Raw genomic sequence first — 57,671 nt, forward strand, 5'->3', positions numbered from 1 at the left:
AAGGCCTTCCCTCAGGACCCGGGCTTCTGGAGCCGTAAGGGAACGTAAGGACTCCATAGAACGCTCAGCACGAAATTCCTGAATAAAGCCTAAAATTGCATTGACAATCAGAATTGTTAAAATCGTAACAGCATCGGCTATTTCTCCTAAAAGTCCTGATACCACTGTTGCGGCCAATAAGACTAAAACCATAAAATCCTTAAATTGACCCAAGAACAGAAAAACAGGGTGAACTCCCTTTTTTGCCGCCAGGACATTTTTCCCAACCTCTTGCAAGCGCTTTTGAACTTCTTTAACATTTAACCCTTTACCTGGATGCACATTCAATACCTTGGCTACATCAACCCAAGGCAGTACATGCCATGATTGTTGACGCATGTCTTAATCTCCTCCTCTTACCCAAAGAACTTAACTCCTTCCTCTTTGTCCATTTCGTAGTACATGCTTATTCCGAAGACCCCTGAAAAATGCCTCCGTTATCCAAGTGTGTTATACTAAAAACGACTCGACCCCCACCGAAGCAAGGTACGGGAATCACTCCCACTTGTAGAAGCGGGAGTCTTACGATTGGATGAAAGGAGACCCCTCATGGCCTTAGACGGTGTGACCCTCGCCTATTTAGTAAAGGAACTTGCTCCCCAGCTCAAAGGAGCACGTATCGATAAAATCTTTCAACCTGAAAAAGAAGAAATCCATCTTCAATTGAGACTGAGCCAAAGCAATAGAAAACTCTTGCTTAACGCTGGCGCTGCCTCCCCACGCTTTCACTTAACTGCTGAAAGCAAAAAAAACCCCTCTTCGCCGCCCATGTTCTGCATGATCCTGCGCAAACACCTCGAAGGAGGAAAAATAATCAATATCTATCAACAAGAACTGGAGCGAGTCATCACCTTTGAAATTCAAAACTACAACGACCGCGGTGATCTCGTTACACTCCATCTCTATTTAGAAATCATGGGCAAGCACAGTAATTTAATTCTAGTAGATCAGAATACCGGAACAATCCTCGACGGACTTAAACGATATTCCCATGCCCTTAGCCGCTACCGTGAAGTACTTCCCGGGCGTACCTATCTTGCACCTCCCTCTCAAGGGAAGAAACCTCCCCTTAAGGATGAAGAACTCTGGCGGCAGACTTTCTCTATCGACGATTTCGATCGGAAAATCACAAAACTCCTCCTTACCCATTTCGCTGGAGTCAGTCCGGAATTGGCCCTGGAAATTGTCATTCAAGCCGGCTTATCCGCTGACACTTACCTCCATCAGTGTGGGGACATCGATTTTTCAAGACTTTTTCAAGCCTATCAAAGGTTATGTAACCCCGAAGATAAGACAGAAATCCAGCCCTGTCTCTACTATCCACCTCAGCCCAAATCACCTCCTATCGCCTTTACCTTTATTCCTTTTCAGCAATACCAAGACTTAAGAAAAGTAAGCCTCGATTCTTTAAACGAGACTGTGCAGTCTTTTTACAGCGCCAAATCCGTAACGAATAATCTTGAAGCTAAACGAGGCTCACTTCGAAAAATCGTCCAAGAACAGCAAACTCATCTTTACAAGAAATTGAAAGTCTATGAGCAAGCCATATCCGAAGCAAATTCCAATCTTGCCTATCAACGCTGGGGGGAACTCCTCACCGCCAACCTGCACCGAATCACCTCCAGATTGAAGGAAGTTACCGTTGAAGATTATTATGACCCCGCTCTTTCCTCAGTTCTAATACCCCTCGATCCCCATCTTAGTGCCATCGACAATGCTCAGCGTTACTACAAGCTGTATAACAAAGCAAAGGCCACCTTACTAAAAACCCGGCAGTTTCAAGAAGCTGCCCTTGATGAAGTCAATTATTTGAATTCCTTGCAAGTCAGTCTGGACCAGGCTTCCACCCTTTCTGAACTTGAGGAAATTTATGTCGAACTTATGGAGCAAGGCTATGTGGCAGGTAAACATCTGCTCAAAACCGGCCTCAAAGCAAATAAAAACAGTTCAAAATCGAAGATGAGGCAGAATTCCAAGGTTAAAACCTCCAAGGAAATGCTTCATCCCCGCGTCTATCGCTCAAGCCAAGACAGAATCATCTATGTTGGAAAAAACAATGCTCAAAACGATTGGCTTTCGCTGCGCAAAGGGAAACCTAACGATCTATGGCTGCATGTCAAACAGATCCCCGGTTCTCATGTCTTGGTTCCCCTCGAGGAGGGAGAAGAGTTTCCTGACGATGCTACGTTGGAAGAAGCAGCTGCTTTAGCCATTTATTACAGCCAGTCAAGAGGTTCTTCCCAGGTTCCCGTCGATTATACCCATGTAAAACAACTTAAAAAGCCCAACTCTGCCAAGCCTGGTATGGTCGTCTACGAACAGAATTGGACCTTATACCTTACCCCTAAGCCAGAAATCCTGGAACGATTGCTGGCAACAGAAGCAGGGATAGAGTGAGCGAATAGAAGGATCCAACCTTACTTATAAGCGTGGAGGTCTTAAAAACTGGATAAAAAAGCAGCGCAGTAATTTCTTAAGTGAAATTTCTGCGCTACTTTTATCTAGGAAGAACTCTTTCAATACAAAGAAGTTCGGGAGGATCATTAACCTGATTGGTCAAGCGTATATGAGCAACATTAAAGGCTTTTTGATTCAAAGTAGAGGCAAAAGCTTCTAGAGCTTCTTGCTCCTCTTTTCCCCGTTCATGTCCCGGATAGATAACCAATAAAATAAGGCCGTCCGGCTCAAGAAGATCTAAACATTTCTGAACAGCTTGGAGAGTAGTGTCCTTTTGAGTGGTTATTTTATGATCTCCTTTAGGCAGATAGCCAAGATTGAACATAAATAAGCGAATAGGCTCCATGATGTAAGCATCAATGGTCTCATGCCCGGCATGAATTAAGACAGCTCTGTCCAGAAGCTTTAATTTCTGCAGCTTCTCGCTGGTATTAATAATTGCCTCTTCTTGAATATCGAAAGCATAAACCTTTCCTTCTTCCCCAACTAAGCCGCATAAGAAGGCGGTATCATTGCCATTGCCCATTGTACAATCAGCCGCTTTGTCCCCCTGCTTTAATTTTAACTGACAGATTTGCTTGGCTAATTCAACAACGTTTCTAAACATATTCCGTTTGTCATGCAAGAGTAATCACTTCTTCCAGTTCAATCCCTAAATCTATTTAGACTCGCGATTTTCCTCCGCAGCAATCTGCCATTGAGCACGAGCCATATTCAAGATCTTTGCTTCTTCATTACGCTTTGGATGTTCAATAATTTTGGAAAAGTAGGAAACGGCTTTAGTATATTGACCAAGTCGGCGACTCAGCTCCCCGATCATGAATAAGATTCTCAGTTCAGACATTGAACTCCCGTTAAAATCGGAATAAAGATAAGATTCTTCATATTCCTGAAGAGCTAACTGCAAAAATCGCTGTTCATCGTTTTGCTTATTTTCTGTTCTGTATATCCAAGCCAACCGCAAACACAAACCAGCTAATACGAAATGTTTTTCTTTCTTCAAGGTAGCAGAATATATTGCCAATTTCAAGGTTTCAATACCTTTAGCTGTATCCCTGAGCTGTCCAAGATCGTGCTTTCTCCATTCATAGGATATTTTGGCTTTAATGATTTCTTTGGTTCCTGTAGGAAAGGTCTTGGAGAAATCATCCGAAAAGGCAAACCCACATTCCGGGCAAACCCTAACATAGTAAAGATGCGGATTAGGTGTACCCTCTTTGTAATGGGGGCAAAAGTCGCTATCAATTTTATACGGAACAGCAGACCTGGAACGTACTTTTAAGGTACTAAAACTATGTCCGCAGCAAAGACAGTTTACTTCTTTTTCATAAAAATCTTCCAATTACTTGCACTCCTTTTTTGGGGGACCCTTGACGTTACTTATAAATATATCTAATTTCGACTCTATTAGCTATAAATCCTGCATATTTTACAAATCCAATCGCTAAAAACCAATAATTGGGTTAATTTCACACGAATGGTTTAACATTTTTTTAATAGAAACTATATGGCTGGTGGGCAAATCTAAGCTATAATAAGTGTATAGACGTTCTTCGATTTTTCAAAGCCCCTCTCAACGAGGGGACTTTTTATAGATTAATAGATTTATAGATAAGAAACGATATTTGTTCAACGGTTGACTAAAGAAGGGCAGGTAGAAGACAGCTTTGAAAATAGAAAAAAAACGTGTAACCTATTTTTCACGTAGCCGTTGGGTTCCATTATTCTTGGGAATTTTAATGCTTTTAGTCTTGGGCAGACTTATCGACCTGCAAATAGTTCAGGCTTCCGATCTCAAACAAAAAGGCATCGAGCGACGGACAAACGATGAAAAAGTCCAGCCCCAAAGAGGTGCTATTTTTGATGCTCAAGGAAACGTTTTAGCTCAAAGTATTCCCGTCAAAGAAGTTTATGCAGATCCCAAAACGTTGAATGACTTAATTTCTAAGAAGCGATTTAAAAGCACTAAAGAAGATGTTGCTAAAAAACTCGGAAGTCTCTTAGGAATCGAGCCCCAGGACATATTATCCGACCTTAATAAAACTAAACTTTCTTGGATTAGTCTGGCACATCACGTTGATGTTAAAATTGCAGATCAGATTATGGCCTTAAAAATCCCTGGAGTCGGCCTGACTGATGAAGAGAAACGCGTAAATCCTATGGGAAGTTTTGCAGCCTCAGCACTGGGCATAGTAACTCAAGATGGCCATGGCGTGGAAGGTATAGAAAGCTATTACGACAAAGAGTTGTATGGTAAGCCGGGATTTATCTCTCAAGAAGAAGATACCAGAGCGCGTTCCATTTTAGGTGCTCCTTCTCAAGGAGAAGCTCCAATTCCCGGCGATAACCTTACTTTAACACTTGATTCAACCATCCAATATTTAATTGAACAGCAGCTTGACAATTTGGAGCAAACAACTAAAGCTAAGAGTGTTACAATTTTAGCGATGGATCCGAAGACAGGGCGCATTTTGGGGATGGGATCTCGCCCAACCTTTGATCCCTCCAACTATCAAAAAGTAACCCCTGATGTCCGCCGCAACCTTGCCATCAGCATGACCTACGAACCAGGATCAACGTTTAAGACAGTTACAGGCTCAGCCGCTTTGGAAGAAGGAGTTATAACCCCGAATTCAGTATTCTACGACCCAGGATATCTTCAAGTTGGACCTAAAGTAATCACGAACTGGGATTCTAATATAGCGTCCCGAGGAAACACCACCTTTACTCAGGGGATGCAATCCTCCTCCAACGTTGTTCTTGCACAAGTCGGCTTGAAACTGGGGATGGGCACCTTCTATACTTATCTCAGAGCCTTTGGATTTGGCGCTAAAACCGGCATTGATATTTCAGGTGAAGAAAGCGGCATTCTTGTTCCTCAGAACAAAGCCCGAGAGCTTGACCTGGCAACCATGTCCTTCGGCCAAGCAAATTCAGTAACACCTATTCAATTATTAACAGCAATTTCGGCTATTGCTAATGGAGGAACTCTTTACAAGCCCTATATTGTTGACAAAATAACAACACCCGATGGGCAGTTAGTCAAACAGCAAAAACCAACACCGGTTCGACAGGTTATTTCTAAAGAAACTGCGACTCAAATGACACAAGTCTTAGAGCAGGTTGTTAACGACGGAACCGGGTATCTGGCCAAAATTCCGGGAATTAATGTAGCCGGTAAAACAGGAACTGCCCAAAAGATTGATCCGGCCACAGGAGATTATTCAAGCACAGATTATATCGCTTCATTTGCATCTTATGCCCCAGCCGAAAATCCTAAAATTGCCTTGCTGGTTATAGTAGATACCCCCAGAATGGCAGATGGAGAACATGACGGCGGTCCAATCTGCGCCCTTCCTGCCAAAGCCATCCTCGAGGGAACTCTGCAATACTACGGTATTCCAGTAGCCAGCAATACCCAAAGCGATGTTTCAATTTCTCCCACTGAAGCCTCTGTTCGTCCCTCTCCAAAACCTGTAACACCTGAACGTACACCAAGCGCCGAGGAAACCGTTGTCCCTGATTTAACCGGACTAACCATGCGTCAAGCCGGAAGTGTCCTGAAAAAATCAGAACTTCACTTTAATTTTTCCGGAAGCGGTCTGGCAAATCAGCAATCACCTGCTCCGGGAAAAGTAGTCACTAAAGGAACAATGGTTAATATCAACTTTTCTCCTTTATCGTCTCCATAACAGTCACTGGAATAAAAAACTCGTATACTTAAAAATCCACTTTCCCAAAAAAACCGTATTTTTCAGTAATGAATTTTACGGTTTTTTGTTTTGCAGGTATATGAGTTCACTGTTTAAGGAATATGGTCTTCAATTATATTTATGTCACCGCTGTTATTCAAGCGAAAGAAAAATAATTACCAAATAAATCAGAACCACTGAAGTGGACGTCTCACGACTGGATAAAAAAAGTACCGATTGCCTAAATCGGTACTTGCTTCTTAATTATGTAAACTTTTGGACAATACTGTCAACTATTTTTCAATTCCGAAATACCTTAATATCAAAGGAAAAAGATCCACAATCCGGGGATGTTTTAAATCAAATGGCATTCCTGTCACAATCATAGGTACTGTCGAATCCTCTTTTTCCAACGAGCCATGGCTGCCTCCTCCAGGATGAGTCGGTGCCCCTTCTGCATAATACTCAAACCCCGAGAGGGCAGAAACAACCACGCGATCACCCTGACGCGCTTCCAAAGCAGAGATAAGCCTCGAAAAAGCATCGGGATATTTACCAAACTCAATCGTTTTCCTGTCGGTCACTTGGGCATCTACCACGGATAAATCTCCATCATAAGACCAACTTTGCCCGTAAACATCCAGAATAGGACCCCCGCGGGAAAAGGAAAGCTGACTCTTAGTACCGCCCTGTAGAACACAGTATTTATTTTCAGCGATTTTCCAGGAAATTTGGGCATTCCTCACATCTCTCGACAAGATATCGACAACTTGAGGTAAAATCACCTCTCGTCGTTGTAAGATATAAATGAAAGTCATTCGCTCATTGGGACAGATAACAATTTCGTGATGTTCTTCAGCCTCTTCCCTTGGCCGTAATCGTTTAAAGGTCTTTAAAGCCTGATCTAAATTGATCAGGTATTCTGAGCCTAGCCCTACCGTAGACTGCGCATGATCTCCTGTAACAATAATGGCTGTTTTCTCGAGAGCCATTTCCCAGGAACCGAACTCATTGAGAATGGAAGCAATCTGCTGATCTGCCAATTCTAAAGAGGGAGCTGTTCGCAAAGGGCCGTAATGGTGAGAATTCTTATCATTATCCGGAAAATAAACAACTGTAAAATCCGGCAGCACCCCCTCCTGAACAAGCTGACGGGCTATTGTACCGGAAAAAACATCATTAAAACCAAAACGATGAAAAGGTCCCCTTGGATAAGCAGATAACCGCTCGGAAAAAGGTAAATGGACAAGCTGACCCAACGTTAGATGAGAAGGTCCAAAAACCTCTGCCTCTTGAAGTCGAAATCTCGTTGCCAAAGCAATTGAAAAGGGAAGTTTTACCTTAAATGGTTGAGAGGCACGGTGCATAAAAAGATTGATATTCCCCGAACTTACCCCGAAAGCTTCTAATACTTCGTAAAGTGTCGGCGTTTCCACAGCAAGATGCTCATTATTTAGCTTTAATAACAAATTACGAATAACCTTTTCTGTGCCAATCTTTAAAATATTTTGCCAGGTTGCACCATAATCGACTATTTTTCGTATAGTTTCATTATACCAAATAAACCCGGGAACGCCATGTCGATCAGGTCCTGCACCAGTAATCATAGAACTCGTGGCCACAGGTGTCATAGTTGGGAACGTCGAAACTACCTCTTCTATATAAGTCCCATGTTCCGCTAAAAATGCCAGAGCCGGAGCATTTCCTTCTGCCAGAATTCTTCCTAAGACGGTCGGATGCAAAGAGTCTATCACAAATAAGATGGCCTTTTTCATGATCGACCCCCTTTAAAATGTCCTATAGAATCCATTATAGCAAAGTTTTCTCCCACTTGTCACGGAACACTAGTTATAACAATAGATATAACAACCGTTATAACTGTTTTTTAATAATTTCTTAAGTTGTTTTTAAGAATGAAATGATAGTGTAATTACAATAAGACTAGTGAGGAGAGTTGGACATGAGCATCATTTCAAACCAGGGCACAAGCGCAGCCTTCTTTACCATGGTACTATTCGTCACGGCCTGGTATCATGTTAAAAAAACAAAACAACAACTCCAGCGACAGAAAAATAATTAACCTCAAGCAATGGTTTTGGATAACTTGTTCAAAGTGACCGCCACTTCGGCTCCAAATAGCACGATAATGCAGGAAATATAGGCCCAGAACGTAAACAGCATAATGAAAGTCAAACTCCCATAGATCATCTCATAGCGTCCTAAATGCTCAGTGTACCAAACAAAAACCACTCGTGAAAGATATATTCCTATGGTTGAAATCAAAGCACCGGCCAAAAGGTAAGGGCTGCGAATAGTTTGGGACGGTAAAAATCTGTAACAAAAAAGACAGGTCAAATACAACAGCAAAGGAAAGGCTAAATGAGATATCCCATGGAAAAGAGCCAACCATAAAGGGATACTCTGATTGGGAGTAAGGAAACTTTTTACGAGAGCCAGAGATACAATCGTTGCCAAAGAGGAAATAATCGTTAGGCTGACGAGAATCATCAGCATGCCAAAGCCAACGAGATACTGTCTAATAAAAGATCGTCTCTTGCGCACTTCCCAGATTGTATCTAAAATCCGCTGGAAGGATACAAAACCGCCCACAGTAGTCCATAGCAGCCCAATAATTCCAATAACCCCCACTTTGTTCGAACCCAATAAAACCAATCTGGACACGTTTTGCGAGAAATAAAGTTTAGCATCCGGCAAAGCCGGAACATATGACTGATAAACGGCCGATATGAAGTTCTGTACAGTCTCCTGGGGAATAAAGATTGAAGCGCCGTAGATCAAAAGAAGCAGCAGCGGAATCATGGATGAAAAGCCAAAAAAAGCTATAACTGCTGCCAGAGAAGCAATATTATGTTCCATAATTGACGTCATTAAAGTTCGGACAAAAGTTATGACCTTTTGGACCATAATCATCTGTTAATCTCACCAGCCTCTTGGAACAACTCTGATCTAGCATTCCCAAGAAACTGTTCCTTAAGCCAAATACTTTCTAGAAAAGTTTACCTTAGAGTTTTCGACTTCCCGGTTTTATGGCAGGGATTCCCTGAGCGCAAAGGGGACACTCCTCAGCAGCATAAGACTCGATTTTGAGCTGAAGTATAGAACTCTGGGGCACGCCAAAATCCACTGTCCCACCGCTGCGATCAACCAAAACCCCAACTCCCACGGGAACAGCTCCCATCTCTTGAACCACCGCAATGACTTCACGTACAGATCCGCCTGTTGTGACAACATCTTCCACGACCAGAACCCGTTCCCCCGGTGAAAGCATAAAGCCTCTGCGCAGCCGCATGATCCCATTTTCCCGTTCCGTGAACAAGGCACGTACTCCGAGAGCCTTGGCGACTTCATGAGCTACTAGGATCCCCCCCATGGCAGGTCCTATTACAGTTTGAATTTTGAAGTCCCGAAAGAAATCGGCTAAACCTTCTGCTAAAACTGCCGCCCGGTCGGGATACTGCAAAACTTGCGCGCATTGCATATACTGCCCGCTGTGTTTTCCGGACGTTAGGAGGAAATGCCCCTCTAACAAGGCATTGCTTTTTCTGAATAAGTCAAGATATTCTTCAGTTTTAAGTGTCTTACTTTCCTTCTTCATCTGATTTTCCGTCATTGCTTTTGCTCCTTTTTTTCTTTTCTCGGCTTTTCTCTATGTCTTATCTTAACGTTTTATCTTAACCATAATCTCTCTAAAGCTTGTCTGGGATCCTGGGCACGAGTAATCGGCCTGCCAACCACAAGATAAGAGCTGCCCGCAGCTAAGGCTTCGTGTGGAGTTAAAACGCGCATTTGATCATTCGCTTCACTCCAAGCCGGTCGAATTCCCGGTGTCACAATCAAAAATTCCGGCGCAGTATTCCTGCGAATCTCCTTAGCTTCCTGAGCAGAGGCGACAACCCCATCCAGGCCGGCCTTTTCGGCAAGTCTGGCCAACATACCAACATGATCTTCCAGTTTACGTTCTACTCCTAACTCTTCACGAAATTGGTGTTCCGACATACTGGTTAGAACTGTCACTCCTATAACTTTGGGCACAACTTCCAACGTATCTCCTTCGTCATGAACCGCCGCAGCAGCTCGGGCCATCATCTCATAGCCTCCGCTGCAATGGACATTGATCATATCTACTCCTGCTTGCACAAATCCTCGTATAGCCCGTTCAACAGTCGTTGGAATATCATGCAATTTTAGATCCAAAAAAATTGGGAATCCCAGTGCCCTTAATTCGCGAATCATTGCCGGGCCGGTATAAGCATAAAGTTCCATGCCGACTTTCAGCCAACAGCCGCTGCCTTGGAGAGCATTTGCTAAGACAAGAGCTTCTTCCCGCCCTTTGACATCCAAGGCGACCATAATTCTCTTATTTAAGTTTCTATCCACTCATTACCCTCCTTTTTTCTATCGCTGATGTTCTATAAGGATTCTTGAAAAATCTAACCTCGGTGGGCTAAGCCTACTAATTCCTGTACGGAAGAATACCCTCTTTGTTCACAGTAATTGCGGATTCCTTCAACCACGTCCAAAGGAGCTTGGGGGTTATAGAAATTCCCTGTACCGATGCTGACAGCCGTTGCGCCGGCTAAGAGAAATTCCACCGCATCCTGCCAGGAAGTAATCCCTCCCATCCCGATGATGGGTAAATCTACTGCCTCAGCCACTTGCCAAACCATCCGCACAGCCACAGGCCGAATCGCCGGCCCGGAAAGCCCTCCAAAGGTATTCGCCAAAACTGGACGCTGAGAATTGAGGTCAATACTCATGCCTAAGAGTGTATTAATCAGAGAAAGCACATCGGCTCCCCCTCGCTGGACTGCTCGCGCCATCTCCACAATATCCGTTACATTAGGAGAAAGCTTGGCAATAATGGGCAAATCCGTTTCAGCTTTAACGGCAGCCATGACTTCCTGTGCACTCTTGGGATCTGTCCCAAAATGCATCCCGCCATGTTTCACATTGGGACAAGATATATTAACTTCCAGAGCCGTTATGCCCGACCCCTTTTTTAAAGCCCGAGCCATACAGGCATAATCATCCAGAGAAAACCCCGATATATTAGCGATTACCGCCGTAGGAATCTTGCTTAGTTTGGGCAGATAAGATTTCAGGAATTCCTCCAGTCCCGGATTTTCTAGTCCAACAGCATTTAAAAGCCCCGCCGGAGTTTCTGCGAGACGCGGAACAGGATTGCCCAAGCGAGGAAGCGGCGTGATTCCCTTTAAGGTTATCCCTCCCAACGCTTCAAGAGGACAGTAAGCCAGATACTCCTCACCAAATCCATAGGTTCCCGAAGACGTGATTATAGGATTGCGGAGGGTAATTCCGCCAAGCTGAGTTGTCAGATCAACAGGTTTCATTCCAGACAACCTCCTCGCCCCTGAAGACCGGCCCGTCTAAACAAACTTTTTTATGAATTAAGCGGCCGGCCTTATCTTTTAAGGTACATACACATCCCAGACATGCTCCTACAGCACAGCCCATTCGTTCTTCCAAGGAAACTTCTATGGGAACATCAAACCTTTGGCAGAGTTCAGTAACGCTTTGCATCATTCCTTTGGGACCGCAAGCAGCCACACTTACTCTGACTTCATTGGTTTTGGGTTTTGAGTCTGCCGGTTTTATTTGAGTTAACGCGCTATGAAGCGGTTCCGTCACGAAGCCTTTTTCGCCAAGGCTCCCGTCCAAAGTGCTGAAGCTTGTTTCTATTTCCAATTCCCTCCACGATGCCAATCCGGCACTTTCCATAAAGTGCTTGCACTCTCCTCCCCAAAATAGCCGCACTTTCAGGCCTTGACTAAGAGCACGCTGAGCTAAAGCAAACAATGGGAAAATTCCAATCCCTCCGGCAACCAACCAAAGTTCTCCCTCTTCAGGCAGTGAAAAACCATTTCCTAAAGGACCCATGATACTGAGACTATCTCCGCAGCGAGCCTGAGCTAAAATTTCAGTTCCCCTGCCTTTAATTCTGTAAAGGAGCGTGATCTCATCACGCTCCGGAGAAATTTCGGCAATACTAATGGGGCGCCGCAATAAGGGATCAAAGGAAGCCCGCGCGGAATCCTGAACCTGAACCGTTACGAATTGTCCCGCCTGGGCAGTTTGGGCAGCAGGTCCTTGAAGAACCAGCCGTCTAAGCTTTTGATCACTGTCGCCCAATTGTTCATGACTAACGACCAGTCCCTGAGAAAGCATAGCATTCTCTCCTTTCTAAGGATACATTAAACTGTTCAGCTAAAGCTGAAGATCGGTGCTTCGGTGACGAAAGGGCCACCGAAGCAAGGTATGGAAACCACTTATACTTCGAAGTGGTAATCTTAATTGATAATAAGGTTCGCAAAATTACGTGTCTGAGAATGATTATTTGTTTTCCATCTCGTTACTTAGAGCGGCAGGAGACTGGGAGAAATACTTTCCAAGACATGAAGCAGGGCCGCCGCCGTATCCAAACTCGTAAAACAGGGAATCCCATACTCTACGGCCGCTCTCCGAATGGCAAAGCCATCGCTTTCCTGAACCCGGCCATGAGTCGTCGAATTTACGACATATTGAATTTTTTGTTTCCGGATCCCCTCAATAATTTCATCGGAACCGTCATGAATCTTGGCAATCGGATCAACTCTTATTCCCTCATGCTTTAAATAGCGAGCCGTTCCTTCTGTAGCTAAGATACGAAAGCCAAGTTCCACAAAACGGCGGACGAGATCGACCCCTTCAGCTTTATCTCTATCCGCCAGGGTGACAAGTACCGTCCCGTAGGGGGTAAAAGATAGCCCCGCACTTAAGAGCGCTTTATAGAGCGCTTTTTCATAGGTTCTGTCCATCCCCATCACTTCTCCGGTGGATTTCATTTCCGGTCCTAAAGAAGGTTCAACCTTTTGCAGCTTGGAAAAGGAAAAGACCGGCGCCTTGACTGCAACTCGATTCTCCAGCGGCCAAAGACCATGGGGTATTCCGATCTCCTCCCAACCCCTGCCTAAGATCACTTGGGTTCCCCAATCCACGATGGGTACGCCTGTAACTTTGCTCAAAAAGGGCACCGTTCTGCTGGACCTCGGGTTAACTTCCAGAACAAAGAGTTCCTTCTGATAAATGACATATTGAATATTTAAAAGGCCCTTAATGTTTAACGAACGTGCTAAGGACTCTGTCAGAGTAATAATTTTATGGCGCATAGCCTCTTCCAAAGATTGAGGAGGATAGACAGCAATCGAATCTCCCGAATGGACTCCTGCCCGTTCTAAATGCTCCATAATACCGGGAATAAAGACGTTCTCACCATCGGAAATTGCGTCAACCTCCACTTCCTTGCCGAGGAGATATTGATCCATCCAGATTTCTTGATCGGAAGAAGCACTGAAAGCACGCTTGACAACAAACTCTAACTCTTTCTCTTCATAGACGATTTCCATGGCCCGTCCGCCAAGAACATATGAAGGACGAACGACTAAGGGGAAGCCTATCCGTTCTGCCACTTGACGAACCTCTTCCATAGTTGTTGCTCCTCCGCCTCGCGGCCGCTTAGCCCCTAATTCCTGTAAAACACGATCAAAGGTTCCTCTCTCTTCTGCCCGGTCAATGTTTTCTACACTTGTGCCTAAAATACGATAGCCCCGTCTCTCTAAGCTGCCGGCTAAACCAATGGCCGTCTGCCCGCCAAACTGAACGATAACACCCTCAGGTTGTTCTTTATCGAGAATCGCCGAAACATCCTCCAGCGTCAAAGGTTCAAAATAGAGTCGATCAGCAGTATCAAAGTCTGTAGAAACAGTTTCGGGATTATTATTGATAATAATACTCTCATACCCTCTCCGCCTCAAGGCCAAGACGGCATGCACAGAACAATAATCAAACTCGATCCCCTGGCCAATCCGAATCGGGCCCGACCCCAGAACGACCACCTTAGGCTTCTTATGAACTTCTCCTTCATCTTCAACATCATAGCTGGAGTAAAAATAAGGAGTCGTCGCTTCAAACTCTCCGGCACAAGTGTCCACCATTTTAAATACGGGTAAAATTCCGTTCTTACGTCTAAAATAATAGATTTCATCTTCTGGGCAATGCCAGAACTCTGCAAGTTCAGAATCAGAAAAGCCCAATCGTTTACCTTTTCTTAATTTCTCTGTATCCCAAGGGAACCTTTTTAAAACTTCGGCAAAGTCTGTCAAACGTTTAATGATCATGAGAAAGTAGGTGTTCCAACCTGTAAGATCGGTAAGCTCCTCGAGGGGCCATCCTCGTCTTATTCCTTCGGCCAGAACAAACAATTGGCGATCATCCGGATGCTGACAGGCAGTTTTAAGCTCCTCATTCTTTAAAGTCTCCAGTTCTTGCCAAAGAACACCGGATACTTTAATATCCAGCGAGCGGATAGCCTTCAGCAAGGCCGTTTCTAAATTCCTGCCAATACCCATAACTTCTCCGGTAGCTTTCATCTGCGTGCCTAATTTGCGGTCCGCATCTGTGAATTTATCAAAGGGCCAACGCGGAATTTTAACAACAACATAATCTAAGGCCGGTTCAAAACAGGCAGAGGTTTTACCTGTTACGGCATTTCTTAGTTCTGTCAAAGCGTACCCCAGAGCGATTTTCGCTGCAACCTTAGCGATAGGGTAGCCTGTCGCTTTGGATGCCAGAGCACTGGAACGGCTGAGTCGAGGATTAACCTCAATAACTACATATTCCATCGTCGACGGATGAAGAGCAAACTGAACATTGCAGCCTCCCTCAATCCCCAAACCATTGACAATCCTGCGGGAAGCACTGCGCAGCATCTGAACTTCGCGATCGGTTAATGTTTGACAGGGCGCAACAACGATGCTGTCTCCCGTATGTATCCCCACAGGATCCATATTTTCCATATGGCAGATGGTAATACAGTTACCAATACCGTCCCGCAAAACCTCAAACTCAATTTCCTTCCAACCGGCGACGCTGCGTTCGACGAGTATCTGACCAATCAGACTTGCTTGCAGACCACTTCGGGCAATCTGTTCCAGTTCCTCATCACTTTCAACGATTCCGCCTCCCGTCCCCCCCAGAGTGAAAGCAGGACGCACAATCAAGGGATAACCCGTTTCCCCGGCAAACTTCAGAGCGTCCTCGATATTGTCTACGATTTTGCTCTCAGGGATAGGTTCGCCTAAGCGCTGCATTAACTCCCGAAAACTTTCACGGTCTTCGGCTTGGTCAATGCTCTGCAAAGAAGTCCCCATCAGCGTGACACCACAACGTTCCAACACTCCGCGTTTGGCCAGTTGATAAGCTAAGTTAAGACCCGTCTGTCCGCCCATCGTCGGGATTAAACCGTCAGGTCTCTCTCGTTCGATAATCCGCTCTACGGATTCTACGGTCAAAGGTTCAATGTAAATCCGATCTGCCGTCTCGCGATCTGTCATAATGGTCGCCGGATTAGAATTGACCAGAATAACTTCAATTCCCTCTTCGCGTATCGCCCGACATGCCTGAGTTCCGGCGTAATCAAACTCAGCCGCCTGCCCAATTACAATGGGACCTGAACCAATAACCAAAACCTTTCTCCACTCTTGCTTGGGCATTACCTTCTCCCCTTCCTCAGGCTATTTTCGTCCACCATTTTCGTAAAATGATTAAAAATCTCACTATTTTCCTCAGGGCCGGGAGCCCCTTCCGGGTGAAACTGGACGGATATTACCGGATATGTTGTATGCTCCATTCCTTCTACCGTTCCATCATTAAGATTACGCATGGCCACTTCAAAACCGGATCCTTTTAAAGAATCTTCCCTCACTGCATAACCATGATTTTGTGACGTCATCGTTGCTTTACCTGTTCGCAGATCAAGGACCGGATGATTCCCTCCACGATGTCCATAAGGCAGTTTATAGGTCTCCCCGCCGGCAGCCAGAGCGAGAAGCTGATGCCCTAAACAGATACCTAAAACAGGCAGCTTATCATACAATTGACGGACCACAGCAACGACTTCAGGCAGCTCGCTGGGATCTCCGGGGCCATTGCTTAAGACCAACCCCCTTGGGCGCTGCCTTAAGACTTCTTCAGCTGTTGATCCTGCCGGAAATACCATAATTCGATAGCCTCTTTGCTGCAGAGAACGAAGAATATTTCGTTTGGCTCCAAAGTCAAACAGGGCTATCAAAGGGCCTGACCCCGGAATTTCATAAACTTCCTTAACTGTTGAGCGATAAACCCAATGGTCACTTGAACCGCAACTATGATTTAATTGACAGCTTCCCTGTACCTTGATGCCGTCTTTCTGCTTCTGCCAAAAATCAACCCCCGCTTCCCTTGTCTCTGTTAATACTCCCTGCAAGGTGCCAAATTCCCTTAAATAGCGCGTCAGGGCTCGCGTATCAACACCTTTTAGTCCTCGAACATTATATTGTTGACAATAGTCTTCCAAAGAACCCTCCGCATGCAGACTCCCCTCACCTTGGGAAAGTTCGCGCACAATAAGCCCTTGGAGACGAGTTTTGTCAGCTTCATTTTCTTCATGATGCCAGCCATAATTTCCGATTTGCGGCTGAGTGAGTACCAGAATCTGCCCGGCATAGGATAAATCGGTAATCATCTCCTGATATCCACTCATGGACGTATTAAAGACTACTTCCCTTGCTGCCAATGAGGAAGAACATTTCTCCCACGCTCCAAACGTTTCCCCTTCAAAGGTTGTCCCATCCATAAAAACGAGATAAGCCACCTGCGACACTCCCTCTCAACTCTCACATCTAAAATTTACGTTCATAGTTCTAAACAATGTCTCTCCAACAATTAAAGAAGCATGCGGTTTTTCTGGACTAACCGTCCCTCCACCCAGACCATCACCGGAAAACCTTGCAGAGTTTTTCCCAAAAACGGTGTATTCCTGGCTTTGGATACTAAATTACTCGGCTCGATAACTTCTTTATAGCCCGGATCAAAAAGGACCATATCTGCCGGAGTCCCCGGTTTGAGCGTTCCTCCCTTTAACCCAAAGCGCTTAGCCGGAGAATAACTCCAGGCCTCAATGACCCGCTCCCAGGAAAGTTTCCCAGTGAGCACCAGGTACTGATAGACAGCACTCAGAGCCGTTTCCAAGCTGGCAATACCAAAGGGAGCTTCGGCAAAAGGACGCGCTTTTTCTGCCTGGGTATGCGGGGCATGGTCTGTCGCAATCATATCGATAGTTCCATCCTGAAGCCCTTCAATAAGTGCTGCCCGGTCTTCTTGGGAAGCCAGCGGCGGATTAACCTTAAGGGCAGTATCTGTAAGATGAACATCTTCGTCACAGAATATCAGATGGTGAGGATTAACTTCCGCAGTGACATTCACGCCCCGTGATTTTGCCCTTCGAATCAGCTCCACGCTTTCCGCTGTGGAAATATGCGCTAAATGGAGTTTTCCGCCTGTTTCTTCTGTTAAAATCAAGTCTCGGGCAACAATGACACTTTCGGCGCTGGCCGGGATTCCTTTGAGTCCCATGCGCCCTGAAGCCGTTCCTCTGCGCATAAGTCCGTCTCCGGCTAAATAGTTGTCTTCACAATGACTGATGATCGGCAGTCCCGTTAATTTAACATATTCTAAGGCCAGCCTCATAACTTCCGCATTCTGAATATTTTTCCCGTCATCCGAAAAGGCAACAACTCCGCCTTCTTTCATATCCGCCATCTCAACAAGTTCTTCGCCTTGCATCCCTTTAGTTACAGTGCCAATGGGCAGAACATGAGCATATCCGGCTCGTTCGCCTTGAAGCCGTACAAACTCTGCCAGAGCCCGCTTGTCAATAACCGGTTGTGTGTTGGCCATAGCTAAAATCGTCGTGAACCCTCCACGCACGGCAGCGCGAGAACCGCTTAAGATATCCTCTTTGTCTTCCTGCCCCGGTTCACGCAAATGAGTATGGACATCGATTAAGCCTGGGAAAAGGAACTTGCCCTGCCCGTTAATTGTCTCTATAGCTTCGCCCTGTGCTTTAAATTGGGCCTCTTCATCAGTCAGGGACGAAGAAATTGCCAGGATTTTTCCTTCTTTAACAAGAACACTCTGCGCACTTGCTAGTTTTTGACTAGGATCAACAACCCATACATCTTTAAGCCACAACATTAGCGGACCCTCCAATCAAGAGATAGATTAAGGCCATACGAATGGCCACACCGTTTGTCACCTGACGCTCAATTAAGGCCTGAGTACTGTCTGCCACCTCATCGGAAATTTCCACACCGCGGTTCATCGGACCGGGATGCATAACCACGCTTTGTTTTCCGGTCTTCTTTAAGCGTTCACTCGTTAAACCATAAAGATGGCTGTATTCCCGCAGGCTGGGAAACAGTCCGCTTTTTTGCCGTTCCAATTGTAAACGCAGAGCCATCACCACATCGGCGCCCGGCAAAACACTATCCAAATCATGAGTCAGTTTAACCCCCAAGCCCCCCATCTCCGCCGGTGCTAAAGTCGGAGGACCCACCAAGGTAACATTGACTCCAAGTTTTTTCAGGCCCCAGGCATTGCTCCGGGCCACACGAGAATGTAAAACGTCCCCAACAATAACCACATTTTTCCCTTCCAGGTCTCCCAGCTTTTCCTCCATCGTAAAAATATCCAGTAAAGCTTGGGTCGGATGTTCATGTTGACCATCTCCCGCGTTAATAACCCCTGCCTCAAGAATATCCGCCAAAAAGCTTGCCGACCCCGAACTTGAGTGTCTGAGAATGACTAAATCAGCGCGCATGGCCTGAATAGTTTTGGCAGTATCGTACAAGCTTTCTCCTTTGCTCACACTGCTTTGAGCCACAGCAATGCTTGTCGTATCCGCGCCTAAGACTTTAGCCGCCATTTCGAAGGACGTTCTTGTCCTTGTACTGGCTTCATAAAAAAGATTGACAACGGATTTTCCCTTAAGTGTCGGCAGTTTTTTAATGGGCCGCATCAAAATCCCCTTCATCACTTTTGCTGTCTGCAAAATCTGGCGAATTTCTTCCACATCCATCTCTTCTAACCCAAGAACGTCTTTACGCTGCAATTTCATCGTAACCCTCCTAATAATGCTGTCACTTTTTGGTATCCCCTACGCTGCAAATTTTATCCAAAAACTAGATTGAGACTGAAAAGTCAAAAGTCCTCTCCCAAGAAGGGAGAGGACTAAAACAGGCACAGCCAAAAATCCTACTCGCCCCTTGCCCATCTCTCTGGATGGTATTTAAAGGGTTAGGTCATATTTCGTTAGTTATTCACTTGTTAACTTACAATTAAACCCGTTCCAGGAGAAGTACCTCTTCTGCTTCATCAACTTCCTGCAAACAAACTGCGACGATTTCCCGGCGAGACGTAGGCAAGTTTTTGCCGACATAATCTGCGCGAATAGGAAGTTCCCGATGCCCGCGATCAACTAAGACAGCAAGCTGAATCCGCTCCGGCCGACCTAAATCCATGGTGGCATCTAAAGCAGCACGGGCAGTACGTCCGGTATACAAAACATCGTCAATCAGTATTACCGTTTTCCCTTCAATACTCACCGGGACATCTGTTTCATGGACAACCGGCTGAACATCAATCGTACTCAAATCATCCCGATATAGTGTTATATCCAAAATCCCCAGGGGTAACTGTACTCCTTCAAATTCCAGGATATACTTTTGGATACGCTCTGCTAAAGGTACACCCCGGCGCCGAATCCCCACTAAAATTAGTTTATCCGTTCCTTTATTTTTCTCCACAATTTCATGGGCAATCCTGATAACCGCCCGCCGAATTCCATCAGCATCCAATATCTTGCTTTTAACCGTTCCCTCCAAAGTATCCGTCTCCTTCCTTCTGGAGTAACTTTAGAACACAGATCAGAGTGACAAAACAAATAGGACTGTCTCCCAAGCAGACAGTCCTTAACTTACTTCCGTCTGCCTTCCCAAGCCTCACAGGACTTCATTTAAAGGCCATTCAACTGTCATTAAGTTTACTTTAGGTTGACCGAAATGTCAATCCTTCCTGCAAACACTTAAGGAGATTAGAGAACACTTCAGGCACCGGAACGTCAAACCTCATCCATTCTCCGCTCCGGGGATGTTTAAAGCCTAAATGGGCCGCATGGAGAAGCTGGCCCTTTAGCCCGAACCTGTTTTTCGCAGGTCCGTAAACAGGATCCCCTAAAACGGGATGCTTCAGATAATTCATATGTACACGGATCTGATGAGTCCTGCCGGTTTCCAGATGTACTTCTATGTAGGTCGTATCCGGATAACGTTCCAGAACTTTGTAATGAGTGACAGCAGTTTTAGAATGATTCATAACAACAGCCATGCGCTTGCGATCCGACGGATCGCGTCCGATAGGCGCATCAACAGTACCTGAAGGTTCATGGATCACCCCATGCACCAAGGCTAAATAGATTCGTTCCATACTGTGTACTTTAAGTTGAGCAGCTAAGTTTTGGTGAGCATCATCATTTTTAGCCACTACTAAAATCCCTGAAGTATCCTTATCAATTCGGTGTACAATTCCAGGCCTTAAAACCCCGTTAATTCCTGAGAGATTATGACAGTGACCTAACAAAGCGTTCACAAGAGTGCCTGTCCAAGCACCGGGCGCTGGATGAACTACCATACCCTGCGGCTTGTTAACGACTAAGACATCCTGGTCCTCATAAAGGATATCTAAAGGAATATCCTCTGGCTCTGCCGTGGCCGGACGAGGCTTTGGCATTGACACTTGAACTCTGTCACCTTTGCGGACTTTATAATTTCCCTTTTTAATCTGCCCATTAACTTTAACGTATTCCTTGGCAATCAGATCTTGGACAAAGGACCTGCTCTTTCCTAAGACATGGGTCACTCCAACATCAAGTCGAATTCCTTCCGAAACTTCAAATTCTAAGCTTTCAATTTCGGCAGAACTATCTTCCAGTCCCAACTCAATCTCGTTAATTTCTTCGTTAAAGTCTTCATCAAGCTGTTCTGAGCCAACTACTTTTTTTGTTTCCACACCTAATTCTAACCATCCCATATTAAAATTCTATCATCTGCGTTCATTCTTGAATATTCGCTTTTAATGACTATATTTACCGATATTCTTTATCCGGTTTTTAAGACTCCCACTTTTATGAGTAGAGATGGGTCCTTCGTTAACTTCAGGTGGGGTAGAGTCCTCCTTCGCCGCTAAGTATTCCTATTGGGAAAGGCGGCCCCAACTTCTGTATGCAGGAGTGGTTCTCATAGGATAATTATTCCTGTGTATTGCTGGGTTTGAGATCCTGATCAGGAGTTTTGGGAACTTTCTCGTCCAGATATAACTTAAGCATCAGGAGTCCAACGCCAACAACGATCATACTATCAGCAAAATTAAAAACATAGGGCCAAACTTGCACGTCGATATAATCGACAACGCGGCCAATCACAAGGCGGTCATATAAGTTACCAAGAGCCCCTCCGCCAATCAGGCCAATAGCCAACCGCAGAAGCGCTTCTTTTTGGGGAATTCGAAATTGACCATAAATTACCCCGCCCACAACCACAAGAGCTGTCACAACAAAAATCCAGGTGCGTCCAGCCATCAAGCCGAAGGCGGCCCCTGGATTAAGGACATAGGTAATATGAAATACCTTGGGAATGACTATCAGCGATTCGCCCGGCACAAAATTCTTCTGAATCAACACTTTTAAGAGACGATCAACGATCCATACGCCAATCATTGCAAACCAGACCAACAATCCTTTAACCCCCCTGTTCTTTCTCATCTTAACACAGGGTTTTAAGGAGAGCAAATTTTCCTTTTCGCCGGCAATTCATCTAAGTACGCCCGTGTTTCTCACTATAATGGATTGTATTGCCTCGCCCTTCCGGTTCTCGGCCGGTCTCAATGGTTTCTATAAATTCGCTGGCACCAATGACCTCATCAGAATCCTCATACAAATCATTGGGATCTGATATATCTCTATTCGTCCCTAAATCCTGAAGTGAATCAGACGTTCCATAACGGGCTACTGCCTGCCAAGCATCTTCACCATCAAATTCGACTCGGTCCGTCCCGTCATTAAACGTTCGGGAAAAGGGACGATTGAGAATTTCATCTTCGACAGGTTCACGATGCAATGAATGCTGCTCCTCTTTTTCTTCCTCACGACTGCATTGAGTACATACCGTCGTATAGGGCACAAGTTCAAGCCGTTCATAGGGAATCTCTTGACCGCAGCGTTCACAGACTCCATAGGTGCCTTTCTCAAAACGCTCTAAAGCTGCATCAATAGCTTCAATCCTATGTACAGAACGATCATGATAGGCAACGTCCTGCGAACGCTGATACACCTCTGTCGCCACGTCAGCTGGATGATTGTCCGCTACCGACAGTTCACCTAGGGACTCCCTCATATCCCCATTAATAAGTTCTGTTGCCATCTCCATTAAGCTTTGCTTTTCCGCGCGCAGCGTATCAATTAATTTTAGATAACGAGACCCATTATTCATCTCACTGCCCCTTTCCAATGCTCCAAGCAAGTTCCGTAAATTTTTAATCTCGTTTCGATAATCCTAGTGTTCCCACGCGCTGACTATTTACCCAAAAAACTTTAACATAGAGAAAACTTAGCTGCTACTCAAAGACACAGTTTTTGCACAATTTAACCCTTCTTGCAACCTCTGCCGAAAGCGGCAGGTTAGTCGCACTTATGCTAGAAGCCGAAAAAACCGTCTTCGACGCACTAACTCTTCTTGCAGTATACAACCGAAAGTTATGTTTTCTGATGTACAAAAAAAACTCCGCATCACACAATTGTGACGCGAAGTTCGTCATTTATCACAGAAACTTAAGAACCTCAAAAATCTAATCCAAAAGAACCTCCAATTGCATGCCATTGGCGAGACTGAAAGCATTTCCCTCATCTGTATCAATGTGCATATCCAAGGCATAATTTGGGCTGACACGGATAAGAACTTGGTCGAAAATTCCGCCTCGTACACCCGGAACCACAACCCGGACATGATCTCCATCCTTTAAGGAATATTTTTGAGCTTCTTCAGGTGTCATATGAATATGGCGAGCCGCAATAATAACCCCTTCGTCGAGATGAACTTTTCCCTTAGGGCCTTCAACATCGATTCCTGGCGTCCCTTCAAGCTTTCCAGAGTCCCGAACCGGAGGTTTAACTCCTAATTTAAAGGTGTCAGTGGCTGCTAATTCCACTTGAGATGCCTTTCTGGCCGGTCCTAAAACACGAATTCCCGGCATGGAACCTTTAGGACCAATAAGCGTCACCGTTTCTTCACAGGCAAACTGACCCGGTTGACTTAAATCTTTTGTTTTCGTCAACGTATGACCTGCACCAAAGAGTTCTTCAATATGTGCCTGGGACAAATGAATGTGTTTGTTGGAAATACCTACCGGAACCATAAAACTAGCCATTAGATTTATCACCCTCCATAGTTACTGCGAATGAAATCATAACATCTGCCCGAAAGAAATTTCCGGGTACGAAATTTCATTAAATAATAGTATACTCCTTTTCATCATAAAACGACACAAATCCAAGTATAAATCATAATTTAAATTTCTGTTAAGCAATTTCACCTGAGCCTGAGCCTAGCGTTTCTTATTCCAAGTATCAGAACGATATTTGGAACGTATTTCCTGCATTAAATATCGTTCAGTGTCTGTTAATTGACTTTGAATCAAATCAATCTCCATAACTCTACAAAATCCGCGGCAGATCTCTCGTTCCAATTCCTCTCGCCCAATAGGCTGAGGCCAGATTTCATCCAAAGCACAAGCTTTTCTTTTAAATCGTTGCAGTAAACGTTCCCTCAGCTCTGCATTGGGGAATTTCAGAAGCCGAAAGAGAAGATCGGCATCAAAATGGAGTAGGATCGACCCATGCTGCAAAAGCATCCCCTCTTTCCGCATCTGAGCGCTCCCCACCAATTTTCGGCCGTTGACAACAAGTTCATACCATGAAGGAGCATCGAAACAAGCCGCAGTAGTTGTTTCCTTCGCAACTCCGCCAACGGACATCTCTGCCGGAATCCTCAGGGCTTGAAATCCGGACAATAAGGCTTTGCTGATCTTCAAATAGGATTCCGTTACAGTCCCTGAAACATTCGGATCCTTTTCCGGGGCTATGACACTATAAGTCAGCTCATATTGGTGCAAAACCGCCCGCCCTCCAGTCGGTCTGCGCACAATGTCAATCCCTTCCTCCTGACAGGCCCTTTCATCAACCTCTCGCTCATAGCTTTGAGCATAACCAAGGGATAAGGCTGCCGGGTCCCAGCCATAAAAGCGAAGAACAGGCTGAGGATCAGTAGCCTGAACCATCGTCAGTAATAACGCCTCATCAATAGCCATATTTTCAGCTCCCGAGGCTGCAGCATAGGGCAGGTAACGCCACAAATCCATAGGATCACTCGCTTTCCTTTGATTTCTCCAAACCGTTCCGAACTTGAGCCCAAGCCCTTAACGCTTCATCTTGAGTCAGGGGCCTCGGATAATTATAGAGTTCTTGACCGGGCGTTTCGTTATAATACGGACGATTGCAGCCTGTACAACCCGAAGTTTGAAAAGGTATTCCCCCCCTTTTTTCTTTCAGCACATCGATAGAAATGCCATAGCTGATCAACTGTCCCTGTTCAAATGTAAAATCGTCCTTCCGCCCTAAGTGATTTCGGATGAGATCATGAGCAACCTGTATCCGACGATAATGAGACAACTGAGGTTGAGCGACTCCTTCCATTCGCGTCCCCCGTACAGGGGTAAAAGCAAAGAGCGCTGTGGTAACACCATGATCGCAGAGAGATTGCAGACAATGAATCATTTCCTCGTCATTTTCCCCTAAACCGACAATCAAATGAGTTGCTATATGACCAGGAAACATTTGAGCAGACCTGAAAAGCAGATCCCTTCGTTCTTGCCATGAACCATCTTTACTGCGGGCATAAATCTCAGGAGTTGCAGCATCTAAAGCAATGCTTACATGATCAACACCGAGATTCAAAAGTTCCTCAACCTCCTCGAGGCTTCGGGGACCTGCCGACACGCAGATTGGCAGTCCAGTTTCCGCTTGAACTGCTTTAACCCAATCCTTAGTCTCTTCTAGAGCTGCTTTATCCTGAACCACTTGAAAGCAAATTCGCTGCAGCCCATGATTGGCCTGGGAGACCCGCAATCCCTGGAGGAATACCTCATTGGCATAATCCGGCCAGCTAACCCTCGAGAGAAGATCTGCCCGAGCGCCACTCTCGCGGGCTTGTGCACAGAAAGCACAATTAAAACGGCAGTGTTCTCCGACCATCAGGTAGGCAGTTGTAGGTAAAACATCAACCCTAACCTTTTTTAAACCCAAGACTTTAGCCGTACCCAGAGAACATCGTATCATAAAGCACAACACTCCTCACCGTGTATAACCTTAAGGCCCAATTCTTCTGCTCTTCGCCGAGCTCCCGGGGTCGGCATAACTAAACGATTCAAACCCAAATCAACGGCGGCTTCATCCAGAACCTGCCGGTATTTTCCCTTAGGACGCATGCATCCCAAAACTAAAGGTATCTTAGAGAAACGGATCCTTGCCCTGGCCAAAAAGTCAATAACCTCCTCCACCGGCAGAGGCCGCCTATCGGCATAGCGTGTTCCCGGTGTCGGAATAAACACATTAAAAATCAACCCCCGAATATCCAGTTCGGAAAGCACTTCCAAAGCCGCCTCTTCCCCCTGCCACTCTCCCCCTTTCAGGCCTAATGTTACATGGGGCATCACCGGCACTACGTCCTGCAAGGCAAGAAAAACCCGACGGTAATCCTCCGGGCCAAAATCCAAGCCATACACTTCACGTATCGTTTCCCGATCCGCTACGAAGTCAAAAGAGATGACATCAGCCAAATCTTTAAGCAAAGGAACTTCCTCATCGCTTAATAATCCTACGTGAAAATTCAAACGAACATTTCTTTTAAGCCTGCGCAGAAATTCCAAATGTTCCGGGAAAGGGACCTTCCCCTCCCGTGTACACCCTCCACTGATAAGTGCACTGCGAAATGGATAACTCTGATTAAGAGCCCCATGAATTTGAATCTCTTCGACACTAGACATCCCCTTCAGGTAATGTCCGCCGCAATGAGCGCAATTAAGAGCACAGGAATGACCGGTAAGAGTGATGCTCTCCGTCTGAGTGGGAAAGTCAAAAAAGATCTCATCGTCAAAATTCGCCCGCCGCACCATTCCTGCCTGTTGAATAAGACTCACCCCATCATCATGCTCCATCTCTTCATCCTCACTTAAATTGAAACTTATCTCTGATGGTACCGTATTATAACTTAGATATCTACCCCGAAAAGACTATAGACTTATAGACCTCCAAGCAAGGCAAGCTTCGCCCACAAGAGTGAACTCATTGCATGGAGAGGCGGTAAAGCCCACAAAGGCTGCGCGGGGCAGCGGAGCCAGTAGTTCACATCAGGTACTGCCCGGAGGTTTGGTGGAGCTCCCGCGCGGCCGAGTAGGCGAGCCTTAGAATGCTGAGTGAACGGTGTGGGCGAAGATGCCTGACCCGAACAATCTTTCATCCTCTCTCAGATGGTACCGTATTACAACTTAGATAACTATCCCGAAAAGACTATGGACTTATAGACCTCTAAGCAAGGCAGCTTCGCCCACAAGAGTGAACTCATTGCATGGAGAGGCGGTAAAGCCCACAAAGGCTGCGCGGGGCAGCGGAGCCAGTGGTTCACATCAGGTACTGCCCAGAGGTTTGGTGGAGCTCCCGCGCGGCCGAGTGGGCGAGCCTCGGAATGCTGAGTGAACGGTGTGGGCGAAGCTGCCTGACCCAAACAATCATTCATTCTTCCAAAGGCAGATAATACATCTCCATGGCTGTGGAAAAAAGCCGCCCCAAAGAGCGGCATATTAAAAACCCTAGTTCTCAGGCAAAATGTTACTTCTTCCGATACCGCAAATCCGGCTTCCGCACCGCAGCCACCTCATCTAAACGAGTCACTAACGTAGTATGCGGAGCATTCTTGACCAAATCCGCATCTTCACGGGCTTCCTCAGCAATCTTAATGAGGACCCGGGCAAATTCATCGAGGGTTTCGGCGCTTTCCGTTTCGGTAGGCTCAATCATCATTGCCTCTTCAACAATCAATGGGAAATAAATCGTGGGCGGATGATAGCCATAATCCAATAAGCGTTTGGCAATATCTAAGGTGTGAACTCCCGTAGATTTCAGGGTCTTCGGCGTAATTACAAATTCATGCTTACAAGTACGATCGAAGGGGAGATAATAATGGTCTTTGAGCACTTGCATTAAATAATTGGCATTAAGCACTGCATTTTCAGACGCTGTCTTGAGCCCTTCTCCCCCCAAAGCCCGAATATAAGCGTAAGCCTTAACGAGCACCGAGAAATTAGCGTAAAATGAACGAACCCGGCCAATTGAAAGCGGCAGATCGTCCTCTAAGCCAAAGCTACCGTCATTCTTTCGAACCACAATAGGCTTGGGCAGGAAAGGCAGCAAAAATTCCTTCACTCCGACGGGACCGGCACCAGGTCCTCCGCCCCCGTGAGGCGTCGAAAAGGTCTTATGCAGATTAAGATGAACAACGTCAAACCCCATATCTCCGGGACGAGCAATACCCATGATGGCATTGGTATTGGCACCGTCATAGTACAATAAGCCGCCGACATCGTGAACAATCTTGGTGATTTCCAGAATATTTTCGTCAAACAGGCCAACGGTATTGGGGTTTGTCAACATTAGAGCAGCGACTTCATCGCTGGCAACTTTTCTTAGAGCCTCCAGATCTACGCCGCCGCGCTCAGTGGAAGGCACCTGAATGATCTCATAGCCGACCATAGCAGCCGTCGCCGGATTGGTTCCATGAGCTGAATCCGGAACGATGACCTTCGTACGTTTCCGATCCTGCCTATGTTCATGATAGGCTTTAACAATTAACATCCCCGTCATCTCTCCATGAGCGCCGGCTGCAGGCTGGAGAGTAAATCCATCCATTCCCGCCAGCTCACAAAGATCTTCCTGAAGCTCGGCCATGAGCTGCAAAGCCCCTTGAGTCAAGACCTCCGGCTGATAAGGATGGAGGGCCGAAAACCCGGAGAGCCGAGCCAAAGTTTCATTCACTTTGGGGTTATACTTCATTGTACAAGATCCCAGGGGATAAAATCCAGTATCTACTCCATGATTAAAGGTTGAAAGCCGAGTAAAATGCCGCACAACATCAACCTCGGACAATTCAGGAAGCTGAGGTTCCTGACGGGTAAGCATATGCTCGGGGATCATTGTCTCGACGGGGATTTCCGGAACATCACATTTTGGTAAACTGACTGCATTTCTGCCAGCAGCGCTGAGTTCAAAAATTAGCGGTTCTAATGCTTTCATTGGATTTCCCCCAATCTGGCCACAAGCCGATCAATGTCAGCTTTACATTTAGTCTCGGTCACACAGAAGAGAAGATGATGATCAAGTTCCGGGTAGAATCGCGCTAAATCCAATCCGCCAATGATTTGATCTTTGAGAAGAGCCTCATTGATTTTCGAGGGTTCCAATGCTGTCTTTACCACAAATTCGTGGAAGAAAGGCCGTTGAAAGGCTAAACTCATGCCTGGAAGCTTGACGATCTCCCGAGCGGCATAATGAGCATTTTGGAAATTCAAATTGGCCAATTCTGAAACTCCTTTTTTTCCCAAAGCGCTCAAATGCATGGTAAAGGCTAAGGCACAAAGGGCTTCATTGGAACAAATATTAGAAGTAGCCTTTTCTCTTCGAATATGCTGTTCGCGGGCCTGCAAGGTCAGAACATAACCTTTTCGCCCGTTTTTATCTGTCGTTGCTCCTACGATCCTTCCCGGCGTTCTCCGCACATACTTGTCTCGACACGCCAAAAAGCCTAAATAGGGACCACCAAAATTAAGAGGATTTCCAAAGGCCTGACCTTCCCCGACAACAATATCTGCCCCGCATTCTCCCGGAGTCTTCAGCAGACCTAAAGACACGGGATTAACAGCCATCACGGCAAGTGCCCCTTTTCCGTGAGCAGCGACGGTAATTTGTTCTGCCTCTTCTATATTGCCGAAAAAGTTTGGCGTCTGCACCAGAACGCCTGCTATACCTTCCTGAAGCTTAGCTTCTAAGGCTTCAAAGTCTGCTACTCCATCCTTGGACGGAATTTCGATCAGTTCTACCCCTCGCGGCGGCAAATATGTTTTGAGAACGTCACGATATTCCGGATGGACTGTCTCCATAACTAAAACTTTGTTTCTCTTTGTGGCATCACAGGTCATGAGTGCAGCCTCAGCTAAGGCCGAAGCGCCATCATACATGGAGGCATTTGCCACATCCATTCCCGTTAACTCACAGACCAACGTCTGATATTCATAGATAGCTTGAAGTGTCCCTTGCGAAATTTCCGGCTGATAGGGCGTATAAGCAGTATAGAATTCAGAACGAAGCAATAACTGATCTACAAAACTCGGGATATAATGTTCATAAGCACCAGCTCCCAAGTAAGAACTGTACTCTTCAACGGTCTTATTTTTAACAGCCAAGCCTTTGACATGTTTGACTAATTCTTGTTCTGACATTCCTCCGCGAATATTGAGAGAACGTTTTAAGCGAACTTCTTTGGGTACATCTGCAAAAAGGTCTTCGACGGACTCAACCCCAATACGGGCTAAGAGCCGTTCTTTTTGGCTGTCCGTATTTGGCACGAAGTTCATACTAGTGTTCCTCCTCAGCCACAAACTCCTCATACTCAGCAGCAGTCATTAAAGTATCCAAAGGGGACAAATCCTCTGCCTCAACTTTGATCAGCCAGCCATCTCCATAGGGATCACTATTTAACAATTCCGGTGAGTCGATCACTAAAGTATTTACTTCAACAACCTTACCGCTTACAGAAGCCGTGATATCTGAAACTGCCTTAACTGATTCAACAGTTCCATAGGATTCTCCTGCGGTTACCCTATCTCCTACTTCAGGCAGTTCAACGAAAACAACATCTCCCAGACTTTCCTGGGCATGATCAGTAATCCCAAACGTTACGCTATTCCCTTCTGCCTTCGCATATTCGTGTTCTTTGTTATACTTTAAATCTACTGGATTCATGATATCATCCTCCTCAATATTTTTGTTATTTTATCCGCTAGCTCCGTTTATAAAACAAACTGGGAATAATCTTTGCTTGAACAGCCTTTCCGCGAATCACCACGTCTACCGTTTCACCTAATACCGCTAAATCTGCTCGAATAAGACCTAAAGCAATATTTTTATCAAGAGTCGGGGAGTAGGATCCTGAAGTAACAAATCCGATCTCTTCCCCATTCTTTTGCAAGAGATAATGAGAACGGGCAATCCCCCGTCCGATCATTTCCAGACCAACAAGCTTACGCGGCACGCCTTGCTCCTTTTGCTTCAGGAGCACATCCCGGCCAATAAAATCCGACTTATCTAATTTGACAAAGATACCCAGTCCAGCTTCTAAAGGAGTAATGTTCTCCCCTAATTCATTGCCGTATAAGGGTAAGCGGGCTTCAAACCTTAAAGTATCCCGAGCACCTAAGCCAATGGGCTGTATCCCTTTTGCCGAACCGACTTCCAGAATCCTGCGCCACAATTGTCTGGCAGACTGAGGAGAGGCATATATCTCAAAACCATCTTCTCCCGTATATCCCGTGCGAGAAATCAGGCATCTGATATCGTCGACTTCTCCATAGCAAAAGGTATAATATTTTAAGGCCGACAAATTAACATTTGTCAATCCTTGGAGGATTTTTTCCGCTTGCGGCCCTTGCAAAGCCAACTGAGCATATTGGTCCGAGATATTCTCCACGGTGACCTGAAAATTGTCGACTTGCTCAAGAATCCAAGCAAAATCTTTTGCTGTATTGGATGCATTGACAACAAGCAAAAAATGCTCGGGAGTATGTTGATAGACCAATAAATCATCTACGATTCCGCCATCCGGATAGCACATGGGAGAATAAAGGATTTTTCCATCTTCCAGCTTACTGGCATCATTTGTAATTATCCTTTGTACAAAAGACAGCGCATCTTTTCCTTGAACATCGATTTCGCCCATATGGGAAACATCAAAAAGCCCTGCATTTTTGCGTACTGCCTGATGTTCCTCGATCACTCCGGAATACTGAACCGGCATTTCCCAGCCGCCAAAATCAATAAGTTTTGCTTTGGCCGCTTTATGTTCTTCGTAAAGTGGAGTTCGCTTCAGTTCTGCCATTTTGGCACCTCCTCAATTCTGTATAGTTTTAACTGAAAACTGAAACTTAACCTCTTCCATCGTAAAAAATTAACTAGCCGCCGTAGATACAAAAAAGGACAAAAAAAGATGCCTTTCGCATCTTCTCTGTCCTTTAACCTGAGAGATTCGCCGTCTTCCGGCTTCCCCTTTGGTGTTCCCTGTGAAGAGAAACTCTCCAGAGTACCGTCTACTAGCCGTACCTTTGCCTGAGAGTTTCCCCCCTTGAAAAGCGACTTCAAGGGATTTTCTCCTTCGGCGTCTGGGACTTCTCCCAAATCTCTCCTGCTAGTATCATTCGGTAGCTGTTATCGTTATACAATATACTATGCTTTTTTTTTCATTTCGTCTATACCCTTTTTAAAAGTTTGACTGATTTTTTTCAATATTTAATTACCCAATTCGACAATTACCAATATTCGCAAAGATTCCCAAACCTTCAGACTTCTATAATTCCGGCCCCATAAATAACTAAAATCCCGTCCCTCCATAAAGGGACGAGATCAATTACATACCACCCTTGTCACTAACGTTTTCAATAATAATAATTCTCGTTTACTTAGCCAAAATAATTAGTTATGAGTCCTTCAAGATTACTTTACGTATAATCGTCACTAATTTTGCTTGTCCCTCAGAATCGATAGGATCAACCATCCAAAGACACAAAAAAGAGACTTTACGTTGTTTCCATTCCTGAACCAGCGGTTCCATCGCTTCCTTAGAAAGGTATAAATGAGTGGAGTCTTGACTGGGAGTCAGACTTACCACAACACAACGCTGCTCAAGATCATCCATAATTTGAAAGGCACGATCAAGCAAATCGTCGCTTCCGGTCATCAGTACATCCCCAGGACGAAAATGATTACTGGCTTCAGCAATTCCTACACAAAGAATTTTCAAATCTTTGGTTTCTAAATCTAAATTATGGAAGTCAGGTAAAAGTTGGATCTCTTGGCCTCCTACTTTACCAACAAAAATCTTCCTTTCATCCTCATGCAACCCAAATCCTTGAATGAGAAAGTCAGAAGATATCTCACTAATCAATCTATTCATCGGTGACAATCCTTCTCTTTCCAAGTTCTCTTTTAGAACATTTTACCACGAATGCAGACAGCTTAGCAACAACTCCAGCAGCCTTTAACCCTTTAGGCTATACCTTCATTTCGCTCTTGCATCGTTTCTAAATCAAGATGGGAGAGCAAAAAGGACTTGAGTTGACTTCGAATCAAATCGCGTTTCCTAGATAATTCTAGTATTTCACCCTGTATTTCTTCCCACTTTTCTTGAGCTTCAGACACTTTGGCTAACTTATTCTGTTCAGCCTCCTTCAGCAAAAGTTCAGCCTCATGACGTGCAGCTTGCTTTACTTCTTCCGCAGTTTGCTGGGCTAAGACCAGGGTTTGCTGCAATGTAGTCTCAATTTGACGGAAATGACCAATTTCGGACTCTAAAGCTTTTACTTTTTCGCGTAATTCGAAGTTTTCAGTGTAGGCGGATTCAAATTCCTGACTCACAGTATCCAGGAATTTTTCCACTTCTCCGCATTGATACCCTCGAATCCCTTTATTGAATTGCTTATTACGTATATCAAGAGGAGTCATTTGCATCATTGTTCCCTCCTACTGGCGTTGTGACTTATAAAGAATAAGCTGCCAAGCCGTACGTTCCTTGCGAGTCTGAGTACACTCCAATAGCTTAATACGTCCGCGTCCCCGGCAAGAAATGGTTTCTCCAGGCTGCAGTTTAAGTTCCGCTTTGTTAACTACCAGGCCTTCGCACCGTACCTTGCCCTGGCTAATCCATTCCTGTGCTAAAGTTCTTGATACACCAAAGGAATGGGCAAGAAGAGCATCTAAGCGTGATGAACTTACTGTAATCCGTTTTTCCTCTCCCTTGTCGGACAGAATATTCGGCTTTTGACTGCATAATGCCGCTTTAATTTTTTCCCGTCCGGCTAGTTTCCAATAATCGATGATAAAGGGAGCAATATCGGCCGAAGTCACTAAATAATACGCGCCTTGACCGGCACAGATGTCTCCTAAAACCTCCCGCTCTATACCTAAACCCAACAGAGATCCGAGAATCTGGCTGTGTTCGAGCCGAGCTTGAGGATTCGCAGGCCAAGCCTCAAGAATTGCCAGATTGGCATCCTCAGAATCTAACGCCTCTCCCCAGGGGCCAATAACAATACGAACGCGTTCCGCGTCCGGAAACCCGCCTGCCAGCAAATAAGCTAACCCTTCTTTCCTAAGAATCCCTTCAAACCAATCCCGCAGGGCAAAACTTAAAAAAGGAGTAACCTGTTTAGTGTTATGCCGAAGTACTGTATCTAGTTGATCTAAAAGATGAGCAGCCGTCAAACGTAGGTCCTTTTCGTTCCAAAACCCAAGCACACTGCGATCTATAGAAGGTTTCATCTAATAGAAAAGCCTCACAATCAATGATTGAATCAGATTTAAGACGATAATAGCAATCAAAGGAGAAAAATCCAGTCCCATACCCCCTGAACTAATCTGAAAACGCTGAAACGGTTTCAGTAAAGGATCGGTTACATCATATATGATTGTGATTAGAGGGTTTGGTTTTAATCTCGGGATATATGAGAGGAACGTTCGAATAATTATGGCAAAAATCAGGATTGTAATCACTTTATCGATAATCTGCGCAATTAGAGAAATCAATTAATAATCCCTCCTATTTTGACCAAAACAGACCTTTAACTTTCAGCTCATCTCGCATTTCCCCGGAAATATCAACGTTATTGGGAACAAATAGAAAAATCCCGTTGCCAACTTTCTGCATATTGCCGTTTAGGGCATAGGTTGTCCCGCTGATAAAGTCAACAATCCGTTTTGCTAATACCTTCTCAGCATTCTCCAGATTGACAATAACCGGCCGTCGAGATTTCAGCTGATCAGCGATATTTTGGGCATCTTCAAAAGTATTGGGCTCTAAAACGACCACTCGCATTTGTTTTTGCGTATGAATACTAACAACGGGAGCATTTTTTCTGCTGGTGCGCATTTCTTCTTGGTCAATTTTCTCTTTTTCCTGTTCTTCAAAAACATCCTCTTCCTGTTCATCATCCGCAAATCCCATAATGCCAATCATCTTATCAATCAATTTTGCCATAGCTGGCCCTCCCTTTCATATATCTCTTTACATAGAGCTAATACTTCTTACCTACTGACTAGCCGCGTTCACCAAAAATTTGACGTCCCACTCGAACAAGAGTGGCTCCTTCTTCAATGGCTAATTCAAAGTCTCGGCTCATCCCCATTGAAAGGTCCCGCAAATCAACACCTGGCCAGCTGCGAGATTGCAAAGAATCACGGAGATTTCTCAGTTGGCGGAAGAATTCCCGAGTATCTTGCAAGCTGGCCTCCAGAGCTCCAATTGTCATCAAACCTCGAACGTTAACAAAAGGGTAATCCTTAATTAAGTTTAAAAAATCCGGAACCTCCTCAGGAGCTAAGCCAGCTTTGGCAGGATCTCGAGCAATATTGACTTGGACCAATGCTGCCCAGATCAAACCTTGTCGTCTTCCGTGTTCATTTAAGGCTTCTAAAAGTGAAAGGCGATCCAAAGAATGAATAAGAGCAACCTTGTCATTCAAATATTTAACCTTATTAGTCTGCAGTCTGCCCATAATATGCCATTCACAATCATCCGGCATATGTGAAACCTTCTCCTGCCATTCTTGGATTCGGTTTTCTGCGAAAGCTCGCTGCCCAACCTGGTAAGCCTCCTGAATTTTTTGAATAGGCTGGGTCTTGGAAACCGTCAACAATTTTACTGCGGCACAATTTCTGTTGCTCCGCTCAATAGCTCGAAGAATTCGCTGACGAACTTCTATTAAACGTTGTTGAATACCCAAATCTTCCATTTCCTGAATATCCCCTTCGCAAAGAATTCTACGCTTTTCCTCCGTTTCCTGCTACGAAAGTCTGAAGCTAGATATTTTTTACCTTGCAATTAGCCCCTCAAGCCCATTTCGCGGATTCGTTACAACAGGTATCCCCACCGGCAAATTATCTACGCAAGCTTGTTGATCATTTTTATCAAGGACTTTAACTTTCTTAAAATGAATTACCCCTTCAGCCGAAATAAAGACACCCTGTTCCTCTCCCTGTGTCCAAAGAGCGCTTATAGGTACAAGAACGCCACTGGTCTGGGGGGCATAGTTCCAAGTTATTTCTTGATGTCGTTCAGTTGCTGACCCATCAACGTAATGAGGAAACTGAACGATTATACCCATAGGTTTTTCAGATTTACGCATAATTTGAGCATCCATCGTTTGATTTCCTGCTGTTAAACGAATTGTTTTTCCAACAGTGAGATTATCAATACTTGGCAATTGGAGGAAAGCCATCGTCGGCAAAAGATTATTCACGATTTTACCTACAATCTCTCCCGCCTGAACTGTCTGACCAGGGACTTTAACTTTAGAAGTTTGAGCAACTAACTTTTCCAAATCCATCGACATTATGTTCTCACTGGTAATGATTGTTTCTAAACCATCGCTTTGATGAAAGAATAGGCCACCCATATCAGCAGTAATCACAGTGCCGCCCGGCGAACTCTGATTACCTCCGGAAGAAGCTCCATTTTGTACGGCCGCCAAAGTTTCCCCTCGTCTAAAGCGCTGACCATCTTTGCCGACAAACTGTATCGTTCCTGAACTGGGAGCTTTGACGGGCTGCTCCTGATTCGCAAAAACAGCAGAAACTTTTCGGACATGAGTAATGGTTCCAGACTGGGCTGCGCTAAAAGTTATTGTCCCAGCGGAAAAATTCTCTCGATAGTAGCAAAAACCTCCTCCAAACAAGATTAAGAATAGAATCACCCAAAGCCCATATGGATTTCTTTTTTTTCTCTTCTTTTTCTCCATGGACCCCTCCCAGAACCAGTCTCTTTTTTGATGTTCGATACATAAGATCATCAGGAAACATTACTTGGCTCGAGGTAAATCACAGGTAAAAACAGTCCCGACACCAAGTTGGGAAGTAACATCAATAGTTCCCCCTACTCCTTCGACCATATGTTTTACAATACTTAGGCCCAAGCCTGTTCCCCCTTGTTCTCGGGAGCGAGCTTTGTCCACACGATAAAAACGCTCAAAAATCCTGGGCAGCATTTCTTCAGGGATACCACAGCCGGTATCGCCAAACTCCAAGCGAAGATACTCTTGAAAAACTTGCGCATTCAGCCATACTCTTCCCTCAGTTGTATATTTCACAGCATTCTCTAAAAGATTTAAGAGCAGCTGACTTAACAAATCTTCACCTATAGAAAGAGGCGGCAAATCATCCGGCAGATTAACTTCAACCTCGATATTTTTGACTTGAGCGAAGCTAAGAATAACCGGCTGAATCTTTTTATAGGCTTGCTGGAGATAACTTATTTTACCAGGAGCGAGTCCTCCCCGGTTCTCCCGCCCTTCAAAATGAGCCAGCGTTAAAAGATCTTCAATTAAGCGCTGCAGACGCAAGGTCTCGGCCTGAATAATCTTTAAGAAACGTTCACGTAATGAAGGGACATCCGCCGCACCATCCAGGAGTGTTTCTACAAACCCTTTAATGGATGTTAAGGGAGTTCTTAACTCATGAGATACATTAGCAACGAATTCTGTACGCATTTGCTCCAGACGACGAAGTTCAGTAACATCATGCATGACAATCACGGCTCCTCGCGGCTGACCATGTTCATTTAAGATCGGGTTAACTTGACTTTGGATAGTCTTTTGGCCAAAGCGGGTTTCCCTCGTCGCACTCGGTTCGCCAGAAAGGACGTTATGAATTAGATGTTCCAGTTCTGAATCATAGGTCAGCTCCAGCAAATATTTTAACTTGCGTTCCGTATCCTGACGTTCAAAAATTCTATTCGCTGCTGCGTTAACTAAAACAACTCTGCCTACATGATCAACTGAGACAACCCCTTCTTGCATTCCAGCCAATATTGCCTCCATCTTGTGAGCTTCTTGCGTTCCGTTTTGGACAATCATCTCAACATGCCTCGAAAGGCTGTTCAGTTCAGCCGTAAATTCTCCGATTTCATCGGTAGAATCCGCAAAATCAATTCGTTCAAAGTTGCCTCTCGCAATGCGTTGAGTGGCTAGATGAAGTTTTTCTAATCGCTTAGCTAAATAACTGGCATAAACATAAACCGCCCCCGCCGGAAAGCAGATTGCCAGGATTACTACTTCAAAGTCTATCTCCTGTCCAATTGTTTTTAATTTTACGCTCTCACCAACCCAAAACAAAAGCATGGACAATCCTGTCATAACAATGTACAGTCCTGTTAAGCGCCATTTTATACTCATAATTATTACCCTTTAAAACGGTAGCCGATTCCGCGCAGAGTTTCTATGTACTCTGGATTCGAGGGATCACGCTCAATTTTTAGACGCAAATGCCGCACATGGACATCTACAGTACGAGTATCCCCATGATACTCATAGCCCCAAATGCGTTCCAAAAGTTCGTCTCTTGAATACACTTTGCCAGGGTGGGCAGCAAAAACGCGTAAAAGCTCAAATTCTTTTGGCGTTAGCTCAACTTCTTCACCTCGGATGAGAACGCGGAAACCATTAATGTCAATACGCAGCTCTCCCCGTACGATCATAGCTTCCGAATCTTCCGGGATATTCAAGCGGCGTAAACGAGCTTTAATTCTCGCCAGCAATTCCCGAGGACTAAAAGGCTTTGTCATATAATCATCTGCGCCAAGCTCCAAACCCAGAACCTTATCGATCTCTTCACCTTTGGCCGTTAACATAATAATCGGTATCTGCTGAAACTTTGTATTTAAACGAAGTCTGCGGCATACCTCTAAACCGTCCATTCCCGGAAGCATGACATCAAGAACAAGCAAATCCGGCTGTTCCTTTTCGATAGCCCCTAAGGCCTCCGGACCATCTTTCGCCACCCGAACCCGATATCCTTCTTTCTCCAGATTAAATCTAAGCAGTTCTTGAATGGGTTCCTCATCATCCACAACCAGTATTGTTGCCACCAAAATCCCCCCCAATTCTAATCCAACCTGCCATCCGTCCCGTTCGAGCACCATCACGACGATGAGAAAAAAACCATTCCGGGTTATCTTTTGTGCAAAGGGCCGCCACTGAAATATTATCCGGATGAACACCTTTTTCTAACAATGTAGTTCTATTCGCTTCCCACAGATCAAGCTGGTACTGTCCTTCTGAAATTGGACGCAGAAAGGGAGTTTCTGCGTAGTTGGCACGAAATTGACTGGCGACACGTTCATCAACAACGTAGCAGCAGGGGCCGATACTGGGTCCGATGGCAGCCCAAGCCTTTTCCGTGCTGCCTCCGGCTTCTTCAAAACGCTCTAATGCTCTACGGCCAATTTTCTGTAAGGTTCCCTTCCAGCCCGCATGAGCGATGCCAACCGCCTTAAGATCAGGATAATAGAAATAAAGAGGAACACAATCTGCATAGAATGTCATGAGACCAACGGAACTCTTTGTAATAAGCCCATCGACGCCTGGAATAACAGTTTCTTGATCACGGAGACCTCGACCGCCATCTTTCTCATCAACCCATACAACCTTAGCTCCATGAATTTGCTCTCCCACGACAGCTCCCTGCCAGGAGACATCCCACAGACCAAGCCAACGTGAACGATTTTCCAAAACAGCCCCAGCCTCATCACCAACATGGAGTCCCAAATTTAAACTGTCGTAGGGGGAGTGGCTGACACCTCCCTTACGTGTCGAGAAGCCTATATCAATTCCTTCTTCAAGCCACTTTGAAATTGTTAGAACGGTGCATTCTCCTTTTTTTTGCCAGTTCCAGTTCATCCTCTGACTCCTTTAATTTCTTTTTTAATATATCATTTAATAACCATAAGGACAAACCTGCTATTAGTCCTATTTCGACTATTACTAAAAAACATTGGCGTATATCCGGATAATAATACAAATAAAGACATAAGCACATGTTCTTAGATTTAAGAACCATGACTTATGCCTATTGCCTCAGCGTAAGTACTTTTAGCGGCGCTCATCATTCTCCGGATGGTATTCAGGCAGATCTTGGGCATCAACTAAAATTACATCCACACCAATTTTCTTAACCCGTTCCCAAGGAATTATAAAATCCTCAGGTTTTCCGCCGCCAAAAAGCCCCCAACTGCCTCTGGCGGGCCCTGGTACCACCATCCCTTTAACAATACCCTTTTCCAGGTCCAAATCGAGATCCTTAATTGGGCCTAACCTTCGACCATCCTTGATATTGACAATATCCAATAAGCGTAAATCTGAGATTCGCATAGATTATTCCCCCCTGATCGAGGCTCAACTGTCATATATCATTATATGAGTGATGGTCTTTAAATAGCCTTGACTTTTAACATTTTTTATACGTACTTGCGCATATGCTGCATAGCCGCCTTTTCTAAACGGGATACTTGGGCCTGGGATATTCCTATCTCATCAGCTACTTCCATCTGTGTCTTGCCATTAAAAAACCTTAACGATAAAATCAGCTTTTCCCGTTCGCTTAAACGCCTAAGGGCCTCGCGGACTGCAAGCCCCTCTACCCATCCATTGTCTGTCTGTTTATCATCACCGATTTGGTCCATAACAAAAATAGGATCCCCCCCGTCATGATAAATCGGCTCAAACAAAGAGATAGGTTCTTGAATAGCATCCAAAGCAAAAATAACATCTTCACGCGGCAGTGACAGCTTACTGGCGATCTCAGCAACTGTTGGTTCACGCGAACACTCACAAACTAATTGATCTCTTACTTGCAAGGCCTTATAAGCAATGTCTCTAAGTGATCGGCTTACCCTTATGGGGTTATTGTCCCTTAAGTACCGGCGAATTTCTCCAATGATCATGGGCACAGCGTAAGTTGAAAACTTTACGTTTTGGCTAAGATCAAAGTTGTCAATCGCTTTCATCAATCCAATACATCCGACCTGAAATAAATCGTCAACATATTCGCCTCGATTTGTAAATCTTTGAATCACGCTGAGTACAAGGCGAAGATTCCCATGAATTAATTTTTCTCGTGCACTGCGATCTCCGGCTTGATAAATCACAAACAGCTCTTTCATTTTCGCACTAGATAGAACAGGTAATTTCGAGGTGTTCACGCCACAGATTTCAACTTTGTTTAATGCCAACTTAAGAGCACCTCCCCAGACAATTCTGTTGGAAAGTATGCCCGTTGACCGTTTTACTTATTCTAACCGACAAAATTCTTTTCGTAATCTACGAATTATTCGTTTTTCGAGTCTTGAAATGTAGGATTGTGAAATACCAAGTCGATCAGCTACCTCCTTTTGAGTTTTTTCTACCCCATTATCTAAACCAAACCTTAATTCCATAATAATTTTTTCTCGGTTTGTCAGTCTTTCCATAGCTAAATGCAATAACTGTCGGTCAACTTGTTCTTCAATAGGTTTAGAGATGACATCATTTTCTGTTCCCAGTACATCAGAAAGCAATAACTCATTCCCATCCCAATCAATGTTTAAAGGTTCATCAAAAGATACTTCAGAACGAGTCTTGTTATTACGTCTAAGATACATCAAAATCTCATTTTCGATACAACGGGAGGCATACGTTGCTAATTTTATCTTCTTTTGAGGATCAAACGTGTTAACCGCTTTGATTAAGCCAATGGTTCCGATAGAAACCAGGTCTTCAATGCCTATCCCGGTATTTTCAAACTTTCTGGCAATGTACACTACGAGCCTAAGGTTGCGTTCAATTAAGATATCCCTGATCGAAGGATCACCCATTTCCAGACGTTCTAAGAGCATTCCTTCTTCGTCCGAATTTAGAGGAGGGGGCAGAGCTTCACTGCTTCCGACATAATAAATACCTCGCGCCGAAAAGAATTTCCGGCGAAACACGACCCAAAAACGATTAATTTTATCGAGAACATTACTCCACCACATCAATTATTCATCTCCACCTTTCTGCAATAGTTCCGGGTGCAGTAACGCTTGATATTCACCCTCCGAACTTAATATTTGTTTAACAAGAGCCACAGTTGCCTGGATTTGGTGAGGTCCATCCTTGTCAAAACAAGTGACCCGAGCAGGCCTGATCCCCAGAAGCCAACTCCGGCGATCAATGGTTTGAAAGGGAATAAAGACAAGACGCTTCATTAGATTCGGATTTTCTTTCCATAAGAATGGCCATGGATCCTCACTTTCCTCCCAGGGTATTTCCAGAAAGGACTGTATTTCATCGGGTATCGAGGCCGCTGCAGCCTCTTCTTGCACGAGTAAGACTGGATTGCCATTCAACGGGTCCTTCAGCTGATTGCCTGTATCCAACAAGGCTTTAAAATTGATAAGTTTTCGACCATCACCTTCGAAATCAATTTCCAGCTCAAAAAGGTTTTTTTCTAAGCGACAGCGTCCTGTCTGCCATCGCTGCCAGCGGTCTTGTAGTATCCACCATAAAAATCCCGACAAGGGCAAAATCCAAAAAGTTCCTTTGACAAGGGTAAGTGTGTTGTTATCTAGGCCCTTATCAAACTGTATCCACCCCCATAAAGCATAAACAAACCCCCCGAGTCCGGCGGAAAAAAGCCAAAACCCCAGGAAGACTTTAAGAAAAACTTTCAACCTCCGGATCGGATAGGCTGCTAAAACCATGAGGAAAGGGATGAGCCACTTGCTCAGAGTCGTCCAGGGCGGACAGGAATAGCACATTAAAATTACCGGAATTTCCCCAAGCAAGACCCCAGCCAGTATTCGTTTCGATCGAATTGGCAAATGAATCATTCGGCCCACTAGAACAAGAAGAAGTGCATCTACGCTTCCATTTATGAGCATATCTAAATCAAGATAAGTCATCGCTCCATTCATTGACGCATCCTTTCCAGATCTCTACTAAAAATTATAGCTTAGCGGCGGAGGAAAAAGCTGTCGCTTTCAGTGGTTCTGTTTGGGATTTTTTAGGAGAATGAATACGAGTCGTGTAGTTTTAGATCAAACTTGGCTGTTGCCAAGCCTCCATGGATCGACGAGTTAGAAAGGTCAGGTAAGTACAAGCGAAAATATAATATAGCCAAAAGTTACAGTTCCGCCCCAGAAACAGAGTTTTGGTGGTACTATGCAGCATGGTGATCCGACACACGAAAAAACCTGTCGGGAATGCTTGGTTCATTCCCGACAGGCATAAATGACGATTTTGTAGAGGATTGAGTTAACACTCTTGCTGTAGTTCTTGTAAAACGGCAACCACCTCTTGTGAGGCTTGAGCCATCTCACGAAGCAGTTGTCCCCCTCTCGTTTTGTCGCCTTGTTCGATCGCTGCGGCCGCTTCACGAGCCAGTTCATGAACTAGTTTATGCGGCGCTTCCAGCTTGGTCAAAACATTGGAGGAACGGAAGTGTAGGGAGTGGTTGCTTTCAACCCATTGACCTAAACGACAGTCATGATGGTCACCGATTTGTTTGGCAGTCAGATGCTCATACCCCAAAAGTAAGTTGTAAATTCGCCATGTCCATAAGAGATGGTCTGTTTTACACAATTCCAAAGCTTGATAATCGGACATATTAGGAACTCTTGTAACTTCTTCTGAACGAATCGTTTCTAGATCCCGACTAAGATCATAAATTCCTTGACCGGTTACTTCGGCGATGTTTTTAATTTCTTCAGCAGCCAGAGTTAACGTAGAAATGCTTCCGGCCGCTTCTTGAACAGCTGCACTCTGCTCTTCACTGCTGGCAGCAATGTTTTGGATATCTTCTGTGATAGACGTAAAATTTTCGATGATTCCCTCTAAGGATGATGCTGCTTCCTGCATTATCGTTTTACCATTGTACATCGTTTGCGACAGTGTCACGATTTTCTGATTTGTTTCGAAAGAACTCTGACTAAGAACAGCAATTTTCTGATGGATATCAGTCACTGATGTCGTTGTATGTTCGGCAAGTTTACGCACCTCATCCGCAACCACAGCAAATCCGCGGCCCTGCTCACCGGCACGGGCCGCTTCGATAGCTGCATTTAGAGCCAATAAATTTGTTTGATCAGCCACTCCGGCAATAACCGTCACAATTTTCTCAATGTCCTTCATGGAATTCAATACTTCTTGAACCTGTTGGCTGACTATGGAAAATTCATCAAATGAACGTTCAACGAAGTGAATGGCTTCTTGTATTTTTTCACCTCCGGAAACAGCTGCTGTTGTCGCTTGCTCAACAAACCCTGAGGAATTGGTAGCAGACTGGGCTACCTGATCCGAAGAAGCGCCCAATTCCTCAGACTGGGCAGCAAGGCTTGTTAAATGATCCGCTTGTTCCTCCACTTTATGCAGCATTTGACGGATTGAGGTCATACTAATCAGTCGCTTGACAGAGTTATCGATATCCTTCAATGAAGCCGAAGATGCCTCCTGTCTCTCGTCAATGACGCGGTTAAGAATTTCCACCACAGGATAAAGGGGACTTGAAGTCTCAATATCGACTTCCAAGGATCTGGTAAAATCAGATTGACTTAAAGCCTTATACATCTTTTCACAATCGGAATTAGGCGTAAGAATTTCGGAACTCTTACCTTTGAATAATCCCATACAGACATCATCATCCTTCTAATCTTAAATTCCCTAATTATTTTGCAACATTCTACATTATTCTTCGATTTCCTTCATAGAAAACCAAGTTTTTAAAAATAATTACTATCTGAAACTTATAATAGCAATTAATAGAATACTCCCTTCGCAAACGTCTGCTAAATCAATTCGCTAATTGAGGATAAGATTTGTCAAATATTAAAGCACTCCCCAAAGGGAGTGCTTTAATACAGCTAAGAGTAATTCATTAAGATGTTTTATATTCACTTACGGCGCCGCAGAAACTCGGGGATATCAATATCTACTTCCTTAGTTACCGGTTTAATGATGGTAGTTTCCTGAGACTTACTTTGCGCTCCCGAAAGACCCGCGTATTGCTGATCAAAACCAGTGGCAATAACAGTAACCCTTAATTCCTCTTTAAGATTCTCATCAATTACAGCACCGAAGATTATATTAGCCTCGGGATCTGCCGCTTCAGAAATAATTCCTGCCGCCTCATTGACTTCAAAGAGCGTTAAATTGATTCCACCCGTAATGTTCAGCAGCACTCCCTTGGCACCTTCAATTGACGTTTCCAGCAAGGGGCTGGAGATAGCTTTGCGGGCCGCATCAACGGCTCGATTTTCGCCTGTGGCTTGTCCGATTCCCATTAAAGCCGAACCGGTATTAGACATAATAGTCTTCACATCTGCAAAGTCTAAATTGATCAATCCCGGTACTGCTATTAAATCGGAAATTCCTTGCACCCCTTGGCGCAGAACATCATCGGCAATCCGAAATGCTTCGTGGATTGTCGTGTGCTTGTCCACAACCTGGAGCAAACGGTCGTTAGGTATTGTAATTAATGTATCTACTTTACTCTTAAGTTCAGCAATCCCTTTTTCGGCTTGCATAGCCCTTTTACGTCCTTCAAACGTAAAGGGCCTGGTCACAACACCTACTGTGAGGGCTCCCATCTCCTTTGCCACTTCAGCAACAATTGGTGCTCCTCCTGTACCTGTGCCGCCGCCCATACCAGCTGTTACAAAAACCATATCCGCACCCTTAAGTGCCTTAGCCAATTCTTCGCGGCTTTCTTCCGCCGCTTTAGCCCCGATATCAGGGTTTGCGCCTGCTCCAAGACCTTTAGTTAACTTTATCCCGATTTGCACTTTTTGACTCGCATGTGAAAGCTGCAGGGCCTGTGAATCTGTATTAACAGTTATAAAATTTACCCCTTGTAAACCAGCGGTAATCATACGATTAACCGCGTTATTTCCTCCGCCACCCACACCAATTACCCTTATTTCGGCTATTTGGTTTAAATCAGTTTCAAATTCTAGCATCTAGGTTTAACCCCCTCGCTTATTCTGACCGAACACAAAGAAAAATGAGCCTTGTTATAACAATTCTCTCTAAAAGCACCTTTGGCAATACATTATAATGTTTAACCAACTGCCGGTGCGAAAACTTAAAATCCACTTGCTTAACATTTTAATACATATGACCTTACAAATTCTATATGTACAGGCCTTATCCCTTTTTTTTAAAATAAAAACTTTCAGCAAAATACATAGTTTATGCCGTGTATTGCTACTTTTTTAACAGGTGGCGCCGAATACTTCCAAGGTTATTGAACAAGCGCACGCCAAAGGCTACAATTGCCGCTAAATAAAGATCAACTCCAATTCGATCTCCCACATAGGCTAAAGCCGCTGCTAAAAGCATATTGCTGAAAAAGCCGCTTAGAAATACAGTACTGTCGAAATGGTCCTCCTGAGCTGAACGAATACCTCCTAAAACGGAATCCAAAGCAGCTAAAATTCCTACAGAAAAGTATTTGGCGTATTCTATCGGGACAGAAAAAGGACTGACATACCCAATTGCTAACCCTAGCACTAAGCCTAATAGCGGTAACCACATTTATAAGCTCCTCCCCCGACTCAGCGGCCAATAACCGGTTTGGCTGCTGTAAAATCAATATAGCGTACCCCTTGCTGGAATGATTTATACTCTTTATCATTAATTAATTGCCAAAGAGCATTTAATTTATCCTTCCATTCATTTGCTTGTCCAAGCCGAACCTCTACACCGCTTGTTAAGAACAATGTCATTTGCTGGACCGAGTTAACATTAAGTTCTCCTATCTGCCCCAATAGTTCCTTAGGAGCTTGTCCTAACAAACTAAGAGCCGCAGTTAGAGAAGGATTGCTTAAATTCTGACCTGGTCCGATTGTGTCCGAGACTTTAACTCCCGTTATGACCGGATGATCTGTTTTAGGCCAACTCTCTAACCGCCGTAAAAAAGTTCCCTGGGCATCTACCTCCAATACTCCTTTTGGAACAGCGACCAATGCTGCAGGCGTCCGTTCAGTAATCTGAATCACTAAAGTGTGGGGCAGCACCCTCTTAAAAGTTACATCTTGGACGAGAGGATGCAAAAAAATCTTATTTTTGAGATCTTCTTGATCGAAGAGGATCAGATTCTGGCCTTGAACTCCGTTGGCTAATTTTAAAATCTCATTTTCCGGAATAATACTTAGGCCTTGAACCTTAATAGTTCGTACGACAAACGCACTGGAGCGAAAGAATAAGGCCAAACCCAGTGCGAGTAATATTGTCAATGCCGTCAGATAGAGGAAGGTTGTATTTGTTTTCTTGGAAGTCATAGCGATTCCTCCTTGTTCCAAGTATAACGAATACAAACCTATTCTGTCATGCTCTTTAAAAAATTTTTTCGAAATAAATTCTCCACATTCTTCGGTCTGGAAGAAATTTTTAACCTTTAGGCGCGACCCTCAGCATTTTAGCACCTATATGACGGTATTTTTCTTCTAAATTCTCATAACCCCGATCGATATAATCGACTCTTTCCAAGACCGTCGCTTCTTCAGCAGCTAAAGCGGCTAGAAAAAGAGCTGCCCCGGCCCTAAGATCTGTGGCCTCTACGAAAGCTCCTTCTAGATTTTTGACTCCGCGAATAATGACAGTTCTGCCTTCAACCTTAATTTGAGCTCCCATTCGACACAACTCATCCACATGCTGAAAACGGTTTTCAAAGATCGTTTCAGTGATAACACTGGTCCCCTCTGCGCAGACCAACATAGCCATAAACTGTGGCTGCATATCGGTCGGAAATCCGGGGTAAGGCATTGTTTTAAGATCAATACTATGAATTTTTCCTTTCCGCTCGACCCTAACTGCATCATCGAGAAGAGTAATCTTGGCCCCTGCCTGACGTAATTTAGCAATAACAGGCTCTAGATGTTCCGGGACAACATTCTCAATCGTTAAATCTCCCTCAGTCATAACGGCTGCTATCATATGCGTTCCAGCCTCAATTCGATCCGGGATCACTGTATGCTCAGCCGGTCTTAGGATGTCTGCCCCGTCAATTCTCAGGACATCCATTCCCGCCCCACGCACTTTAGCACCCATTTTATTAAGGAAGTTTTGCAAATCAACTATTTCCGGTTCACGAGCAGCATTGCGGATCACCGTAGTTCCCTTGGCTAAAACTGCTGCCATCATGATGTTTTCGGTAGCCCCTACACTCGGTACATCAAGATAAACTTCTGCCCCCTCTAAGCGATCCGCCCAAGCTTCTATATAGCCATGTCTTTCTTTGATCTTCACTCCAAGCTGCTGCAGACCTTTAATATGTTGATCCATCGGACGAGATCCTATGGCACACCCGCCGGGCCGTGAAATTTTTACCCGTCCATAGCGTGCCAATAACGGCCCTAAGATTAAATTAGAAGCACGCATTTTCCGCATCAACTCTTCATCAACATCACAAAATTCCAGGGCTGCAGCATCTATGTTTAACCCTTCATTTTGACGTTGTACTTTGCAGCCCAAGTGTTCCAGAACCTCAATCATATGTCTGATATCCGCCAAAGCTGGGATTTCTAACAACGTGGAAGTTCCTTCGGCAAGCAGAGTTGCCGCAAGTAAAGGAAGGGAAGAGTTTTTGGCCCCACTAACACGAATTGTTCCCTCTAACTTTTGTTTTCCCGTAATGACATAGCGATCCATAGCCATAGTTTTTCTCCTCCTTGGTGTCACTACTTTACTGGCAAACCTTTTATCCAGTTTTTAAGACCCCCACTTCTATAAGTGGGGGTGGATCCTTCGTTAACTTCAGGTGGGGTAGAGTCCCCATCTGAAGCCCCGATGTTCAGCTTTAGCTGAACGAGTTCACTTCCCCAAATATTTTATTTCCGTCTGCAAAGCAATCCCATATTTATGTTGAATATCCTCCTGAATCTCCGCGATCAGAACAAGGACATCGGAGGCTTTTGCTCCACCCGTATTAACAATAAAATTAGCATGTTTCGTTGAAACCAAAGCACCTCCAACGCACTTTCCTTTCCAACCGGCAGTTTCAATCAAACGCCCTGCGGAATCGCCAGGTGGATTGCGAAAAATACTCCCGGCATTAGGAACTTCAAGGGGCTGATTAATAGCCCTCTGCCTTAAATTTTCCTGCATACTGCGTAAAATTGCCTCCTTGTTTCCCGGCGAAAATTTAAGGGTAGCTTCCATAATCCAAGCCTCTCCGCTCAAGGAGCAATAGCGATACCCAAACTCTATTTCCTCTCTCTTAAGCCTTCGCCAAGATCCCTCTGTTGTGAGAATCGATACACTTTCGATTTGAGAAGCAATTTCTCCGCCGTGTGCACCGGCATTCATGATCACTGCCCCCCCAACAGAGCCAGGAATTCCACGTGCAAATTCTAAGCCGCTCCATCCACGCTCTCCGGTTTCCTGAGCTAAGCGTGCCAAGGGGTATCCTGCTTGAACTCTAACTGAATAATCATCCCAGTCGATAGACCGCAGTGACGTGGTTACCAGCGTAATCCCCGGAAGACCTTGATCAGATATTAAAAGATTAGAACCCCGGCCAATCAGCCATAGGGGAACTTTGGCCGCCATGGCTCGTTCTATAACCTCTTTAAGATCGTCTGTCGTTTGCGGCCAATAGGCGAACTCAGCAGGTCCGCCGATTTTCCATGTCGTTAACTCCTTCAGTGAGTAATTCTTCTCCACACGTCCGGGCATTCCATCCAAAACCATTACCGTTCCACCTCAAATTATCCGTCATTATGTTATCTGTCCAAGCGGACTTAAGGGCAAATGTTATGTCGAGCCAGGAAACTCCCAGGTTCAGGCACATTGCTATTGACGCCGCTGCAGAGGGTTCCTCCGCAGGATTGGGCCGCCTGGGCAAATGCCCTACATAAGTCTCGCCCTCTCCTCTATAAAAGTCAATCCCCATTTCGTTTCGTTTCCATAGGACTTCTGAACTAGAGTCGGCCACGCATCTTCCCATGGTCTCTTTTCCCGCCAGCATCAATAACCAAGACTCTGGCAGAACCCAGATGAAACCGGGCCTTTCCTCACATTTCCAAGTTCCATCCTTAGTTTGCCAAAGGATGGAAGGTTCGAAACCTGCTTCTTTAAAGATATGCCCCGCCAAGGGGTAACCTTCAGACAAAACTTCCTGCTCAGAAAACGGTATAACAATTTCGTTTTCAAAAAAATTATGTAAATATACATTAATAGATTGGACCGACAGACTGTACTTCAAAATCTGCTGAGGCCGCCAATCAACTTCGTCAAGACCAGGCCAAACAACAACTTCGGTAAAAGGGCCGATTTCATTGGCGTTACAGGCAAATGGTTTTTCCAGCCAATCTTGAGACGAGACAGAGCTAATTTCCGGTGCTGCAGGATCAAGCTCGACAAAATCGAGATTGAATTCCTTAAAGAGAGCTCGAGCCCCATCAATTCCCGGAGCTCCGGAAGGAGCAACTAAGAGCAATCTTCTTCTCGGCCACACACGCCTCACTCCTCTTCTTTATTACTGCCATATCCTATGCATTGAGGCCAGAAGGTGTGAGCAAAGGAGAAGTTGGTTATTCACGTTCAAGACTTAAAACTAGTGCCATGCTGTCTCCAAACAAAGATCCACAATTTTATTTAAGGCTTGTGGTTTAGCCATGGCACGGGATGCGCTGCCCATTTCTTTCAACCGAGGTGGCGAAGAAATTAATTCCTCAACATCCTGCCATAACTTTTCCCCAGTTAATTCACGATCTAAGATCATGCGAGCAGCGCCGGAATCCACCATGGCCTGGGCATTATATTCCTGGTGATTCTCAGCAGCAAAGGGATAGGGCACCAAAATGCCTGGAACGCCGGCAACTTGTATCTCTGCTAAAGATGCAGCTCCGGCACGGCCTATAAAGAGATCAGAACAGGCCAAGGCTTCAGGCATATCTTTTAAATACTCAAGGATACGCCATTGGGGACTCTTCCAGGGAATCCCTTGAGCTTCCAAGCCCTCAATGGTTTCCTGATACGTAACATTCCCGGTAGCCCAAATCACCTGTATCTCCGGACGTTGAAGCAGATGTTCCAGAACCACGGTCATAGCCTGGTTCAGAGTTCTGGCACCACGGCTTCCGCCTGTAACGAGGACAGTTAACTGATCCGGCTGCAATCCTAAATGCTTAGCACCAATGCTGCGGGTCACCCGGCCAATGTCCGGACGCACCGGCAAACCGACTAATTCTAATTTAGTTTGGGTTCCAAAACGAGCCATACTTTCGGGAAACGTAACCATCACTCGCTTTACAACCTTGGCCAGGAGGCGATTGGTTATACCCGGTAAAGCGTTTTGCTCGTGGAGCATTGTTGGAATATGAAACAGGGCTGCCGTAAGTACAACAGGCCCGGATACATATCCACCTGTTCCAACGACTAAGTCCGGATGGAATTTACGCAATAAATCCTTGGTCTGCCAGAGAGCTTTTATACTTTCTCCCATGACTTTGATCGTATCCAAGCTCAGCTTCCGCGGGAGACCTTTACCGGAAATCCCGGCGAACTCTATGCCGGCCTCCGGTACCAAACGAGCTTCCATTCCGTTTCGAGTTCCCACATAAAGGATCTTAGTTCCGGAATCCCTTGCCAATAATCCCTTTGCAATAGCCAAAGCAGGATAAATATGCCCGCCTGTTCCTCCGCCTGTCAGCATTACACGCACCGATCTATACCCCTTCCTTACCTAATTTCCCGGGAAATTCGAAGCAAGACTCCGACACCCAGCATTGTAAAAACCAAGGAGGTTCCTCCATAACTGATAAAGGGCAGTGTTATCCCTGTTACAGGCAATACACCACTTACAACCCCCATATTGATCATAGCTTGAATGGATATCATAGCCGTTAGGCCAACTGCCAACAGACCGGAAAAAACATCTTCTGATCTCATGGCCACACGAAATCCTCTCCAAGCGAACAGAAAAAACAACATGACAACTAACGTAGCTCCAACGAAACCAAGTTCTTCTCCAATCATGGCAAAAATAAAATCGGTATGATTCTCAGGCAAATAGAGAAATTTTTGCCGGCTTTGCCCTAATCCCAAACCAAATAGCCCTCCCGGCCCTAAGGCTAACAGGGCCTGGATCGTTTGATATCCGTTACCGAGAGGATCTGCCCAGGGATCAAGGAAGGCAAAAATCCTCCGCATTCTGTAGGGCGCAGCAGCAATTGCCGCAACGACCAAACCTAATCCGCTTCCGCCTAATCCTAAAATATGTGAAGTTTTGGCACCAGCAGCAATCAACATAAAAAAGGTTGTCGCTGCAATTACTAAGGTTGTTCCCAGGTCGGGCTGGAGCATAATCAGCCCTGCAATTAACCCCATCAGAGCGAGAACGGGCAAAACCCCTTTGCGAAAGGATTGAATCTTATGAGGGTTTAAGGCCAGAAGATGCGCCATCACTAAAACCATGGAAAGCTTGATTACTTCGGAAGGCTGTATAGATAAAGGACCAAGGCCGATCCAACGATCGGCACCATTTACTCGCCGACCAAGTCCAGGCACTTTAACCGCCACCAACAGGATAATAGCAACGTATAGGGCTGGTTTCGCAAATCGGCGCAGCATTTGTATATCAACCCTATAACTCGCCAACATAGCTAACAATCCCAAGGACACCCAAATCGATTCAGCCTTGAGAAAATGATAAGGATCATCAAACTGAATGTATCCTCGCACTGCGCTCGAGCTATAGACCATAATAAAACCTATTCCCAGCAAGGCTAAAATCGCGCCCAACAAAACCAAATCCGGTCGGTGATACCTTCGCACATAGAGTTCCCCCTTTATTGTTCAATGGGTTCCCTATAATGCCTACGCACTAACTCCTTAAACAATTCCCCTCTTTCCTCATAACTTTTAAACATATCCCAACTTGTACAAGCAGGAGACAGGAGAACAACGTCACCAGGTCTTGCCTCGGCAATTGCTTTCTCAACACCGTCAGCAAAACTCGAAGCCGGAATAATTCTCTCAACGCCTTCATCTCTTGCCGCCTGTTCCATCTCATCCGCCGCCATTCCCAACAAAACCAGACTCTTAACCCTTTCTTTAACGATTTTCATAAAATCATGAAAGTCGAGCCCTTTATTTTTGCCTCCGGCAATTAGGACTAAGGGTTCTTCAAAAGCCAGCAAAGCCTTAGTCGCCGCATCCGTGTTTGTTCCTTTGGAATCGTTCACGAAAAGAATATCGTCAAAGGTGCCGACAATTTCTTCTCTGTGTTCTACCCCCGGAAATTCCGCAAGGCCTTCGGCAATCTCGGTCCAAGAAAGCCCCAAGGCCTTAGCTGCTGCTGCGGCAGCCATGACATTTTCCAAATTATGCGCACCGCGCAATTGAAGCTTCCGGCGTGAAATGATAGGAATGATTCTGCCGTTTTGCGCATAAACAATGTTGTCTTGATGTAAGCTGATCCCATTTTCCAAAAATGATGTGGGGCTGAAGTAAAGAACTTGGCCTGTCAATGCAGCTCCTAACTCACGAACATAAGGATCATCCCAATTTAAAATGGCTAAATCAGTTTCCCTTTGATTCTCGAAAATTCGAGCTTTTGCTGCCAAATAGTTTTCTATCGAACCATGTCGATCCAGATGATCAGGAGTAAGGTTTAATAAGGTTGCAATATGAACTCTAAGTTTATGTATAAACTCTAATTGAAAACTCGATAACTCTGCAACAACAATCCCCGTCTCATCCATTCCTTCAACTTGTCCACTCAGAGCGACTCCAATATTGCCCGCTACTATAGATGGCCTGCCTGTCCGTTTGGCTAATTCTCCAATCAAGGACGTCGTTGTCGTTTTGCCATTAGTTCCTGTAACCCCAACACAAAGAGCAGGACAATCAAACATCGCCAGTTCAACCTCGCTCCAAACGTCTGCCTTCTGGCTCAGGGCGTCTTGAACCAGGGAAAGTTTGGGCGATACTCCCGGCGATAATACCAAAAGATCCGGGCTGATGTCTCGATACTCCGGCACAAAGCCCGCCAGCAAATGTTGATCATCGAGATTCAAACGTTCGACACCTTCAAGTTGTTCTAAGGACTTGCTATCAGTCAAGAAAACTTCTGCCCCTAATTTCTGGAGCTTACGCACAGCAGCCTGACCGCTTAGACCAGCCCCGATCACCAAAACACGTTTATTCATCAAGTTCATTTTAGCATCCTCCATCGTGTTACGGGGACGGTCCTTTTAACACATTTTTTGGAACATTTTGGGGTAAAGCGTGTTAAAAGGACCGTCCCCCCAACACGCTGCAAAATTTAGCTTAGGGTTGGCATGTAGGCAACAATTCCCAGAATTGCACATACTAAAGCCGCCGCCCAGAAAACAAGAACCACCTTCCACTCGCTCCAGCCTCCAAGTTCAAAGTGATGGTGGAGAGGGCTCATGCGAAAAACCCTTTTTCCGGTAGTCTTAAAGGAAGCAACCTGAATCATGACAGAAAGCGCTTCCACGGCATATAACCCCCCAACAATAATAAAAACAAATTCGCTTTTAGTAAGAACCGCCAAGCAGGCTAAAGCCCCGCCCAAAGCAAGGGATCCGGTATCGCCCATAAACACGCGGGCAGGGTGAGCATTAAAGCGCAAAAATCCTAAACACCCACCGGTCAAAGCAGCGGCGAAAACGGCCATATCCGTCTCATGAGCTAAAACTGCCACTCCCTGAATAGCTGCCATCAGGGCGATAACGATATAGCTCATCCCGGCAATCATTGTACTTCCGGCAGCTAAACCGTCCAAACCATCGGTAAGATTTACAGCGTTAGTCATAAGCACAATGACAAGAGAAATGACAATATAGTAAAACCAACCCAATTCAAGATGCACTGAGGTAAACGGAATGGAGACATCAGTCCCTCTGCCTAACCAATGAACTGATATCCACATTAGGACAAAGGCCAAAGCAAACTGGCCAATAAGTTTTTGATAAGCGCGAAGTCCCAAAGAGCGATGCATAACGACCTTTATAAAATCATCAATAAATCCAATGAGTCCAAAACCCAGCGTCGTTCCGACAAGAGTCACCATTTCCAGGGAGGTAGGTTGTTCTGCACAAAATAACGAACCGGCAATAATCCCGACAAGAAATATTATTCCTCCCATAGTCGGTGTCCCGGTCTTTTGCAAATGTCGTTTGGGACCATCATCCCGTACCGTTTGACCGAACTTTAGTATCCTTAAAATAGGGATCACAAAAGGACCCAAAACTAATGTGATTATTAGGGCTAACCCTCCAGCCATGACCAAACGCTCAGACATGCGCTATTCCATCCTTTTCTCTGATCTTTCGAGTTGTGCGGTGATCTCTTCCATTCTCATTCCCCGCGAACCCTTTATAAGCACCCAGGTTCCTGGGCCGCAATCTGCCAGGAGATCGCGGGCTTTTCTGACAGCCTCTTCACGAGTATCAAACATATAAATCTGATTTGCAGGGTATCCGGCCATTCGCGCTCCATAAGCTATTTCCTGAGCCAATTTCCCCACCGTAAGCAAAGCACTGATTCCGAGTTCGGCAACGGTTTGACCAACCTCACGGTGCCCCGATACTGCGGAGGAACCCAACTCGTACATTTCCCCCAAAATGGCCATAGTTTTATTTCCCATCGCTCTTTCTCTAAGAATTTTTAAAGAAGCTTGCATGGAGACAGGATTTGCATTATAGACATCACTAATCAGCGTCGTTTCGGAAATTCCTGGCCGCAGCTCTAAGCGCATTTTGGAAAGTTCCAGTTCACGCAGACCTTGGCACCCTTCCGCTAAGGAAATATCAAAGGCTGTCCCCACAGCAAGGGCCGCCAAAGCATCTAAAACATTATGCCTGCCCGGCAAGGGCAGAAATGCATCTTCTTTCTGCTCGCGGAAGTTCACTTGAAACTTCGTCCCCAGAGCTCCCTCGGGACCAAGCTGCGAACCTCGAATATCAGGAGAGACTAATTCCTCACTAAGGCCATAGAACAATTTCACATGCGAGTCGAAACTTGCCTTCCGGACAGATTGTTCATCTTCAGCATTCAAAATGGCAACACTTTCAAGGGGAAGAGCATCAATAAGTTCCCACTTCGCTTGGGCAATTCGTTCCTGAGTCAAAAGCAATTCCAAGTGAGTTGTGCCGATATTCGTAATCACTCCGATGTCGGGCTTCCCAATATCACACAAAGCCTTAATTTCACCCAGGCCACGCATCCCCATTTCCAAAATTAAGATCTCTGTCTCCGGGGGGGCATTTAGAATCGTCAAAGGAAGCCCTAATTCATTGTTATGATTCTCCTTACTGCGATAGACTTGAAAACGCTGAGCCAGAACTGCTGCAATCATATCTTTAGTTGTAGTTTTTCCATTACTTCCCGTGACCGCAACGACCTTTGCTCCAAGTTCGATGCGCCAAAAACGGGCCAGCTCTTGAAGAGCTTCCTGCCCGGAATTCACCAATAGGAGCGCTTTTCCCTCAGAGACCCTCGGCGTTTGTCCTCGCCTCTGATAATACCCTTCTTCCGCAATGACCAAAGCTGCTCCTTTTTCCCAAGCGGCGTCAATATAATCATGTCCGTCCACTCGTTCGCCGGAAAGGGCAAAGAACATCTCTCCGCCCCGTGCCTGACGACTATCAAGAATACACCCTCTCACTTCAATCTTCGGGTCTCCGTATAAAGTCCCTTTGGTGATCTGAGCTGTTTTTTCAGCCGTCCATTTAAGCATATCCCAGCCTCCTTAAGGATTCTCGGGCAACTTCACGGTCGTCAAAGGGATGAACCTCTGTCCCAAAAATTTGGTAGGTTTCATGCCCCTTGCCGGCAATTAAAACTGTATCTCCCGGTTTAGCCATGTGGCAAGCTTTCTCAATGGCTTCTCTGCGATCAGGCAAGGCCAGGTAATCTGTAGTTGAGAGGCCTTGAAGTATCTCTTGAATAATCAGCTGCGGATCTTCAGTTCGCGGGTTATCCGACGTCACAATCAGAAAATCGCTCCCTTGGGAGGCAACTCTTCCCATTAGAGGCCGTTTTCCACGGTCTCGGTCTCCCCCGCATCCGAAAACAGTAATCAGCTTTCCCGGAGTGAAATCTCGTGCTGTACGAACAACATTTTCCAAGCCGTCAGGTGTATGGGCATAATCAACAATGACTTGAAAGGGCTGCCCACAGCGAACACTCTCAAAACGGCCCGGAACACCAGGGATTTCTGCCAGAGCCTCAGCCACGTCCTTAGGATCATAACCTCGCTCCACCCCCCAGACAAAAGCCGCCAGGGCGTTATAGACACTGAAAAAACCCGGTGTAGCGTAGGTGATATCCTGAATCTTCCCCTCAAAACGAACCTTAAAGCGCACGCCATCAGCGGTAACCTGCACATTCTCAGCCCGATAATCTGCTTCCTGATTATGGATCCCATAACTCACCACCGGAGCGCTTGATACCTTACTTAATTTCAAAAATGCCGGATCATCTCCATTAAGGATACTGAATTTCGGTTGTTTTTCGCCCTTCAGATTGGCGAACAATTTAGATTTAGCATTTAGGTATTCTTCCATAGTTTTATGATAGTCCAAGTGATCTTGTGTTAGATTAGTAAAAATACCCACATCAAATTCGCAGCCGGCTACCCGGCCTAAATCCAAGGCATGTGAAGAAACTTCCATGACGGCAACACTTACCCCTTCAGAGACCATTTCACCTAAAAGGTTCTGAACCTCGATGGCTTCCGGTGTGGTTCTATCCCCCGGAATTTCACGCCCATCGATCCGAGCACCCAAGGTTCCTATAATACCAGCTTTTTGCTTCTGATGTGAGGCAATTTTTTCGATGAGATACGTAATCGTTGTCTTCCCGTTAGTTCCCGTCACGCCAATCAATTCTAATCGCTCACTTGGACAGCCATAAATGACAGCTGCAATTGGTCCCATCGCTTGACGAACACTAGCGACTTTCACCTGCGGAACTTCAAGGGGCAAAAAGCGTTCAACAAGCAAAGCTGCCGCTCCCGATTTAACAGCAGCCGTCGCAAAATCATGTCCATCCACTTTAAAACCAGGAACACAAGCATAAAGATCTCCTTCTTTTACGCGGCGAGAATCCATGGCTATCCCTTTAATTAAAACTTCAGTATCCCCCGATGAATCCTGAACTTTAACGTCATTCATTATTTCAGACAGTGATTTTGCCATCGCAGGCATACCTCATCATCCCTTCATACGCTTTATTAATTAGTATAGACAATTCATTCCAACAACAGACCTAACTTCTTCATTATTGTCCCAAAGGGCTCGCCGAAATAGGAACACGCCCTGCCAAACTATTAATCGCTTCAATGTCTTC

General features: G+C 45.1%; 56 protein-coding genes and 1 riboswitch (2 of these 57 running past the window's edge). Of the genes, 2 read left to right on the forward strand and 54 right to left on the reverse strand.

The genetic code is table 11. The features are described 5' to 3' along the window. A protein-coding gene (locus B5771_RS11625; RefSeq protein ID WP_088187646.1) for a calcium-transporting P-type ATPase, PMR1-type crosses the window boundary here: on the reverse strand, positions 1 to 378 show its 5' portion. It extends 2,358 nt beyond the left edge of the window; the window shows 378 of its 2,736 coding nt (coding positions 1–378); its start codon is at positions 376 to 378; its stop codon lies off the left edge, out of view. A 210-nt stretch (positions 379 to 588) separates the two neighbouring features. On the opposite strand from B5771_RS11625, the gene B5771_RS11630 reads away from it, so the two are divergent. Next, a complete protein-coding gene (locus B5771_RS11630; RefSeq protein WP_088187647.1) occupies positions 589 to 2,436 on the forward strand; it encodes an NFACT RNA binding domain-containing protein in 1,848 nt (615 codons plus the stop codon). Between the two features lie 100 nt (positions 2,437 to 2,536). On the opposite strand, the gene B5771_RS11635 is transcribed toward B5771_RS11630, so the two are convergent. Continuing rightward, complete coding sequence (locus tag B5771_RS11635) at positions 2,537 to 3,103, reverse strand: class I SAM-dependent methyltransferase (RefSeq protein WP_088187832.1); 567 nt, start codon at positions 3,101 to 3,103, stop codon at positions 2,537 to 2,539. A 51-nt stretch (positions 3,104 to 3,154) separates the two neighbouring features. Then, positions 3,155 to 3,838 carry a DUF2225 domain-containing protein gene (locus B5771_RS11640; protein ID WP_088187648.1) on the reverse strand — a complete coding sequence of 228 codons (684 nt, stop codon included), beginning with the start codon at positions 3,836 to 3,838 and terminating at the stop codon, positions 3,155 to 3,157. A gap of 397 nt (positions 3,839 to 4,235) precedes the next feature. Between B5771_RS11640 and B5771_RS11645 the strand changes: the two genes are divergently transcribed. After that, the gene (locus B5771_RS11645; protein ID WP_088187833.1) at positions 4,236 to 6,188 is read left to right on the forward strand and encodes a penicillin-binding transpeptidase domain-containing protein; all 1,953 of its coding nucleotides are present in this window, start codon (positions 4,236 to 4,238) and stop codon (positions 6,186 to 6,188) included. 293 nt (positions 6,189 to 6,481) lie between these two features. On the opposite strand, the gene B5771_RS11650 is transcribed toward B5771_RS11645, so the two are convergent. The 51 genes from B5771_RS11650 to B5771_RS11895 form a co-directional block, all read right to left on the reverse strand. Next, positions 6,482 to 7,963 (reverse strand): alkaline phosphatase family protein, encoded by a 1,482-nt coding sequence (locus B5771_RS11650; protein WP_088187649.1) that lies wholly within the window; start codon positions 7,961 to 7,963, stop codon positions 6,482 to 6,484. Between the two features lie 307 nt (positions 7,964 to 8,270). Further along, positions 8,271 to 9,119, reverse strand: a complete 849-nt coding sequence (locus B5771_RS11655; protein ID WP_088187650.1) for a YihY/virulence factor BrkB family protein — start codon at positions 9,117 to 9,119, stop codon at positions 8,271 to 8,273. A 91-nt stretch (positions 9,120 to 9,210) separates the two neighbouring features. Then, complete coding sequence (pyrE, locus tag B5771_RS11660; protein WP_088187834.1) at positions 9,211 to 9,804, reverse strand: orotate phosphoribosyltransferase; 594 nt, start codon at positions 9,802 to 9,804, stop codon at positions 9,211 to 9,213. Positions 9,805 to 9,875: 71 nt separating this feature from the next. Next, positions 9,876 to 10,559, reverse strand: coding sequence for an orotidine-5'-phosphate decarboxylase (gene pyrF, locus B5771_RS11665; RefSeq protein ID WP_047810928.1), 684 nt, complete (start codon positions 10,557 to 10,559; stop codon positions 9,876 to 9,878). Between the two features lie 80 nt (positions 10,560 to 10,639). Further along, complete coding sequence (locus tag B5771_RS11670; RefSeq protein WP_047810744.1) at positions 10,640 to 11,560, reverse strand: dihydroorotate dehydrogenase; 921 nt, start codon at positions 11,558 to 11,560, stop codon at positions 10,640 to 10,642. Further along, complete coding sequence (locus B5771_RS11675) at positions 11,547 to 12,395, reverse strand: dihydroorotate dehydrogenase electron transfer subunit (RefSeq protein WP_088187651.1); 849 nt, start codon at positions 12,393 to 12,395, stop codon at positions 11,547 to 11,549. The genes B5771_RS11670 and B5771_RS11675 overlap by 14 nt, the downstream gene beginning before the upstream one ends. Before the next feature lie 188 nt (positions 12,396 to 12,583). Continuing rightward, positions 12,584 to 15,757 (reverse strand): carbamoyl-phosphate synthase large subunit, encoded by a 3,174-nt coding sequence (carB, locus tag B5771_RS11680; RefSeq protein WP_088187652.1) that lies wholly within the window; start codon positions 15,755 to 15,757, stop codon positions 12,584 to 12,586. Continuing rightward, positions 15,757 to 16,896, reverse strand: a complete 1,140-nt coding sequence (gene carA / locus B5771_RS11685; RefSeq protein ID WP_088187653.1) for a glutamine-hydrolyzing carbamoyl-phosphate synthase small subunit — start codon at positions 16,894 to 16,896, stop codon at positions 15,757 to 15,759. Before carA ends, carB begins: the two co-directional genes overlap by 1 nt. 71 nt (positions 16,897 to 16,967) lie before the next feature. Further along, positions 16,968 to 18,278 carry a dihydroorotase gene (locus B5771_RS11690; RefSeq protein ID WP_088187654.1) on the reverse strand — a complete coding sequence of 437 codons (1,311 nt, stop codon included), beginning with the start codon at positions 18,276 to 18,278 and terminating at the stop codon, positions 16,968 to 16,970. After that, positions 18,265 to 19,200, reverse strand: coding sequence for an aspartate carbamoyltransferase catalytic subunit (locus B5771_RS11695; protein ID WP_088187655.1), 936 nt, complete (start codon positions 19,198 to 19,200; stop codon positions 18,265 to 18,267). Before B5771_RS11695 ends, B5771_RS11690 begins: the two co-directional genes overlap by 14 nt. A gap of 220 nt (positions 19,201 to 19,420) precedes the next feature. Continuing rightward, a complete protein-coding gene (pyrR, locus tag B5771_RS11700; RefSeq protein WP_047810929.1) occupies positions 19,421 to 19,966 on the reverse strand; it encodes a bifunctional pyr operon transcriptional regulator/uracil phosphoribosyltransferase PyrR in 546 nt (181 codons plus the stop codon). Between the two features lie 163 nt (positions 19,967 to 20,129). Next, complete coding sequence (locus tag B5771_RS11705; RefSeq protein ID WP_088187656.1) at positions 20,130 to 21,170, reverse strand: RluA family pseudouridine synthase; 1,041 nt, start codon at positions 21,168 to 21,170, stop codon at positions 20,130 to 20,132. Between the two features lie 217 nt (positions 21,171 to 21,387). Continuing rightward, a complete protein-coding gene (lspA, locus tag B5771_RS11710) occupies positions 21,388 to 21,873 on the reverse strand; it encodes a signal peptidase II (RefSeq protein WP_088187657.1) in 486 nt (161 codons plus the stop codon). A 79-nt stretch (positions 21,874 to 21,952) separates the two neighbouring features. After that, complete coding sequence (locus tag B5771_RS11715) at positions 21,953 to 22,627, reverse strand: TraR/DksA C4-type zinc finger protein (protein WP_088187658.1); 675 nt, start codon at positions 22,625 to 22,627, stop codon at positions 21,953 to 21,955. 355 nt (positions 22,628 to 22,982) lie between these two features. Next, the gene (locus B5771_RS11720; protein ID WP_088187659.1) at positions 22,983 to 23,561 is read right to left on the reverse strand and encodes a phosphate propanoyltransferase; all 579 of its coding nucleotides are present in this window, start codon (positions 23,559 to 23,561) and stop codon (positions 22,983 to 22,985) included. A gap of 177 nt (positions 23,562 to 23,738) precedes the next feature. Continuing rightward, positions 23,739 to 24,551: a lipoate--protein ligase family protein gene (locus tag B5771_RS11725; RefSeq protein ID WP_088187660.1), complete on the reverse strand. Its 813-nt coding sequence runs from the start codon at positions 24,549 to 24,551 to the stop codon at positions 23,739 to 23,741. A 4-nt stretch (positions 24,552 to 24,555) separates the two neighbouring features. Beyond that, complete coding sequence (locus B5771_RS11730; RefSeq protein WP_088187661.1) at positions 24,556 to 25,527, reverse strand: radical SAM protein; 972 nt, start codon at positions 25,525 to 25,527, stop codon at positions 24,556 to 24,558. After that, on the reverse strand, positions 25,524 to 26,405 hold the full coding sequence (locus B5771_RS11735) for a radical SAM protein (RefSeq protein ID WP_088187662.1): 882 nt from the start codon (positions 26,403 to 26,405) through the stop codon (positions 25,524 to 25,526). The genes B5771_RS11730 and B5771_RS11735 overlap by 4 nt, the downstream gene beginning before the upstream one ends. A 338-nt stretch (positions 26,406 to 26,743) precedes the next feature. After that, on the reverse strand, positions 26,744 to 27,046 hold the full coding sequence (locus B5771_RS24320) for a hypothetical protein (RefSeq protein ID WP_172408254.1): 303 nt from the start codon (positions 27,044 to 27,046) through the stop codon (positions 26,744 to 26,746). Between the two features lie 29 nt (positions 27,047 to 27,075). After that, the gene (gene gcvPB / locus B5771_RS11740; RefSeq protein WP_088187663.1) at positions 27,076 to 28,536 is read right to left on the reverse strand and encodes an aminomethyl-transferring glycine dehydrogenase subunit GcvPB; all 1,461 of its coding nucleotides are present in this window, start codon (positions 28,534 to 28,536) and stop codon (positions 27,076 to 27,078) included. Next, positions 28,533 to 29,873 (reverse strand): aminomethyl-transferring glycine dehydrogenase subunit GcvPA, encoded by a 1,341-nt coding sequence (gene gcvPA / locus B5771_RS11745; protein ID WP_088187664.1) that lies wholly within the window; start codon positions 29,871 to 29,873, stop codon positions 28,533 to 28,535. Before gcvPA ends, gcvPB begins: the two co-directional genes overlap by 4 nt. A 1-nt stretch (position 29,874) precedes the next feature. Beyond that, a complete protein-coding gene (gene gcvH / locus B5771_RS11750; protein WP_088187665.1) occupies positions 29,875 to 30,261 on the reverse strand; it encodes a glycine cleavage system protein GcvH in 387 nt (128 codons plus the stop codon). A gap of 37 nt (positions 30,262 to 30,298) precedes the next feature. Beyond that, positions 30,299 to 31,393, reverse strand: coding sequence for a glycine cleavage system aminomethyltransferase GcvT (gene gcvT / locus B5771_RS11755; RefSeq protein ID WP_088187666.1), 1,095 nt, complete (start codon positions 31,391 to 31,393; stop codon positions 30,299 to 30,301). Positions 31,394 to 31,598: 205 nt separating this feature from the next. Then, positions 31,599 to 31,709: riboswitch (glycine riboswitch) on the reverse strand. A 278-nt stretch (positions 31,710 to 31,987) separates the two neighbouring features. Beyond that, positions 31,988 to 32,464: a hypothetical protein gene (locus B5771_RS11760; RefSeq protein WP_047810762.1), complete on the reverse strand. Its 477-nt coding sequence runs from the start codon at positions 32,462 to 32,464 to the stop codon at positions 31,988 to 31,990. A gap of 92 nt (positions 32,465 to 32,556) precedes the next feature. Beyond that, the gene (locus B5771_RS11765; RefSeq protein WP_088187667.1) at positions 32,557 to 33,018 is read right to left on the reverse strand and encodes a DivIVA domain-containing protein; all 462 of its coding nucleotides are present in this window, start codon (positions 33,016 to 33,018) and stop codon (positions 32,557 to 32,559) included. A 12-nt stretch (positions 33,019 to 33,030) separates the two neighbouring features. Then, positions 33,031 to 33,828, reverse strand: a complete 798-nt coding sequence (locus tag B5771_RS11770; protein WP_088187668.1) for a YlmH/Sll1252 family protein — start codon at positions 33,826 to 33,828, stop codon at positions 33,031 to 33,033. Continuing rightward, positions 33,829 to 34,092 carry a YggT family protein gene (locus tag B5771_RS11775; RefSeq protein ID WP_047810765.1) on the reverse strand — a complete coding sequence of 88 codons (264 nt, stop codon included), beginning with the start codon at positions 34,090 to 34,092 and terminating at the stop codon, positions 33,829 to 33,831. Positions 34,093 to 34,105: 13 nt separating this feature from the next. Next, a complete protein-coding gene (locus B5771_RS11780) occupies positions 34,106 to 34,543 on the reverse strand; it encodes a cell division protein SepF (RefSeq protein WP_088187669.1) in 438 nt (145 codons plus the stop codon). A 58-nt stretch (positions 34,544 to 34,601) separates the two neighbouring features. Next, positions 34,602 to 35,297: a YggS family pyridoxal phosphate-dependent enzyme gene (locus B5771_RS11785; protein ID WP_088187670.1), complete on the reverse strand. Its 696-nt coding sequence runs from the start codon at positions 35,295 to 35,297 to the stop codon at positions 34,602 to 34,604. A 78-nt stretch (positions 35,298 to 35,375) separates the two neighbouring features. Continuing rightward, complete coding sequence (locus tag B5771_RS11790; protein WP_088187671.1) at positions 35,376 to 36,302, reverse strand: HlyD family efflux transporter periplasmic adaptor subunit; 927 nt, start codon at positions 36,300 to 36,302, stop codon at positions 35,376 to 35,378. A gap of 60 nt (positions 36,303 to 36,362) precedes the next feature. Continuing rightward, entirely contained in the window at positions 36,363 to 37,733 is a 1,371-nt protein-coding gene (locus tag B5771_RS11795; RefSeq protein ID WP_088187672.1) for a HAMP domain-containing sensor histidine kinase, read from the reverse strand. 5 nt (positions 37,734 to 37,738) lie between these two features. Next, a complete protein-coding gene (locus B5771_RS11800) occupies positions 37,739 to 38,425 on the reverse strand; it encodes a response regulator transcription factor (RefSeq protein ID WP_088187673.1) in 687 nt (228 codons plus the stop codon). After that, positions 38,400 to 39,236, reverse strand: coding sequence for a peptidoglycan editing factor PgeF (gene pgeF, locus B5771_RS11805; protein ID WP_088187674.1), 837 nt, complete (start codon positions 39,234 to 39,236; stop codon positions 38,400 to 38,402). The genes B5771_RS11800 and pgeF overlap by 26 nt, the downstream gene beginning before the upstream one ends. Before the next feature lie 192 nt (positions 39,237 to 39,428). Further along, positions 39,429 to 39,707: a YlmC/YmxH family sporulation protein gene (locus B5771_RS11810; protein WP_088187675.1), complete on the reverse strand. Its 279-nt coding sequence runs from the start codon at positions 39,705 to 39,707 to the stop codon at positions 39,429 to 39,431. 86 nt (positions 39,708 to 39,793) lie between these two features. After that, positions 39,794 to 40,567: an RNA polymerase sporulation sigma factor SigG gene (gene sigG / locus B5771_RS11815; protein ID WP_047810773.1), complete on the reverse strand. Its 774-nt coding sequence runs from the start codon at positions 40,565 to 40,567 to the stop codon at positions 39,794 to 39,796. A gap of 57 nt (positions 40,568 to 40,624) precedes the next feature. Next, the gene (gene sigE, locus B5771_RS11820; RefSeq protein WP_088187676.1) at positions 40,625 to 41,350 is read right to left on the reverse strand and encodes an RNA polymerase sporulation sigma factor SigE; all 726 of its coding nucleotides are present in this window, start codon (positions 41,348 to 41,350) and stop codon (positions 40,625 to 40,627) included. Next, positions 41,351 to 42,268 carry a sigma-E processing peptidase SpoIIGA gene (locus B5771_RS11825; protein WP_088187677.1) on the reverse strand — a complete coding sequence of 306 codons (918 nt, stop codon included), beginning with the start codon at positions 42,266 to 42,268 and terminating at the stop codon, positions 41,351 to 41,353. It lies immediately after the preceding gene. A gap of 340 nt (positions 42,269 to 42,608) precedes the next feature. Beyond that, positions 42,609 to 43,979 carry a methyl-accepting chemotaxis protein gene (locus tag B5771_RS11830; RefSeq protein ID WP_088187678.1) on the reverse strand — a complete coding sequence of 457 codons (1,371 nt, stop codon included), beginning with the start codon at positions 43,977 to 43,979 and terminating at the stop codon, positions 42,609 to 42,611. 263 nt (positions 43,980 to 44,242) lie between these two features. Continuing rightward, complete coding sequence (gene ftsZ, locus B5771_RS11835; protein ID WP_047810777.1) at positions 44,243 to 45,307, reverse strand: cell division protein FtsZ; 1,065 nt, start codon at positions 45,305 to 45,307, stop codon at positions 44,243 to 44,245. 247 nt (positions 45,308 to 45,554) lie between these two features. Beyond that, complete coding sequence (locus B5771_RS11840) at positions 45,555 to 45,884, reverse strand: small basic family protein (RefSeq protein ID WP_047810778.1); 330 nt, start codon at positions 45,882 to 45,884, stop codon at positions 45,555 to 45,557. 20 nt (positions 45,885 to 45,904) lie between these two features. Further along, entirely contained in the window at positions 45,905 to 46,630 is a 726-nt protein-coding gene (locus B5771_RS11845; protein ID WP_088187679.1) for an FtsQ-type POTRA domain-containing protein, read from the reverse strand. 109 nt (positions 46,631 to 46,739) lie between these two features. After that, positions 46,740 to 48,005 carry a UDP-N-acetylglucosamine 1-carboxyvinyltransferase gene (gene murA / locus B5771_RS11850; protein ID WP_088187680.1) on the reverse strand — a complete coding sequence of 422 codons (1,266 nt, stop codon included), beginning with the start codon at positions 48,003 to 48,005 and terminating at the stop codon, positions 46,740 to 46,742. 156 nt (positions 48,006 to 48,161) lie between these two features. Next, positions 48,162 to 49,040, reverse strand: coding sequence for a UDP-N-acetylmuramate dehydrogenase (gene murB / locus B5771_RS11855; RefSeq protein ID WP_172408256.1), 879 nt, complete (start codon positions 49,038 to 49,040; stop codon positions 48,162 to 48,164). Then, on the reverse strand, positions 48,955 to 49,806 hold the full coding sequence (locus tag B5771_RS11860) for a hypothetical protein (RefSeq protein WP_088187681.1): 852 nt from the start codon (positions 49,804 to 49,806) through the stop codon (positions 48,955 to 48,957). Before B5771_RS11860 ends, murB begins: the two co-directional genes overlap by 86 nt. Positions 49,807 to 49,905: 99 nt before the next feature. Continuing rightward, positions 49,906 to 51,015, reverse strand: a complete 1,110-nt coding sequence (gene murG, locus B5771_RS11865) for an undecaprenyldiphospho-muramoylpentapeptide beta-N-acetylglucosaminyltransferase (protein ID WP_088187682.1) — start codon at positions 51,013 to 51,015, stop codon at positions 49,906 to 49,908. Between the two features lie 17 nt (positions 51,016 to 51,032). After that, a complete protein-coding gene (gene ftsW / locus B5771_RS11870; RefSeq protein WP_088187683.1) occupies positions 51,033 to 52,127 on the reverse strand; it encodes a putative lipid II flippase FtsW in 1,095 nt (364 codons plus the stop codon). Between the two features lie 14 nt (positions 52,128 to 52,141). Then, positions 52,142 to 53,512 (reverse strand): UDP-N-acetylmuramoyl-L-alanine--D-glutamate ligase, encoded by a 1,371-nt coding sequence (gene murD, locus B5771_RS11875; protein WP_088187684.1) that lies wholly within the window; start codon positions 53,510 to 53,512, stop codon positions 52,142 to 52,144. 107 nt (positions 53,513 to 53,619) lie between these two features. Then, positions 53,620 to 54,621 carry a phospho-N-acetylmuramoyl-pentapeptide-transferase gene (gene mraY, locus B5771_RS11880; protein WP_088187685.1) on the reverse strand — a complete coding sequence of 334 codons (1,002 nt, stop codon included), beginning with the start codon at positions 54,619 to 54,621 and terminating at the stop codon, positions 53,620 to 53,622. A gap of 3 nt (positions 54,622 to 54,624) precedes the next feature. Continuing rightward, positions 54,625 to 56,058: a UDP-N-acetylmuramoyl-tripeptide--D-alanyl-D-alanine ligase gene (gene murF, locus B5771_RS11885; protein ID WP_088187686.1), complete on the reverse strand. Its 1,434-nt coding sequence runs from the start codon at positions 56,056 to 56,058 to the stop codon at positions 54,625 to 54,627. Next, positions 56,051 to 57,529 (reverse strand): UDP-N-acetylmuramoyl-L-alanyl-D-glutamate--2,6-diaminopimelate ligase, encoded by a 1,479-nt coding sequence (locus B5771_RS11890; protein WP_088187687.1) that lies wholly within the window; start codon positions 57,527 to 57,529, stop codon positions 56,051 to 56,053. Before B5771_RS11890 ends, murF begins: the two co-directional genes overlap by 8 nt. 73 nt (positions 57,530 to 57,602) lie before the next feature. Continuing rightward, on the reverse strand, positions 57,603 to 57,671 hold the end of the coding sequence (locus tag B5771_RS11895) for a penicillin-binding transpeptidase domain-containing protein (RefSeq protein ID WP_088187688.1). It continues 1,986 nt past the right edge of the window; 69 of the gene's 2,055 nt are visible here — the last part of the coding sequence; its start codon lies off the right edge, out of view — the gene reads right to left on this strand; the stop codon is at positions 57,603 to 57,605.

Origin of the sequence: Desulfosporosinus sp. FKA (assembly GCF_002196785.1) — a bacterium.
Lineage (GTDB): Bacteria > Bacillota > Desulfitobacteriia > Desulfitobacteriales > Desulfitobacteriaceae > Desulfosporosinus > Desulfosporosinus acididurans.

What these genes read in the sequence shown, in the direction of transcription:
- B5771_RS11760 (WP_047810762.1), bottom strand. Translation starts at nt 32,464, where the DNA reads ATGAATAGATTGATTAGTGAGATATCTTCTGACTTTCTCATTCAAGGA.
- murB (WP_172408256.1), bottom strand. Translation starts at nt 49,040, where the DNA reads ATGGTTTTGGATGGAATGCCCGGACGTGTGGAGAAGAATTACTCACTG.
- ftsZ (WP_047810777.1), bottom strand. Translation starts at nt 45,307, where the DNA reads ATGCTAGAATTTGAAACTGATTTAAACCAAATAGCCGAAATAAGGGTA.
- B5771_RS11795 (WP_088187672.1), bottom strand. Translation starts at nt 37,733, where the DNA reads ATGAGTATAAAATGGCGCTTAACAGGACTGTACATTGTTATGACAGGA.
- B5771_RS11670 (WP_047810744.1), bottom strand. Translation starts at nt 11,560, where the DNA reads ATGAAACCTGTTGATCTGACAACTCAGCTTGGCGGAATTACCCTCCGC.
- B5771_RS24320 (WP_172408254.1), bottom strand. Translation starts at nt 27,046, where the DNA reads ATGCCGCTCTTTGGGGCGGCTTTTTTCCACAGCCATGGAGATGTATTA.
- B5771_RS11730 (WP_088187661.1), bottom strand. Translation starts at nt 25,527, where the DNA reads ATGATACGATGTTCTCTGGGTACGGCTAAAGTCTTGGGTTTAAAAAAG.
- gcvT (WP_088187666.1), bottom strand. Translation starts at nt 31,393, where the DNA reads ATGGCAGAACTGAAGCGAACTCCACTTTACGAAGAACATAAAGCGGCC.
- B5771_RS11715 (WP_088187658.1), bottom strand. Translation starts at nt 22,627, where the DNA reads ATGAATAATGGGTCTCGTTATCTAAAATTAATTGATACGCTGCGCGCG.
- pgeF (WP_088187674.1), bottom strand. Translation starts at nt 39,236, where the DNA reads ATGAACTGGAACTGGCAAAAAAAAGGAGAATGCACCGTTCTAACAATT.
- B5771_RS11705 (WP_088187656.1), bottom strand. Translation starts at nt 21,170, where the DNA reads ATGGGATGGTTAGAATTAGGTGTGGAAACAAAAAAAGTAGTTGGCTCA.
- B5771_RS11720 (WP_088187659.1), bottom strand. Translation starts at nt 23,561, where the DNA reads ATGGCTAGTTTTATGGTTCCGGTAGGTATTTCCAACAAACACATTCAT.
- murD (WP_088187684.1), bottom strand. Translation starts at nt 53,512, where the DNA reads ATGAACTTGATGAATAAACGTGTTTTGGTGATCGGGGCTGGTCTAAGC.
- mraY (WP_088187685.1), bottom strand. Translation starts at nt 54,621, where the DNA reads ATGTCTGAGCGTTTGGTCATGGCTGGAGGGTTAGCCCTAATAATCACA.
- pyrF (WP_047810928.1), bottom strand. Translation starts at nt 10,559, where the DNA reads ATGGTCGCCTTGGATGTCAAAGGGCGGGAAGAAGCTCTTGTCTTAGCA.
- B5771_RS11810 (WP_088187675.1), bottom strand. Translation starts at nt 39,707, where the DNA reads ATGCGAATCTCAGATTTACGCTTATTGGATATTGTCAATATCAAGGAT.
- B5771_RS11645 (WP_088187833.1), top strand. Translation starts at nt 4,236, where the DNA reads ATGCTTTTAGTCTTGGGCAGACTTATCGACCTGCAAATAGTTCAGGCT.
- B5771_RS11650 (WP_088187649.1), bottom strand. Translation starts at nt 7,963, where the DNA reads ATGAAAAAGGCCATCTTATTTGTGATAGACTCTTTGCATCCGACCGTC.
- B5771_RS11765 (WP_088187667.1), bottom strand. Translation starts at nt 33,018, where the DNA reads ATGCAAATGACTCCTCTTGATATACGTAATAAGCAATTCAATAAAGGG.
- B5771_RS11830 (WP_088187678.1), bottom strand. Translation starts at nt 43,979, where the DNA reads ATGGGATTATTCAAAGGTAAGAGTTCCGAAATTCTTACGCCTAATTCC.
- B5771_RS11770 (WP_088187668.1), bottom strand. Translation starts at nt 33,828, where the DNA reads ATGAAACCTTCTATAGATCGCAGTGTGCTTGGGTTTTGGAACGAAAAG.
- B5771_RS11790 (WP_088187671.1), bottom strand. Translation starts at nt 36,302, where the DNA reads ATGGAGAAAAAGAAGAGAAAAAAAAGAAATCCATATGGGCTTTGGGTG.
- B5771_RS11635 (WP_088187832.1), bottom strand. Translation starts at nt 3,103, where the DNA reads ATGTTTAGAAACGTTGTTGAATTAGCCAAGCAAATCTGTCAGTTAAAA.
- B5771_RS11845 (WP_088187679.1), bottom strand. Translation starts at nt 46,630, where the DNA reads ATGACTTCCAAGAAAACAAATACAACCTTCCTCTATCTGACGGCATTG.
- B5771_RS11780 (WP_088187669.1), bottom strand. Translation starts at nt 34,543, where the DNA reads ATGGCAAAATTGATTGATAAGATGATTGGCATTATGGGATTTGCGGAT.
- pyrE (WP_088187834.1), bottom strand. Translation starts at nt 9,804, where the DNA reads ATGAAGAAGGAAAGTAAGACACTTAAAACTGAAGAATATCTTGACTTA.
- gcvPA (WP_088187664.1), bottom strand. Translation starts at nt 29,873, where the DNA reads ATGAACTTCGTGCCAAATACGGACAGCCAAAAAGAACGGCTCTTAGCC.
- B5771_RS11725 (WP_088187660.1), bottom strand. Translation starts at nt 24,551, where the DNA reads ATGGATTTGTGGCGTTACCTGCCCTATGCTGCAGCCTCGGGAGCTGAA.
- B5771_RS11655 (WP_088187650.1), bottom strand. Translation starts at nt 9,119, where the DNA reads ATGATTATGGTCCAAAAGGTCATAACTTTTGTCCGAACTTTAATGACG.
- gcvH (WP_088187665.1), bottom strand. Translation starts at nt 30,261, where the DNA reads ATGAATCCAGTAGATTTAAAGTATAACAAAGAACACGAATATGCGAAG.
- B5771_RS11890 (WP_088187687.1), bottom strand. Translation starts at nt 57,529, where the DNA reads ATGCCTGCGATGGCAAAATCACTGTCTGAAATAATGAATGACGTTAAA.
- murA (WP_088187680.1), bottom strand. Translation starts at nt 48,005, where the DNA reads ATGGCTATGGATCGCTATGTCATTACGGGAAAACAAAAGTTAGAGGGA.
- B5771_RS11825 (WP_088187677.1), bottom strand. Translation starts at nt 42,268, where the DNA reads ATGAATGGAGCGATGACTTATCTTGATTTAGATATGCTCATAAATGGA.
- B5771_RS11630 (WP_088187647.1), top strand. Translation starts at nt 589, where the DNA reads ATGGCCTTAGACGGTGTGACCCTCGCCTATTTAGTAAAGGAACTTGCT.
- carB (WP_088187652.1), bottom strand. Translation starts at nt 15,757, where the DNA reads ATGCCCAAGCAAGAGTGGAGAAAGGTTTTGGTTATTGGTTCAGGTCCC.
- B5771_RS11840 (WP_047810778.1), bottom strand. Translation starts at nt 45,884, where the DNA reads ATGTGGTTACCGCTATTAGGCTTAGTGCTAGGGTTAGCAATTGGGTAT.
- B5771_RS11735 (WP_088187662.1), bottom strand. Translation starts at nt 26,405, where the DNA reads ATGGAGCATGATGATGGGGTGAGTCTTATTCAACAGGCAGGAATGGTG.
- B5771_RS11695 (WP_088187655.1), bottom strand. Translation starts at nt 19,200, where the DNA reads ATGAAATTGCAGCGTAAAGACGTTCTTGGGTTAGAAGAGATGGATGTG.
- gcvPB (WP_088187663.1), bottom strand. Translation starts at nt 28,536, where the DNA reads ATGAAAGCATTAGAACCGCTAATTTTTGAACTCAGCGCTGCTGGCAGA.
- B5771_RS11785 (WP_088187670.1), bottom strand. Translation starts at nt 35,297, where the DNA reads ATGGAAGATTTGGGTATTCAACAACGTTTAATAGAAGTTCGTCAGCGA.
- B5771_RS11690 (WP_088187654.1), bottom strand. Translation starts at nt 18,278, where the DNA reads ATGTTGTGGCTTAAAGATGTATGGGTTGTTGATCCTAGTCAAAAACTA.
- murF (WP_088187686.1), bottom strand. Translation starts at nt 56,058, where the DNA reads ATGCTTAAATGGACGGCTGAAAAAACAGCTCAGATCACCAAAGGGACT.
- B5771_RS11675 (WP_088187651.1), bottom strand. Translation starts at nt 12,395, where the DNA reads ATGCTTTCTCAGGGACTGGTCGTTAGTCATGAACAATTGGGCGACAGT.